This window comes from Umboniibacter marinipuniceus, from assembly GCF_003688415.1.
In the GTDB taxonomy this organism is placed as follows: Bacteria; Pseudomonadota; Gammaproteobacteria; order Pseudomonadales; family DSM-25080; genus Umboniibacter; species Umboniibacter marinipuniceus.
Map to the genome: position 1 here is coordinate 1 of NZ_REFJ01000005.1, position 55,791 is coordinate 55,791.

Sequence of the window (55,791 nt, forward strand, 5' to 3'; positions counted from 1 at the left end):
CTGATCCCATCCCGAACTCAGAAGTGAAACGTTTCATCGCCGATGGTAGTGTGGGGTTTCCCCATGTGAGAGTAGGTCACCGCCAGGCACTTAATTAAAAAGAAACCCCAATCTGCAGAGCAGGTTGGGGTTTTCTTTTTATTGTACTTTATGGGTGAGTTAGCTTACATGGCCGTTGCCGCAGGCGACGCCCCCCATGTGATAGTAGGGTGAAGCGAGCGCTTTAGGTTGCACAGCAACCGAGCGAAGCAGAACGGGATCAAGCTGTGCTTGATCACCGGACCGCGCAGCGGACGCCAGGCACTTAATACAATAAAGAAGGCTCAACCGTTAGGTTGGGCCTTTTTTATTGCCTGAAATTCCTCAACGAGAGCTACCTCACATGGCCGTTGCCGCAGGCGACGCCCCCATGTGATAGTAGGGTGAGAACCCACGTTTAAAGCGCGCAGCGCTTTGTGGGTTCGAACGGGATCAAGCAGTGCTTGATCACCGGCCTGCGAAGCAGTGGGTGTCCCCGTCCTTTTAATCGGGTGTAACGGAGCCGCTGACCTTAAGCTCGGAGCGAGCGCTTTAGGTTGCACAGCAACCGAGCGAAGCTGAACGGGATCAAGCAGTGCTTGATCACCGGCCTGCGAAGCAGTGGGTGTCCCCGTCCTTTTAATCGGGTGTAACGGAGCCGCTGACCTTAAGCTCGGAGCGAGCGCTTTAGGTTGCACAGCAACCGAGCGAAGCTGAACGGGATCAAGCTGTGCTTGATCACCGGACCGCGCAGCGGACGCCAGGCACTTAATTAAAAAGAAACCCCAATCTGCAGAGCAGGTTGGGGTTTTCTTTGTATTGTACTTTATGGGTGAGCTACCTCACATGGCCTTTGCCGCAGGCGACGCATTAAAGGGCAAGCAGCTTGCCATCCTTAGACAATATAGCTACCCGAGGAGTCTAAACGTGGGGCGGTTAGTGGAAAAGCTTTAGGCTATAGCGCATAATTCATTCACATCATCGGATGTGTATTCACATCTCATTACCGTTTCACTAGAGGGGAAGCGCTTGTTAGGAGTTATATTAGCGGCTGGGGTAGGCTCTCGCCTTCGACCCATGACCAATTTAAAACCGAAGTGCTTGGTTAGTTGTGCTGGAAAGCCAATTTTGGATTACCAGTTAGATGCTTATCGCGTTGCGGGAATAAAGCGCGTGATCATTGTGGTTGGCTATGAAGGGCAGGCTATCCGCGAACACGTTAAGCATATCAAAGATCTGTCGATCGAGATCGTAGCGAACGACGATTACGAGATTACCAACAATATGTACTCGCTTTATCTCGTTAAGCGTTTTATCAATGGTGAAGCGTTTGTTCTGAATAATGCAGATCTCGCTGTTGATGATAACGTTGTTAAGGCATTGCTAGAGGACCCTCGTGACAACCTCATTGCGGTGGACGTTGGCCGTTACGACGAAGAGTCGATGAAGGTAACCTGCCTTGATGACGGACGAATCTCGGATATCTCTAAGCAAATTGGTCCAGAGAAAGCGGTTGGCTGCTCAATTGATTTTTATAAGTTTAGCGACAACGCCAGTTCAACGCTCTTTGCGGAGATTGATCGAGTTGTTGAAGTTGAAGAGAATCTCAAAGACTGGACTGAGGTAGCTATGCAGCGCCTGTTCCAGGCACAAGGCTTGGCCGCCGAGGTGTGTGATGTCTCTGCTTTAGATTGGGTGGAAATCGATAACTACGAAGACCTTCAACGTGCAGACAGCTTATTTTCACAGCGAACCCGCTCTATTGCAGATTATGAGGCCTATGTCTTCGACTTAGATGGCACGCTCTATGTGGGCAGTGAAACCGTAGAGGATGGTGACCTTGCTGTCCAGCGTCTTCGCGATGCGGGTAAGTCCGTCTACTTTATGTCCAATAACAGTTCAAAGGCCGTGATCGATTACCAAAATCGCCTTGCGACCATGGGGATTAACGCTGACGAGAGCGAGATAATTCTATCTTCACAGCTGGTTATTCAAGAGTTACTAGCGAGGTCAGTTGAGAAGGTTTTTGTGCTCGGTACGGTAAGCTTGAAGAAAGCCGTACTTGATGCTGGTATTGAAATCTGCACCAACGATCCTGAATATGTGGTGGTGGGTTATGACACCGAACTGGCCTACTCTAAACTTATTGACGCTTGTCGACTCATCAATCGCGGCGTAGATTATGTTTGCACTCACCCTGACGTCTTTTGTCCTTCAGAGCACGGTCCGATCCCAGATATTGGAGCGCTGACTGTAATGTTGCAAGCAACCACTGGGAAGGCGCCTACTGAGGTGTTCGGGAAGCCAAATACCGTTATGGTTGCTAATCTTGTAGACAAGTACGGTGCCGACCAGATTCTGATGATTGGCGACCGACTTCACACGGATATTGCTATGGCTGAAGCCGCGGGTTTAGGCTCACTGCTGGTGCTTACGGGCGAGGCGTCACGCGAGGATCTTGAAGACTCCTCAGTTAAACCTAACTATGTAGAGCCGTCTGTTCGCGCGATTCTTGCCTAGTGATGAGTGATAGTTGTCGGGGATCGCTACAATTGGTTTCATTGTTGATGGCTTGGTTGTTTGATTCCATCGGCGCAGCTAAAGGAAGGTACTTTTGAATATTATTTGTATGAAATGGGGTGATAAGTTTCCCCCGCACTACGTGAATCGCCTTTATGCCATGGTTCGTCGAAATCTCACTGGGGATTTTCGCTTCGTTTGTTTCACTGAAAACGGCACGGGTATTCGTGATGAAGTTGAAGTGCAGCCGTTGCCGGAGTTGGATTTACCATCGGGCCTCCCTGAGCGTGGTTGGCGCAAGCTTACGGTCTTCGCGCCTGGTTTCGGCGGTTTAGAAGGTCCTACCTTGTTCCTAGACTTAGATGTTGTGATCGTTGACTCAATTGATCCATTCTTCGATATCGAAGGCGAGTTCTTCATTGCTCACGATAAGAAGAACCCAGCTAAGATGGAGGGTAATTCTTCCATCTTTCGATTTATTCCTGGTTCGTACCCAGAGATTTTGCAAAACTTCGTTGATAATTTTGAGCAGGTTCGAGGTGAAGTGCGCCATGAGCAGGCTTACCTATCTCGTGAGATGCATCGAGCTGGTAAAATGCAGTTTTGGCCAGATGAATGGGTGCCAAGTTTTAAGTACAAATGTTTGCCGCGGTTTCCGATGAATTTCTTTGTTGATCCTTTCATTCCGGACGATGCGAAAATTTTGATCTTTCACGGTCTGCCAAATCCACCTGAAGCGGTAGAGGGCAAAAGTGGTAAGTGGTATCGACACTTCAAGCCTGCAAGATGGATTGAAGATTATTGGTGCGAATAGCACTGCATCCGTTGGGGTGTAAAAAAAGGGAACCCTCGGGTTCCCTTTTTGTTGTTAAGTGTCGAATCTCGGCAGCGTCATTACACTAAATAGCTACGCCTTCGGGGTATTTAGCTCTCCTAAACGCGCGGCAATGTCTTCTGCTGACGTTGCCGGGTTGATGTCGTCATCGATAAACGCAATGTTGCCATCGATATCGATGTAGATCGTTACTCTTGAGGCAACTCCTATTACAGGAATCAAAACGTCCATCGCCTCGGCGACAGTCTTGTCCTCGTCTGAAAGAATGGGGAACTTGGCGTCATTCTCTTCAGCAAAACGGGTGTTATCCTCAAGCGGGTCAACACTGGCCATAAAGTACGCGGCATCGTACTCTTCAATTAAATGGCCGTTCATTGCTAGTGACTTGCACTCAACCGTGCAACCGCTTGTGAAAGCTTTGGGGTACCACGCAATAACTACGGCTTGTTTGCCGATGAAATCTTGGGAGTTGTAGGTGTTGCCGTCACTAGCAGGTAGTTCGAAGGCTGGGGCTTGGTCACCAACTTCGAGCGCAAACGCGTTAAGGCTAATTAATGCCGTTAAGGCAGCAGCGAAAAATTTCATAGTGAATCCTCTTATCAGTAGTCGACAAGGCGTCTGAATACGCCTTAGCTCTTAGTTGAAGTCAGTTACGACACGTGCATCCAGTTGGATCAAATTTACTCAAGGTTTCTTCAGTTTTTTAGCATGCTTGCGATCAGGGTAGGTGTTGGTACAGATTTCACACACTCGCCCGTCGCAACCTCTCGCCGTGCAATAGTCACGCCCCCAAAAAATGATCTGAAGATGAAGCTTATTCCATGCTGATTCTGGAAAGAGTCGTTTAAGATCTCTCTCTGTCTGTTCCACGGATTTCCCGGATGTTAGGCCCCATCGCTGAGCGAGACGATGGATGTGAGTATCAACGGGAAAGGCTGGATGGCCAAACGCTTGTGCCATGACAACACCAGCGGTCTTATGACCTACCCCAGGCAGTGCTTCTAGGTCCTTAAAATTATCGGGTACTTGGCCATTATGTTTCGCTACCAGGATTTGCGATAACCCTTGAATGGCCTTCGCCTTTTGTGGCGACAATCCACAAGGTCGGATGATGGCTTGGATATCTGCGACTGATTGCTTTGCCATATCGAACGGGTTATCGGCAAGTTGCCAGAGCGCAGGTGTTACTGTGTTAACGCGCGCATCCGTGCATTGTGCAGAAAGCAGAACGGCCACTAACAGCGAGTAGCTGTCAAAGTGATCAAGCGGCACAGGTGGTTCAGGATAGGTCTGCATGAGTTTATCGAAGATATAGTCAACGCGCTCAGCTTTGTTCATGATGAAGCTCCATAAATGCAACAATCCGATCTGCCGCTTCGGCGCACTCAGCAAATTCGGCAACCAGAGCTATTCGAACATAACCGTATCCAGGGTTAACGCCATGGGACTCTCTTGCGAGAAAGCTTCCGGGTAGCACGGTAATACCTGTGGTGCGAAAGAGCTCACGAGCAAAACTTTGATCGTCGCCGTTTACATTTAACCAGATGTAGAAGCTGGCATCTGGCCGTTGGATGTCAAAGAAGGGCGACAGGCGCTCGACAAACATGCCATATTTTTTGTCGTAGGCGGTACGATTAACTTCAACGTGTTGCTCATCATTCCAAGCAGCCACGGAGGCATGCTGAGTAGGTAGGCTCATCGCACAACCATGATATGTTCGATAGGTTGTGTAGGGTTTGATTATTGTGGCGTCACCGGCAATAAAGCCTGAGCGCAGCCCAGGTAAGTTAGAGCGTTTACTTAAGGAATGAATTGCCAAGCAGCGAGAGAAATCCGTTCTACCAAGTTCTGCACAGGCTTGTAGGAGTCCCGCCGGCGCAGGAGAATTGGATGGATAGAGTTCTGAATAGCATTCGTCTGAAGCGATAATAAAGTCATGTTGATCGGCTAAAGCGATAAGCCCTTTAAGCGTATCAACGCTTAAACATTCACCGGTAGGATTTCCCGGGGTGCAAAGTATGAGTAACTGAGTGTTCTGCCATGTCTCGGAGTCTACCGCTTGAAAGTCGGGCTGACCGTGAGTGTCCTTGGAGATGTTAAGGAATACAGGTTGAGCACCAGCAAGCAGCGCAGCACCCTCGTAAATTTGATAGAACGGATTGGGCATCGCCACCTGAGGTTTGTCCTGATGACGATCTACAATGGCTTGAATAAGTGAAAAGATACCTTCTCGAGTGCCGTTGCAGGGGATGACTTCCGTACTTGAATCAACCTTGGCATTAAAGCGGTTGAGCAACCAGCTGGAGATGGCGCCTCGGAGTTCGGGTGTGCCTAGTGTGCTGGGATAGCGGGTAATTTCACTCATTGAGTTAATCAGCGCTTCCGTGGCAATAGTAGGTGCCGCGTGTTTGGGCTCGCCAATGGAGAGAAATATCTCGGGTGTCATCATTGGCGCGATGTCTTTTTTAAGGGCGCGTAGTCGTTCAAACGGGTACGGCTGTAAAGTTTCTAAATACGGGTTCATAGCATTACTCGTGGAGCTCATCAATGGAGGTTTCGATGTCATCGATGAGGCTATTTATGTCATCTTCATTTGAAATGGGTACACCTTCTGCAGTGGTTAAATGAAAGGTGTCCTCTACCTTTTCGCCCATGGTAAGGGTCCGAGCGAAGTGGAGGTTAATATCATGGCGGTTAAGTACCGTTGCAAGTCGGGCTAGAAGGCCGGGTGTGTCCGACGTGACGACGTGCAAGACTGAGTAACGCTCACTAGGTTCGGTACTAATAGATGCTTTGGTCTTGCGATGGAAGTACTGATCTAAACGACTAGTTTTGCTGCTAGGTGAATCGGCAACAACATTAATGTAGGTGAGATCATGAGTGATCACCTCAATAATTCTCGCCACCTTCGCTGCATCGTGTGCCACGGTTTCTTTGTTATTATCGAGGACAATGAACGTGTCCGCGGTAAAGCCATCATCGAGTGAGTGGATTCGCGCGTCATAGACGCTCAGATTCAGCCGGTAAAGTGCTTTGGTGATGGCGGCGAACACTCTTGGGTGGTCAACGGTTCGAACGAAAATCTGCGTGGCCGAAATAGCCTGAGAATCTCGGGTGTCCTTGACCGATACGAGCGGTTCATCTGAATTGTGATCCAGTGTAAGGCGTGTGTGCCACGCTACGTCGGCAGTATTTTCGCGAAGAAAATAATCATCATGGTAAGCGCTCCAAAGTTGCTCAACGTCTTCAATGCGATAACCATCTTTTTTGAGGATGGCTAACGCCCCAGCCTTTGTGTCCGCAATCCACATGATGGCGTTGGTAGGGTTCTCAGCTCCGCGCGCTAGTGCAGCACTTGTTTGGTGGTACAACTGACGAAGCAACAGTGCTTTCCAGCTATTCCAGAGCTCTGGGTTGGTGGCATTGATATCGGCAACAGTGAGACAGAATAAATAGTCGAGGTAGGTCTGATCGCCCACTTTTTCTGCAAAACGGTTAATCACGTCAGGATCGGAAAGATCTTGTTTTTGCGAGACGCCACTCATCAATAGATGTTTATCAATTAGCCAACTAACTAGGTTGGTGTCCCAGGCGCCAAGGTGGTGACGCTCGCAAAAATTTCTCGCATCGATAGCGCCAAGCTGAGCATGATTTCCGCCTCGCCCTTTGGCTATGTCATGAAACAGCCCCGCAATAAAGAGAAGTTCTGGTTTGGGTAGTTTGCGGGCAACCCGAGTCGCAACCGGGAAGTCATCACTGCGAAGCCCCTGATGGAACATACGCAGGTGTTTTACCAAGATGAGTGTATGCGCATCAACCGTATAGCGATGAAAGAGGTCGTGCTGCATTAGCCCAGTAATCTTATCCCATTCGGGTAAGTAGGCGCCAAGGACTCCGTACTCAGACATCCATTTCAGTATGCGGCTTAAATTATAAGGGCTGCGCATAATCTCCATGAATAATGAGGTATTGCGAAGGTCGGCACGATAACGCCGATCAATGAGGTGGAGGTGAGCTCGAAGTTGTCGGATAGTTGATGCTCTAATGCCCTTGATGTCTGGATCGTCTCCCATGAGATCGAAGATCTCTAACATGGCCGAGGGGTAGCGCGCGAATATAGTGGTATTGCTAGTTTGAATGTAGCCATCGACGGTGTTGAAGCGTCGGTTTATCGTCTTGGGCGCGCTGTCCGGAGATTCACCCAAAATGGATTCGCGCAAGTACTGCAATAACACTTCGTTGAGTTGAGAGAGTGTTGCCACCCAGCGATAATAACGACGCATAAATTGCTCTACGCCAAGCGCTTTCGGGTTGTCGGAGTAGCCAAAAATATCGGCAAGCTGTCGTTGGGCATCTACCTGAAGGCGTTCCTCGGGGCGCTTACTGAGCATGTGAATGCCGTAGCGAACTCGCCAGAGGAATGTTTCACCATTGCGAAGGAGTGAAAATTCGGTATCGGTCAAAAAACCCATTTTATGCAGTGAAGGAAGATCGCCTGCGCCAAAGCTTCGCTTGGCCACCCAGGCGATAGTTTGGATATCTCTCAATCCCCCAGGAGCTGTTTTAACGTTCGGCTCTAGGTTGTACTCGGTATTATTATTTCGTTCATGGCGAATCTCTTGCTCTTCAATCTTTGCATTGAAGTAGTCCTGAGCGTTCCACATTTCTTCGGTGCGAGTTTGACCGACTAATGCCTCAAGTAACTCACCGTTTCCCGCAAGACCCCGAGACTCGATAATGTTGGTCATTACGGTGAGGTCTTTGCGCGCTAGCGCAATGGCTTGCTCTACCGATCGAACGGCGTGTCCGATCTTAAGACCTAGATCCCAAAGAGCCGTCACATAGGCGCTAAGCTGATCGTCGATCTCAGGGTTTGTATCGCCAACCAGAATTAGGATGTCTAGATCCGATTGTGGATGAAGTTCTCCGCGTCCGTATCCCCCGACAGCGATGAGTTCGAGTTCGGCGGTGGTTGGAATAAAGCGATTCCAAAGGTGAGTCAAAAGGTAGTCAAAAAAGTCGCTTCGTTCGGCCACTAAGCTGCGAATACTCTCTCCCTCTACAAATCGATGATCAAGCTCGTTATTGGCTGTTTGAATTGCCTGTTTGTAGCAACTAATTATGGGGGTTGTTACGAATGACTGTTCGAATTCATTGGTATCGAAGAATTCAGGTGCAGGAGCATTGGCTGGCATAGTGAGTCCATTTAAGCGAGCAGGGCGTCCATCATGGACGCCTGCGAATCGGAAGTTAGAACGGGAGGATTTCGTCGCTTCGCTTGGTTAAAACGTCTACACCCGTAGCGGTCACGGCAATGGTGTGTTCCCACTGAGCAGAAAGGCGTCCGTCTTTCGTTTCAACGGTCCAACCATCGCGTTTTAGTTTAGTGTGGCGTTTCCCCTGGTTGATCATAGGTTCAATAGTGAAGACCATACCCTCTTTGAGTTCGAGGCCCGTATCGGGGCGACCATAGTGAAGTACCTGCGGCTCTTCATGGAATACCTTTCCAATCCCGTGACCGCAATACTCTCTGACAACGCTATAGTAGTTTGCTTCAGCATGCTGTTGGATCACGTGGCCAATATCACCGAGCTTCGCGCCCGGCTTAACCAGTTCAATACCTTTGTACATACACTCTTGGGTGATCTCAACCAGACGCTTGGCATGGGGGCTAACTTTGCCCACAAAAAACATTTTACTGGTGTCGCCGTGCCACCCGTTTTCGATCACCGTGACGTCAATATTGATGATGTCACCTTCTTTAAGTTTGCGACTCGCGCTAGGGATGCCATGACAAACTACGTGGTTAATAGAAGTGCAGATTGATTTGGGGAAACCGTTGTAATTCAAACAGGCGGGAATAGCCTTTTGTTTGTTAACAATATAATCGTGGCAGATTTGGTCAATCTCGCCAGTGGTCATGCCGGGCTTGACGTAGTCGCCAATCACGACGAGCACCTCTGCGGCCATTTGACACGCAACGCGCATCTCTTCAATTTCGGCGGGTGATTTTAAGCTAATGCTCATAGTGGCTTAAGGCTCCTCAAGCGACAGATTGAATGGATTGTGAATCTTGGCGAGTAGTTTACTGACTTTTAGTTAAAATTTCAGCTTTCATTGGCGTTAAAATAACTTTTATGGTATAAAACGCGCGCTTGAGCTTATTGGCTTGGGCATAAACTTTAAATTTAACTCTCACATACATCGGCACGATTACTTGGGTGCCCCTATTTACGGGGTTGGTAATTGGGATGTGTGGAGGCATAACCCGATAAGGATTATTATCATGGCAAACGTATTAATGCGTGATCTGCTTAAAGCAGGCGCACACTTCGGTCACCAAACTCGTTACTGGAACCCTAAGATGGGTAAATACATCTTTGGCGCACGTAACAAGATTCATATCATTAACCTTGAGCACACTGTTCCTGCTTTCAATGAAGCACTTGATCTTGTTAAGAAGCTAGCTTCTAACAACAACAAAGTTCTTTTTGTTGGTACTAAGCGCGCTGCGGGTAAGATTATGGCTGAAGAAGCAACTCGCGCAGGCCAGCCGCACGTTACTCACCGTTGGTTGGGTGGCATGCTTACTAACTACAAAACAATCCGTGCTTCGATCCGCAAGCTACGTGAGCTAGAAGCTCAGTCAGCAGACGGTACGTTCGAAAAGCTAACCAAGAAAGAAGCGCTAATGCGCACTCGTCAAATGGCTAAGCTTGAGAACTCAATCGGTGGTATCAAGGACATGGGCGGTCTACCTGACGCGCTATTCGTAATTGACGTTGATCATGAGCGTATCGCAATCCAGGAAGCTAACAAGCTAGGCATCCCAGTAATCGGTATCGTTGATACTAACAGCAACCCAGACGGCGTTGACTACATCATCCCTGCAAACGATGATGCAATCCGCGCAATCAAGTTGTACTCAGTTGCAGTAGCTGATGCAGTACTTGAAGGTAAGGCTGGTGAAGTTGTAGCAAAGGATGAGTTCGTTGAAGTAGAAGGCGAACAGGCTGCTAAATAAGCAGTTTTGGTAGAACTACCCATCTTTGAAAGGGGCTATTAACTAGCCCCTTTTTGGAATCTTAGTGTTACAGGATTGATTAGAGGAATTTAGAATGGCTATTTCAGCGTCAATGGTTAAAGAACTTCGCGATCGTACCGGTCTTGGCATGATGGAGTGCAAAAAAGCACTTAAAGAAGCCGGCGGTGATGTCGAGAAGGCAATTGAAGATCTACGTAAAGCGTCAGGTCTTAAGGCAGCTAAGAAAGCAGGTCGTACAGCGGCTGAAGGTCTTTTGGCTGTTCGTGGTTCAGCATCGGTTGCAACCATGGTAGAAGTTAACTCAGAAACTGACTTTGTTGCGCGTGATGACGGCTTCAAGGGCTTCGTTAGTGACGTTTGTGTTGCAGCGGAAGCGCAGGGTTCTGATGATGTTGCAGCATTGCTTGCTAACGGTATCGAAGCTCAACGTGAAGCGCTTGTGCAGAAGATTGGTGAAAACATCTCTGTTCGTCGTATCGCTCGTTTAGAAGCGCCTGTTACAGGTTTCTACTTGCACTCAACAGGTCGTATCGGTGTTCTTGTTGGTCTTGAGGGTGGCTCTGAAGAGTTAGCTCGTGACGTAGCAATGCACATTGCAGCGGTTAACCCGCGTGTTGCAAAGCCAGAAGATATGCCTGAAGATGTTGTTGAAGCTGAAAAAGGCATTATCAAGGCACAGCCTGATATGGAAGGTAAGCCAGCAGAAATCGTTGAGAAGATGATGGTTGGTCGTATCCGTAAGTTCTTGGCTGAAAACAGCTTGGTAGAGCAGGCGTTCGTTAAGAACCCTGAGCTAACAGTTGGTAAGCTTCTTAAAGAAGCGGGTGCTGATATTACTGGCTTCATTCGTTTCGAAGTGGGTGAAGGCATCGAAAAAGAAGAAACTGACTTCGCAGCAGAAGTGGCGGCTCAGGTTCAGGGTAGCAAGTAATTGTTGCTTTGACGCAAACGGCGAACCTCGGTTCGCCGTTTTTGTATATACTATGTTTATGTCGAGATTCTTGGGAGAGTTATGGGTGTGACTGAAAAGAAGGCAAAAGATCGTAAGTACAAGCGAATTCTATTGAAGCTTAGCGGCGAAGAGCTAATGGGTGACGGAGACTTCGGTATCGACCCAAAAGTACTTGATAAGATGGCGCTTGAAATAGGTCAGCTTGTTGGTATTGGTGTTCAGGTAGGTCTTGTTATCGGTGGCGGAAACCTATTTCGTGGTAAAGCGCTGAGCGAAGCTGGACTCGATCGCGTTGCTGGTGACCATATGGGTATGCTGGCTACGGTAATGAATGCATTAGCGATGCGTGACGCACTTGAGCGAGCGAATATCTCCAGCCGTGTTATGTCGGCCATTCCAATGAGCGGTATTGTTGATCATTACGACCGTCGTCAAGCTGTTCGCTGTCTTGCGAATAACGAAGTTTTGATTTTTGCGGCGGGTACTGGCAATCCATTCTTTACTACGGACTCTGCTGCATCGCTCCGCGGTATTGAAATTGAAGCGGATATCGTGCTGAAAGCAACTAAGGTAGATGGTGTCTACACGGCTGATCCGATGAAGGATCCGGCTGCGGTAATGTATGACCGCCTTAGCTACGATGAAGTGCTTGATAAGAAGCTGGGTGTTATGGATTTAACGTCAATATGCCTAGTACGTGATCACGGAATGCCTGTTCGCGTCTTTAGAATGTCAAAAGCAGGTGCGCTATTAAATATCGTTGTTGGCGATAATGAAGGCACCTTGATAGAGGAATAAAACACGATGATGAATGAAATTCAGTCTGACGCGAAGGCGCGGATGGAGAAAAGTTTGGTCGCGCTAACGAGTGCATTTAGTAAAATTCGTACTGGTCGTGCACACCCTGCCATTCTTGATACCGTTTTTGTTGATTACTACGGTACGCCAACCCCTTTGAAGCAAGTTGCTAATATTGGCGTTGAAGATGCTCGTACGCTAACGGTTTCTCCTTGGGAGAAGCCGATGACGCCAGTTATTGAAAAAGCAATCATGGCTTCGGATTTGGGCTTGAATCCTGCAACGTCTGGTACCTTGATTCGCGTGCCAATGCCAATGCTAACCGAAGAGACTCGAAAGCAATACACCAAGCAGGCGAGAGCTGAGGCGGAAACGGCTCGAGTTTCGGTTCGTAACGCGCGCCGCGATGCCAATGCCGACTTCAAAGATTTGCTTAAGGAAAAGGAAATTTCTGAAGATGAATTGCGTCGTGGTGAAGATCAGATTCAGAAATTGACGGATCAGTACGTTGCCAAGATCGCAGAGATGCTTGAGGTGAAAGAACGAGATTTGATGGAAATTTAATCAGTCTTTGCTTTTCGATGCCGGATTCAGTCCACTGAGTCCGGCATTTCTTTTTTTAACGGGCAAAATTTTGTTATAGTCGATGGGTTATTTTGACTGTTATACCGAGGTTGTCTAACTTTGAGTGGAAATTCTATCCCTCAGCATGTTGCTATCATCATGGATGGTAATAATCGCTGGGCAAAGGCGCGAAAAAAGTTTGGCATCGCTGGCCATCAAGAGGGCGTGGAACGCGTTCGTGAAATCCTAGAGGCGGCTATTGCCTCGGGCGTAAAAGTCTTAACGCTCTACGCGTTTTCTAGCGAGAACTGGCAGCGTCCCGCAGCGGAAGTCAAAGGGCTGATGGCGCTGCTCCAGCGTTACCTTGAAAAGGAAGCTAAGCTGCTGGCGAAAAAGAATGTTCGGCTGCATTTGATAGGCTCTAGAGAGCGATTCTCTAAGAAGTTGAACGCGGTGATGGATGAAGCTGAGCGCGTAACGGAGAATGGCGAATACCAATTGAATATCGCCGTGGATTACGGCGGTCGTTGGGATATCGTGGAGGCGGCGAAAAAGCTAGCTCAAGACGTTAAAGCCGGCAGGCTTGAAGTGGACGAAATTAACGAGGCGTTATTTACGCAGGCATGCCAATTGAGTGATGTGCCGGAGCCTGATTTATTGATTAGAACGGGCGGTGAACAACGGATAAGTAACTACTTAATCTGGCAATGCGCCTATACTGAATTTTATTTTACGCCCGAACTGTGGCCTGACTTTACAGGCGAGAGCCTTGAGAAGGCGCTGGTGGATTACGCGGGGCGGCAACGTCGCTTTGGTATGACATCGGAACAGATAGCGGCGCAAGGGTCTTAATATGCTTAAGCAGCGAGTTATAACCGCAGTGGTTATTGCAGCTTTATTTATCGCAGGCGTTGTTTACTCTAACCCTCTGCAAGGAACGCTTTTTTTGGCCGTAGTTTGGCTACTTGGTGCTTGGGAGTGGGCTCAGTTAGCAGCCATCGCTAACCGCTGGGTCAAGGCTGTCTTCGTTGGTTTCGTAGCGCTGGTGATGGTGGCGCTTCACTGGTTGACCTTCGACGGTTTGACTAGTTTTGATATCGAAGTTGTGCGCACCGTCTTTATTGGCGCTAGCCTTGTTTGGGGGGTGCTATTTCTCTGGATACAGGGTTATCCATCGTCGGCGACTATTTGGCGCCATCCAGTGGTCGTCCTAACGCTCGGCATACTAGTATTAGTGCCAGCTTGGTACGCCATGGTGTTGCTCAAGCTTGAACAGAACTATGCCGTTATTCTGATTGCAGTGCTCTTGATGGCGGTGGGCAATGACACGGGTGCCTTCGCCGTGGGTAAAACCATCGGTAAGCACAAATTGGCAAAAGAGGTGAGTCCCAAGAAAACCTGGGAGGGCTTCTTTGGTGGTGTGGTGCTGGGGTCTATTGTTGGTGTGCTAATTGGTTACCTGTTGGGCTTATCTGCATCAGAGTGGAAGGGGTGGATCTTAGCAACACTCGCCGCAATAGTCGGTTCGGTCATTGGTGACCTCGCTGAGAGCATGTTCAAGCGGCAGGCAGGTGTGAAGGATTCGGGTGTACTGCTTCCTGGTCACGGCGGGTTCTTGGATCGATTGGACTCTCTGTCTGCGGCATTTCCGCTGTTCGCGCTTGTTTACTTCTTTGAGTTCTACTGATGCCACTTCAGCAAGTTACCGTTCTTGGTTCTACCGGGTCGATTGGGCAGAACACACTCGATGTTATTGCTCAACACCCTAATCGCTACCAGGTTTTTGCTCTGGTAGCAGGGGCTAATTGGCAGCAGATGTTGCTCGATGCGCAACGTTTTAGCCCCGAAGTGATCGTGATGGCGGACGCGACCGCCGCCGATCACCTGCGCCGCGAACTGTCAGGAAGCAATATTGACGTGCAATCAGGGCTTCAAGCCATGATTGACGTTAGTGAGACATCTTCTGTTGATATCGTCATGGCTGCCATCGTTGGTGCGGCAGGCTTGCCTGCTTCGTTAGCGGCTGCGAAAGCCGGTAAGAAAGTCCTGCTGGCTAACAAAGAATCGTTGGTGGTTGCGGGTGACTTATTTATGCGAACCGTCCGGGAGAGCGGAGCTACGTTGTTACCCATTGATAGCGAGCATAATGCCATCTTTCAATGTTTGGAAGGCGGTAAATTTGACCGTGAACAGGGCGGCGTTTCGCGCATTCTACTCACCGGATCAGGTGGTCCATTTCGCACTACTGACTTGTCTGAATTCGGGGCTATTACACCAGAGCGCGCGATAGCCCATCCAAATTGGAGTATGGGGCCCAAGATCTCAGTTGATTCCGCGACCATGATGAACAAAGGTTTGGAGTTGATCGAAGCATGTTGGTTATTCGGTGTTACACCTGCCGACATCGATGTGGTGCTGCATCCGCAAAGTATTATCCACTCCATGGTGAGTTATCTCGATGGTTCGGTTATTGCGCAAATGGGTAATCCAGATATGCGTACCCCAATTGCTTATGGTTTGGCTTACCCTGAGCGAATTGCCAGTGGTGTTAAAACACTGGATTTCACCCAAGTTGCTCGTTTAGATTTCGATGTCCCCGATCGCCAGCGCTATCCTTGCCTTTGGCTTGCGCGCGAAGCGTTTGCGGCCGGTGGAGCCAGTCCAGCGGTTCTTAATGCGGCCAATGAAGTCGCCGTCGCCGCATTTTTAGCGGGCGAGATTGCTTTTTGTGATATCGCTCTAGTCTGTGAAAGAACGCTAGAGGCGAAGTTCTCTGACGCAATTGACAGTCTAGATGAAATCCTCACTATAGATCGTGCTGCCCGTGAAGTGGCGCATTCGTTGATTAATCAGGGGTTGTGATGGTGGAATTGATACAGACGATTTTAATTGCGCTGCTAACTCTTGGAATTTTGGTTTCCATTCACGAGTTTGGCCATTTTTGGGTGGCCCGTCGCTGTGGCGTTAAGGTGCTGAAATTCTCAATCGGTTTTGGTCCTGACTTGCTTCGCTATACCGCAAAAGATGGTGTTGTGTATTCGCTTTCCGCATTGCCGCTCGGCGGCTACGTCCGAATGGCCGGTGAGCATGACGATGAGTCACGAGATTCTGAACCGCACGAAATGTTTGATGCCAAAACTGTTTGGCAGCGTATAGCTATAGTGGGTGCTGGGCCGGCCATTAATCTATTGCTCGCGGTGATTGTATTCTTTGGGCTATCGCTTCGCGGTGAGGTGGGGCTAGCTCCCGTTATTGGGTCCTACGAACCTGCGACACCGGCGGCAAGTCGAGACTTGAGTGCCGGCCAAGAAATTTATGCCGTGGATGGTGAAGAGACCTCAACGTGGCGTGACGTTTCGCTTGCCCTGTTGGATAGGGTAGGAGAAAGCGGCTTAGTAACGTTTACCGTTGGTTACCCTGAATCAACTTTGACTTACGATGTCAGTGTGCCGATTGAGGGTTTTCTGTCTGAGGGTGAGGTCAGTGATCCTATCGAGGAGCTTGGGATTAAACCTTGGTTGCCACCTTTGAAATTGGAAGTCAGTTCGGTGCAAGCCGAGAGCCCTGCCGAGATTGCCGGCCTGCTGGCCGGTGATGTGATTGAAACGACGGATAGCGAATCGTTCGAACGATTTAGCCAGTGGTCGGATTATATTCAAGCACATGCTGATCAAGAGGTAATGCTTGGCCTAGTGCGCAACGGCGAAGCATTAAATCTGATAATTATTCCTAAAGAAAGTGAACTAAATAATGAACGTCGAGTGCTTCTCGGTGTCTCACTAATGCAGCAATCATGGCCTGAGGAAATGGTTCGTCGTTATCACTATTCAATTCCTGAGGCACTAGTGAATGGTGTTGATCGGACCGTTGAGACTTCGATTTTTATCGTTAAGTCGATTGCAAAGATGATAACAGGTGATATTTCCACCAAAAACTTGAGTGGGCCGATAACGATTGCTAAAGTGGCATCCGATTCGGCGGCAAACGGTATTGTGAGTTGGCTTAGCTTGCTAGCCTTACTTAGTGTAAGTCTAGGTGTGTTGAACCTTCTTCCAATTCCGGTTCTCGATGGTGGGCACTTACTGTTTTATTTCATTGAGGCTGTTAAGGGTTCACCAGTAAACGAGCGCGTGCAACAGTATGGCATGCAGGCAGGGATGGCCTTGGTACTTTTGGTTACGTTACTAGCAATATATAACGATATTTTACGTCTCTAAAACCGACAAAAAATAACAAGAATTAAGCGCCAATCACAGCGCGCGAGAGAATTAACTTACAAGGTCATTATGAAACGATTTGCCAGAAATTTATTAGCGGTGGCGCTGTTACCTTCAGCTGCCATGGCGGCTGAATTCCGCGTCTCTGATATTCGACTAGAAGGCCTGCAGCGACTATCTGCTGGTACTGTTTTCGCCTCGTTACCCATCAATATTGGTGACACCATTGATCCGTCCGCGCTTCGTCTTGCCGCCAGAAGTCTATTTGCAAGTGGCTATTATGATGATGTTCGCTTTGAGGAAGATAATGGCGTACTCGTTGTGCACGTTGTTGAGCGTCCAGCCATTGATTCGATTGAGATCGAAGGCGAGAAGGCAATTGCAGAAGAGGATCTGCTTGCGGGTCTATCGGATTCCGGGCTTGCCGAAGGGCAGATCTTCAAGCGTTCTGTGTTAGACGGAATTACTCAGGAGTTGGAGCGCCAATACATTTCCCAGGGGCGATACAACGCAACAGTTGAAGCTGAGATCGTTGAGCTACCGCGTAACCGGGTACAAATCAATATTGATATTGATGAAGGAAGCGCCGCTTCGGTCCGCCACATTAACTTGGTGGGTAACACGCTCTTCTCGGACGAAGTCTTAATGGAAGACTTTGAGATGAAGGAATCCGACTGGTTGTCTTGGATGGGTAGTGAAGATAAGTATTCACGTGAAAAGCTAGCGGGTGATATCGAACGACTACGCAGTTACTACCTTGACCGAGGGTATCTCGACTTCCAAATTGATTCCACTCAAGTCACCATCTCTGATGACAACGAGTCTATTTTCGTGACCCTGAATATGACCGAAGGGGAACAGTATCAGATTGGCGAAACCAATATCTTAGGTGAGTTGGTGATTAACGAGTCTGAATTATCTCGATTAGTGCTTATTCAGCCAGGAATGACCTTCTCGCAAATTTTGATGACCACCTCCGCTGAATATATGACTCAGCGTTTAAGCAATGAGGGTTATACCTTTGCTGAAGTGAATGGTGTTCCGGAAGTGAACGAAGATGGTAAGGTGGATATTACCTTTTACGTTCAACCTGGTGAACGGACGTATGTTCGAAGGGTTGAGTTCCGCGGCAACACCAAGACTGCCGATGACGTACTTCGTCGTGAAATGCGTCAAATGGAAGGCTCTACCGCGTCGAATATTGCCATTGATCAAGGTAAGGTTCGTTTAGAACGACTTGGTTATTTCAAGGGCGTTGAAGTGGCGACCACTGAAGTTGCCGGAACCGAAGACCAGGTAGACGTGACCTATACGGTGGAAGAGCAACCCTCTGGCAACGTGGGTGGTAGCGTTGGCTATTCGGATGGTTACGGCTTGATTTTCCAGGCTAATCTTCAGCAGAACAACTTCCTGGGAACTGGTAATGCGTTCGGTATTAACCTGAGTTCTTCAAAGTATTATAAAAGTGCCAGTATCAACTATACCGATCCGTATTTTACGCCGGATGGTGTGAGTCGTGGTTTCAATATTTTCTACAGCCAACGTGATTACGGTAGTAGTGGTTTTACGCCGTTTGGTGTTGATAAGTATGGTGCCGGTGTCACCTTAGGTTGGCCGATATCTGAGATTGAGCGTATCTCGCTTGGATTGACCTATAACCACTCTTTAATTACGCCAGGGTTTAGTCCAGCGCAGCAGATCAAATCTACTCCGGGCGACATTAATGAGAGTGGATATCAATATTGGGCTGAACAGTCGGACCTTTTAAATGATGGTGGGGCATTCGTTGATGACCCAAATAGTCCAATTTTAGATCCTGACGGAAATCCAGTTTTGGATGAGGATGGCAACCCAACTTTCGATCAGATCTATCAGGATGATCCAAATGACTGTTACGACTTGGGTACTAGCTCTATTACCGGTTCCAATTTTATCTATTACTCTTGTGCGTTAAATGATATCAGCACCGTTGCCGATAGTCAGCTCACCAATAATCCGCCAGGATTTATTGATGAATATGGCGATGAGTACGATGACTTTACCTTGCGTGTTACCTGGATGCAGTCAACCCTGAACCGAGGTATTCTTGCTAACCGTGGTTACCGTCAAAGTTTAGTATTCTCATCAACCACACCTAATTCAGATCTGACTTACTATAAAGTCAACTACGAAGGACAAATCTTTCAGCCGTTGACAAGTTTCTTAACCCTTCGTCTGCATACCCGCCTTGGTTACGGAAATGGCTACGGAGAGCTTGATGAATTGCCATTCTTTGAGAACTTTTATGCTGGTGGTCTCGGCTCTGTTCGAGGTTATAACCGGAACGTACTGGGGCCTCGAACTTCGTCTGCCGAGTACTACTCCGGGCAACAAGTTATTAACTCGAATGGCTTTGGTACGGGTACGCTCGTGAACGCTAACGGCCAACTTGTGACTCAGTTATCGGGTACAAGTCAGCGCACCAATGCGTTTGGTGGTAACTTCTTAGTAACAGCTGGTGCAGAGTTCATTTTCCCTACGCCGTTCGTAAAAGATCAGCGCAGTGTTCAGTCGTCGTTCTTTATTGATACCGGTAACGTTTTTAGTACCAGTTGTGAGAATGGTGAGTTAAACTGTTACGACTTCGATGTGAGTAAACTCAGCGGTTCTTATGGTTTGAGCTTGACGTGGATATCGGGCTTCGGACCGTTAACCTTTAGTTACGCGCTGCCATTTAACTATGATAAGTCCCTTGAAGAATCGGGCTACGACTTCATCGAACGCTTTCAGTTCTCGATGGGACAGGCGTTTTAAAATAATATAAACAATAACGAATTTTTTTGTAATTTTGATATTTGGAGAGTTACCGTGCGTTTTTTAACTAAATTAGCAGCCTCTATGTTGGCCCTTGTATTATCAACATCCGCTCTGGCTCAGGGTAAAGTTGCCGTCGTTGATTTGAACGCAGCAATCATGGAGACAGATGTCGCTAAGATGCGTATTCAGGAGCTTCAGGCGCAGGCAGATGTACAAGACGTGATTACGCAGGCTGAAACATTGATGGCTGATATTCGCACACTACAGGAAGAGGCTCAGGCCAATTCGGTAACGTGGAGTGCTGAGCGCCTGCAGGAGCAACAAGCTGCAATTCAAAGCAAGAGCGTGGACTTTCAGGCTGCGCAGACTAAGCTTAACGATGCGCAAAATCGCGTTGTCGGCGCTTTAATGCAGGAGCTTCGCCCGCGCGCAGGCCAAGCGGTTCAGGATTTAATCCAGTCAGAAGGTATTGGTTTGCTGTTAGACAAATCAGCCGTCTACCCAGTAGGTCGTCAGCAAGGCGCTCCAATTGTTCTTTACGTTGATACTTCGTTTGATTTGACGCCTCGCGTGACAGAAAAACTTAACCAAGGTTAAGAGGTAATAGAGCTTGGAATATAGCTTAATAGAACTTGCCGCCATAGTTGGCGGCTTCGTACAGGGTGACGAACGTTACCCAGTCAAGGGGCTGGCTACTCTTCAGAGTGCTGGCCCTTCTCATCTCTCCTTTCTTGCTAATTCAAAATACGCAGCTCAATTGGATGACACACGAGCCGGTGCGGTGATTCTCGCTCATTCAGCAGCGAAAAGTTTTTCTGGTAATGCGCTTGTGGTGGACGACGCCTATGTTGCCTTTGCTCAGCTCACTCATGTATTCGAGAAGAAATACACCACGAATCTGGGAGTTCACTCGTCAGCAGTCATCGCGCAGAGTGCTAAGATTGCAGCGTCGGCGGTGGTAGGCCCAAATGTTGTTGTGGGTGAGAACGTAGTGGTGGGTGAGCGCACTCATCTTGGCGCTAACGTTGTTATTGGCGATGATACATTCTTGGGTGATGAGTGCGAGATCAAACCCAATGTAGTGATCTACCACGGAGTAAGCTTAGGGCACCGTGTGCGAGTTCACAGTGGAGCGGTTATAGGTTCGGACGGATTCGGTTTCGCGCCTACACCTCAGGGCTGGTTTAGAATTTGTCAGCTTGGCGGGGTTACGATTGGTAACGATGTTGATATCGGTGCCAATACAACCATTGACCGTGGGGCATTGGATGATACCGAAATTGCCGATGGCGTGATCATTGATAACTTAGTGCAAATTGCGCATAACGTTAAAATTGGGCGCTATACTGCCATTGCGGGAACGGCAGGCGTTGCTGGTAGCACGGTTATTGGCGAGCGATGCACCTTGGCAGGTGGAGTGGGCATAGTTGGGCATATTGAAATTGCCGATAATGTGCATATCACTGGGATGACCATGGTCACTAAGTCTATCACTGAGGCGGGCTCGTTTTCCTCGGGAACGCCCATGATGCCAACTTCAGAGTGGCGGAAAAATGCGGTTCGATTTAGTCAGCTTAAAGACTTAGCGCGAATCGTAAAGAAGCTTGATAGCAACAGGAGAGATTGATAAATGGATATTCGCGAAATCCAGGAGTATTTGCCTCATCGTTACCCGTTTCTATTGATTGACCGGGTGATTAGTGTCACGCCGATGGAGTCAATCCATGCTATTAAAAATATCTCAATTAACGAACCGCAGTTTAACGGCCACTTTCCCCACGCGCCCATCTTTCCAGGTGTGCTGATGGTGGAAGCCTTGGCGCAAGCGGCGGGGATTCTGGGTTTTAAGTCGGCGGGAAAGAAGGCCACAGATGGTTCGCTCTATCTCTTCGCTGGGGCGGATAACGTTCGCTTTAAAAAACCAGTGGTTCCTGGAGATCAGCTACACTTACACGCCAAGTATGTGACGCATAAGCGCGGTATTTGGAAGTTTGAATGTGAAGCCAAGGTTGATGGGCAAGTTGTAGCCCGCGCAAGTATTACTAGTGCAGAACGAACATTGTAGTCAACGTAATTTATTGAATTAGAAGGTTTGATTGTGACGCAAAATATTCATCCCACTGCAATTATCGATCCCAGCGCCACTATCGCCGCGGACGTAGAGATTGGCCCCTATGCCATTATTGGTCCACAGGTGACCATCGGCAAAGGCTCTCGGATTGAATCGCATGCGGTGGTTAAAGGGCCGAGTATTATCGGTGAAAATTGTCACATCTTTCAGTTTGCCACCGTGGGTGAAGCAACGCCTGATTTGAAATATCAAGGTGAAGAAACTTGGTTGAAAATGGGCGATCGCAATGTAGTTCGTGAGGGCGCTACGATTCATCGCGGTACGGTTCAAGATTTGGGTGAAACTCGGATTGGTTCTGACAACCTCATTATGGCCTATGCCCACGTTGGCCACGATTGCGTGATTGGCGATCATTGTATCTTAGTGAACAACTCGTCTTTAGCGGGGCATGTTTGGGTGGGTGACTGGGCTATCTTGGGTGGCTACACCCTCGTCCATCAGCGAGTTAAGATCGGCGCGCATGCATTCACCGGCTTCGGGACTGGGGTTAGCATGGATGTGCCGGCCTTCGTTACCGCATCGGGGCACCGAGCGGAGCCAAAAGGAATCAATTCTGAAGGTCTCAAGCGCAGAGGCTATACCGCCGAGCAGATCGCGAATATCACTAAAGCCTATAAGCTACTCTATCGACGTAAACTTAAGCTTGACGAGGCCTTGGTGCAGATTAGGGCGATTGACCCGAACTGTGAGGAGCTAGGGTTGTTTATCAGCTCAATCGCAGACTCTACACGAGGGATCATGCGCTAATGGGACAGCGAGTAGCCATCGTTTGTGGCGAAATGAGCGGAGACATATTGGGCGCGGATTTAATCCGCGCTCTTCGTATCTATTGGCCAGAAGCAACCTTCGAAGGTGTCGGTGGGCCAAAAATGATTGCGGCCGGTTTCAAGTCGCATTTCCATATGGACCGCTTAGCGGTGATGGGCTTAGTTGAGCCACTCAAAAGATTGCCTGAGTTGCTGCGAATGCGAAAATCGCTGATTAAACGGTATCGCGAGGACCCTCCCACGGTATTCATCGGTATCGACTCGCCAGACTTCACCACCAATATTGAGTTAGCCCTGCGAACAGCGGGGATTAAGACAGTTCACTATGTGAGCCCGTCGGTATGGGCTTGGCGCAAGGGTCGAATTCACAAAATTAAACGAGCCGATGACCTGATGTTGACGTTGTTGCCGTTTGAGGCTGATTTTTATCGTCAGCACAAGGTGCCGGTCGAATTCGTGGGACATCCGTTGGCAGATCAAATCATACCCAAATCAGCGGCTGAGGCGCGAACTGAATTGGACTTGCCGTTAGACGCTGAAGTGCTGACCTTGATGCCGGGGAGCCGGGGTAGTGAAGTGGCGCTAATGAGTCGAGATTACCTTGATGCCGCCGCGGTTTTAGTTGAGCAAGGTGTAATAGATTCCATTGTGATTCCCGCTGCGAATGATGCACGCTACACTGAGCTGGTTGCTATTCTGGCAGAGTATGATGGTTTGCCCGTTAAGTTGATTCGCGGTCAATCCCAATTGGCGATGTCTGCGTCATCGGTGGTGCTGTTAACTTCGGGCACCACAGCCTTGGAGGCGATGCTGTTAAACCGGCCAATGGTGGTGGCGTATCGCACCAGCGCGGTGAGCTTTTTCATATTGTCAAAGCTCGTTGATACGCCATTCATTGCACTTCCCAACCTTATAGCTGGCGAAGCGCTGGTGCCTGAAGTGATTCAATCGGAAGTGACCGTTGAGAGACTAGTTACTGAAGTAGTCAATCAGTTACAAAATAGTGAGCAACTAGCTCGTTTCTCCGAACTGACGCAATTACTGCAGCAGGGTGGCAGTGCCAAAGCAGCGAAGGCGATTGTATCGTTATGCAGTCCTTAGATCTGTTCGCCCCAGCGTCAAATCGGGAGCTCGTTGCGGGCGTTGACGAAGTGGGGAGGGGGCCGTTAGTTGGGGATGTTGTCACCGCGGCGGTCATTCTTGATCCTGAGCAACCTATAGCAGGATTGGCCGACTCCAAGAAGTTGAGTGAAGCAAAGCGTGAAGCTTTGTACGACGAAATTGTAGCAAAGAGCCTCTGTTTCGCCGTGGGAAGATGTTCCGTTGAAGAGATTGATTCGTTGAATATTCTGCACGCCACTATGCTCGCAATGCATCGAGCCGTAGAGGCTTTGAGTATTCAACCAAGCTTCGTTAAAGTGGATGGAAACCGAGTGCCGAAATGGCCCTACCCAAGTGAAGCCATTATTAAGGGTGATACCAAAGTTGCGGAGATAAGCGCTGCGTCTATTTTGGCAAAGGTTACCCGCGACCGTGAAGTGGCAGAATACGATAAGCGCTATCCGGGTTATGACTTTGCAAAGCACAAAGGCTATCCAACCGCAGCGCACTTAGAAGCGTTAGAGAGACTTGGGGCAACACCATTACATAGAACGAGCTTCGCGCCAGTAAAGCGAGCGTTAGAAGCAGCTAATAAAAATAAATAAGGTAGTTAGCGTGACCCAGAGTTTTGTTCACCTTCGTGTACACACCGAATTCTCATTGGTTGATGGTATTGTCAAGATTAAACCATTGATTGCAGAAACCGCGGCGGCCAATATGCCCGCGGTGGCGATCACTGACCTCAATAATATGTATGGTCAGGTGAAGTTCTACAAGGCTTGTCAAAACGCGGGCATAAAGCCGATTGTTGCGGCGGACTTGTTACTCCGCGATGAAGACGGTAGTACTTTTCAATTGCCGTTTCTTGCTCAAAACCTCAAGGGCTATAAAAACCTTACTGAACTCATATCTCGCGCTTGGACACAGGGGCAGAGAGCGGGTGTAGCGGCGGTTAAACGTGAGTGGATCGAAGAGTTATCCGAAGGGTTGATTGTGCTCTCGGGAGGGATATTTGGCGACGTAGGCAAAGCATTACTTCAAGGTCACCCTGATATTGCAGAGCAGCGCTGTGAGTGGTGGTTGAAGCACTTCCACGACAGATTCTATCTTGAGGTGAATCGCTGTGGTCGAATTGGCGATGAACAGCATTTACATGCTGCCGTAGAGCTATCGCATAGAAAGCAAATACCTTTGGTGGCAACCAATGACGTGCGATTCCTAAATAGTGCAGATTTTGATGTTCACGAAGCTAGGGTTTGTATTCATGATGGCTACACCTTAGGGGATAAGCGTAGACAAAAGCTTTATACCGAACAACAGTATCTGCGCTCTACCAAAGAGATGGAAACGCTCTTTGCGGATTTGCCCGAGGCCTTGGCTAATTCAGTGGTCATTGCTCAGCGTTGTAATGTTGAGATTGAGTTAGGTACCTATTATCTACCTGACTTTCCAATTCCTGAGGGCATGACGCAAGACGAATTCTTTACCAAGATCTCCTATGATGGTTTGGATGAACGCTTGGACTTTCTCTTTGGTAGAGATCATCCAGAGTGGGATGCTATTCACGCACGCTATGCCGAGCGACTCCAATTCGAACTAGATATCATTATTCAAATGGGGTTCCCAGGCTATTTCCTTATCGTCATGGACTTTATTAAATGGGCCAAAGATCACGCCATACCCGTTGGTCCAGGCCGAGGTTCAGGTGCGGGCTCATTAGTTGCTTATGTACTCCTTATCACCGATTTAGACCCACTGGAATACGATTTGCTCTTCGAGCGATTCTTGAATCCTGAACGTGTTTCCATGCCCGATTTCGATGTTGATTTCTGTATGGAGGATCGCGATAAAGTCATCTCCTATGTGGCTGACAACTACGGTCGTGACGCGGTATCGCAGATTATTACCTTTGGTACCATGGCGGCCAAAGCGGTGGTTCGAGATGTTGCGCGTGTCTTGGCAAAGTCGTATGGCTTGGCCGATAAATTATCTAAGCTTATCCCTGCCGATCCCGGGATGAGTTTAGCGAAGGCGCTTGAGGAAGAGCCTCAGTTAGGAGAGTTGCTTAAGACCGACGAGGACGCCCAGGAAATTTGGGACATGGCGATCCGGCTTGAGGGCACCGTCCGAAACGTGGGTAAACACGCTGGTGGGGTGGTGATCGCTCCAACCAAGCTAATCGATTTTGCACCGCTCTATTCTGACGAGGATGGCTCAGGCCTCGTCACACAGTTCGACAAAAATGATGTTGAAGAAGCGGGGCTGGTCAAGTTTGACTTCTTAGGTTTGCGAACGCTCACTATTATCGATTGGGCGATTGAAATGATTGATCGCCGGAGGGCGCTCAATAACGAAGCACCGGTAGATATTTCGAAAATCCCTCTGGATGATCCCGCTACCTATAAGCTGTTAAAGAAAGCTGAAACAACCGCCGTATTCCAGTTGGAATCTCGCGGGATGAAAGAGCTGATTCTACGCCTAGAACCTGACAATATTGAAGAAATGATTGCTTTGGTTGCGCTGTTTCGACCGGGGCCACTTCAATCGGGCATGGTTGACGATTTCATCAATCGTAAGCATGGGCGGGCTGAAGTGGCTTATCCAGATAAGACCTATCAGCATGAGTGTTTGGAGCCCATCTTAGAGCCAACCTATGGCGTTATTGTTTATCAAGAGCAGGTCATGCAGATTGCTCAGGAGCTGGCGGGTTACTCATTAGGTCAGGCCGATTTGTTGCGCCGAGCAATGGGTAAGAAGAAGCCGGAGGAGATGGCTAAACAGCGCTCCAGTTTTGAAGAGGGTGCTGCAAAGCAGGGGATTGATCCCCAATTAGCAATTCGAATCTTCGATCTCGTAGAGAAGTTCGCGGGCTACGGATTTAACAAATCACACTCCGCCGCCTACGCCATTGTTTCCTATCAAACTGCTTGGCTCAAAACTCACTATCCCGCGGAGTTCATGGCAGCCACCATGTCTTCGGATATGGATAAAACGGAGAAGGTCGTCACTTTTATTGAAGAATGTCGTCATATGGGGCTTGAAATCCTTCCGCCTGACGTCAATCGCGGGGAGCTGAAGTTCTCAGTAGATGAGCAGGGTAGAATTATCTATGGTCTTGGTGCAATTAAAGGCTTGGGTGAAGGGCCCGTAGAGAGCATCCTCGAGGCGCGAAAAGAGCAGCCGATTGAAGATTTGTTTGATTTTTGTTCACGAACTGACCCAAAGCGAGTGAACAAGCGGGCCATCGAAGCGCTAATTTATTCCGGTGCTTTCGACTCAATTGGGCCTAAGAGCGAGAATATCAGTGCGAATCGAGCCGCGTTGCTCGCAGCGGTTCCAGAGGCCGTCAAGGCTGCTGATCAGGCGGCTAAATCGGCGAGTGCGGGTTTAGATGATCTATTTGGTGGTGTGGGCCCCGATAGTTTCGGTGATGAAGATGTCTATGAAAAGTATAGTAACGAGCTACCTTGGACGTTACGTGAACGATTAGACCATGAACGCGACACATTGGGGCTCTATCTAACCGGACATCCAATTGATGAGTATGAAGATGAACTTCGTCGTGTGGTTCGCCATCGATTACGAGACCTTCGCGCTGATAAAAACAAGCAGCGATTAGTTGGGCTGGTGGTTGATATTCGTGCAATCAAAACGAAGCGCGGTGACACCATGCTTATCGTCAAGCTAGATGATCGAACTGGGCAGATGGATATTGCGATGTTCTCAGATTTAGTAGAGCAAAATCGAGACAAGATTCAACTAAACTCTATTATTGTGGTAGAGGGTGAGGTGAGCCAGGACAATTTCACTGGTGGTTTGAAGGCTAGGGCGCATGATGTGATGCGCTGGGATGAGTCGCGATCAAAACTATTAGCCAATGTGTCCATTGAGTTGACAAGTGATCAGTCCGTAGTGATTCAACAGCACTTGAAATCGCTTTTTTGTGAATCACTCGGGGATTGCCCGGTTGTCCTTCGGTATAGTAATGATAAAGCGGTGGGTGAAGTCAGTCTGGATCAGTCATTTTGGGTAACACCAACGGATGAATTACTGCAATCACTACGCCAACGGTTTGGTGAATCTGCGGTGGTGCTAAATTACCGTTAACTTTACTCGACTGATGAGTCACGACAACGTATTATAGGCACCGTTTTATTGCGAAGATGCCCCCAAGGTGTGGCGCCGCTCTTAATTTAGTATCCCTAAGCTATGCTTAGGTCAGTCCAAAAGACGAGACATTATATGAATCCGAATTACCTAGACTTCGAACAGCCAATCGCTGAACTTGAAGCCAAAATTGAAGAACTACAGTTTGTTGGCCACGACTCAGAGGTCAATATTACGGATGAAGTTAGCAAACTCCGCGGTAAGTGTGAAAAGCTGACGTCTGATATCTACAAGAAGTTAGATTCTTGGCAAATTGTGAAGGTGGCGCGTCACCCGCTACGTCCGTATACCTCAGATTATATTCCACGCATTTTCACTGATTTTGAAGAGCTTCATGGTGATCGTCATTTTGGTGATGACCAGGCTATTATCGGCGGCCTCGCCCGTCTTGAAGGCAAGCCTGTCATGGTCATCGGTCAGGAGAAGGGGCGCTCGGTAAGTCAGAAGGTCAAGCGTAACTGGGGCATGCCAAAGCCCGAGGGTTATCGCAAAGCGTTGCGTTTGATGCAGATGGCGGAACGCTTTAAGTTGCCGGTAATTACCTTAATTGACACGCCAGGGGCCTATCCGGGTATTGATTCGGAAGAGCGCGGCATCTCTGAAGCTATTGCGCAGAATCTAGCGGTCATGTCTCGTCTGAGCACGCCAATTATTTGTACCGTTATTGGTGAAGGTTCATCAGGTGGGGCGCTGGGAATTGGTGTGGGTGATCAGCTGAATATGTTGCAGTATTCAACCTACTTTGTCATTTCACCTGAAGGCTGTGCCAATATTATTTGGAAAACGGTAGAGAAAGCGCCCGATGCAGCTGAAGCTATGGGTGTAACATCGTCGGTATTGGAAGATTTAGGCATTGTTGATACTACTATCCCTGAGCCAATGGGTGGCGCGCACCGTGACGTGGATGCCATGTCCGCAACAATTCGCGAACACCTGGTTAAGCAGCTTGCTGAACTCGAAGCACTGCCAACCGAAACCTTATTGGAAAAACGCTACCAGCGCTTAATGTCTTACGGCAACTAAGCAATGACGATCAGTCAACAACTTAGCGCTTCGCTTGCCGCTGTGTCAGCGTCGCGTTGGGTTGTTGCTTGGTCCGGCGGTGCTGATTCAACCGCTCTCCTGCACGCACTTATTCAACGTAAGCTCCCTCAGCCAATTCTGGCTATTCATGTTAATCACCAATTACAGCCGCTGAGTAGTCAGTGGTCCGAACAATGCCGTCAATTGGCAGCTCAATGGAATATTGAGTTTCGCGCCATTGATGTTTCGGTGGTGGCGTCGGGCAAGGGTATTGAAGCGGCGGCTCGTGAAGCGCGCTATGAGGCCTTCGAAGCTCTCCTTGAGCTCGGCGATGTACTGTTGCAGGGCCATCACGCCGACGATCAGCTGGAAACGCTAGTCTTCAGGACCCTTCGTGGCGAAGGACTTGTTGGTCTATCGGGCATTCCTGCTCAGCGTGGCGTGGGGAAGGGACGTCTTCTCCGACCATTGTTATCTTGCAGTCGCTCGGAGATCGAGGCATATGCTTCGGATAATGAGTTGAGTGTCATTGAGGACCCATCAAATCACAGTCGGCAGTTTAGTCGTAATCAAATCCGTCACGACATTATCCCTTTGCTGAAGCGCTTCGAGCCTATGGCTGCTAAGCATGCGGCCTCCTCTGCGCGTTATCTTCAGCAATCACGTGATGCCTTGGTCGCGTTATTTTCGGTCTATCACCCTACTCATCTCGGGCGAGACCGCTGGGGTTATTGGTGTGAGCCTTTAGACATAATGAGCGATCAAAGCGTCTGGGTTCATCATTGGATTTCCGTGGTGCTGAAGTTGTCCATTTCCGGGAAGTTAGTTCAAGAGATTGTTAAACTGCTGTCGCTTGAAGTGGATCGTCGAGGAGAGGTGAAACTCGGAGCCTCGGGATGTTTCTTCAGTTATGAAGGCAAACTCTACTTCGTGGCGGCAAGTTCCGCTACTTGGTCTAATGAATTACCAACTCGGCTTGTGGGAGATAATGAATCCTATTGCGTCAGTTTGGTGGATTCAGGCCTACGATTGAAGCCAGATTGCTATGAGATAGGTCTAATTGAGGCGGCGGGAAAGATTCTCCCCGCTGGGCGAAAAGGCCGGCGAAAGTTGAAGAAATATTATCAGGACATTCGCGTACCTTGGTTCGCGCGAGGGCGGCTTCCAGGGTTGTTTATTCGGGGTGAACTCGCCGCAATTGCTGACGTCTTGGTCTGTGAGGGGTATCAAGCACAGGAGGGCGAGGTAGGTTGGCGACTACACCATGAATTCGATTGAGAGTTAATGGATGTTCTGGTAAGCTGATCTCCCATTCTAGGACGGGGTAAAAACTGTTATTTGCGTCTACAATTGTACGCAGTAATGGTATTAGCGAAAGCGTTACCTCTCATCAAAACGAATGGAACTTCCAAGGCTCTTCATGACTCGATTTATATTTGTAACAGGCGGTGTGGTCTCTTCTCTAGGTAAGGGAATTGCGTCAGCATCCCTTGGTGCGATCTTAGAAGCTCGCGGTTTAAACTGTACCGTAATGAAGCTCGATCCCTATATTAACGTTGATCCGGGCACAATGAGTCCGCTCCAGCATGGTGAAGTGTTCGTAACTGAAGACGGTGCGGAAACTGATCTTGATCTTGGCCACTATGAGCGATTCCTTCGCAGTAAAACTTCTCAGCGTTCTAACTTCACTTCAGGTAGGGTCTACGAGACCGTACTGCGAAAAGAGCGTCGAGGTGATTACCTTGGTGGTACCGTTCAGGTAATCCCTCATATCACTGATGAGATCAAACGTCGTGTCTACGAAGGTGGTGCCGGCTATGACGTCGCACTGGTTGAAATTGGCGGTACCGTTGGCGATATCGAGTCACAGCCCTTTCTTGAAGCTATCCGACAGATGCGCGTGGAGCTGGGCTCAAACAAGGCGCTGCTGATGCATCTTACCTTGGTTCCCTATATCCGTACCGCCGGGGAAATTAAAACTAAGCCAACTCAACACTCCGTTAAAGAACTTCGTTCGATTGGTCTTCAGCCAGACGTACTTTTGTGCCGTTCGGAGGTTGAGGTTGATGATGATTCGCGTCGTAAGATCTCCCTGTTTACCAACGTTGAAGAGCGTGCCGTTGTGCCGCTTCCTGACGTGAGCACGATTTATGCTATTCCTCGTTTCCTATCGGAGCAGGGCTTAGACGAAATTGTCGCCGATAAGCTCCGTCTTGAACTTAAGCCGGTCGACTTCTCAGACTGGGACCGCGTTGTTAACGGTAAGCTTAATCCAGAGCACGAAGTTCGTATCGCCATGGTTGGCAAATACATGGACCTGCTGGATGCCTACAAGTCTATTAACGAAGCGTTAACTCATGCGGGAATTTCTGAGTTGACGAAGGTAAATATTGATTACGTTGACTCCGAGTCCCTTGAGAACGAAGGCGTAGGGGTATTGGAAAGCGTCGATGCGATCCTCATCCCCGGTGGCTTCGGTCCACGCGGTGTAGAGGGTAAGATTCTCGCTGCACAGTTTGCGCGTGAAAACAACGTCCCTTATTTGGGGATTTGTTTAGGTATGCAGGTTGCCGTCATTGAATTTATTCGTAATGTTGTAGGTCTGAAAGATGCACATTCAACGGAGCTGGACGCTAATACGCCTCATCCGGTTATTGGCTTAATTACTGAGTGGATGGACGAGTCGGGCAATGTAGAGAAGCGTACCGAGGAATCCGATATGGGTGGTACCATGCGTTTAGGAGCGCAGGGTTGTCGTCTAGTTGCTGACTCAAAGGCTCGTGAAGCTTATGGGAAAGACTTAATCACAGAACGTCATCGTCACCGTTATGAAATGAACAACAACTATGTTGATCGTATGCAAAAGGCAGGCATGAAAGTGGGTGGTTGGTCCGCAGACGATGCCTTAGTTGAAATGGTTGAGTTAAAAGACCATCGTTGGTTTGTCGCTTCGCAGTTCCACCCTGAATTTACTTCTACACCACGAGATGGACATCCGTTGTTCAGTCGCTTCATTGCCGAAGCACTGAAATTTCGCCAAGAAAAGGACGCAAAATAATGCAGCAAAAAACAATCACTGTTGGCAATGTTGACGTTTCTAATGATCTACCGATGGCTTTATTCGGTGGTATGAACGTACTTGAATCTCGTGATATGGCAATGCAAGTCGCCGAGAAGTACGTTGAAGTAACCAGTCAATTGGGTATACCTTATGTCTTTAAGGCTTCTTTCGATAAAGCTAACCGCTCATCGATTAACTCATTTCGTGGTCCAGGCTTAGAGGAAGGACTGCGAATTCTTGAAGAGATTAAGTCGACGTTCAATGTACCCATTATTTCTGACGTACACGAGCCAGAGCAGGCGGCTCCTGCAGCCGAAGTTTGCGATATTATCCAACTGCCAGCTTTTCTCTCACGTCAAACCGATTTAGTCATGGCGATGGCGAAGACCAAAGCTGCGATTAACATCAAGAAAGCTCAATTTCTTGCTCCACACGAAATGAAGCACATCCTAACTAAGTGTAAAGAAGCCGGTAACGACCAACTCATGCTATGTGAACGCGGTACAATGTTCGGATACAACAATTTGGTGGTAGATATGTTGGCGTTTGGTGAGATGAAGAAGTTCGGTTACCCGATCATCTTCGATGTCACCCACAGCCTCCAACGTCCAGGTGGTCGTGAAGATTCAGCTGACGGCCGACGTGCACAAGTTACCGAATTAGCCAAAGCCGGCTTGTCTCAGAAGATAGGTGGTCTCTTCCTTGAAGCTCACCCAGATCCAAGCACCGCGAAGTGCGACGGACCTTGTGCGCTTCGCCTGGATGCGCTGAAACCGTTCTTGGAGCAGATGAAAGCGATGGATGACCTAGCTAAGTCACTGCCGGACTTAGACACTAAATAACAATCGAACTAACTTGGAGTTAAGAAATGACCGTAATTGCCGATATTAAGGCTTTCGAAGTAATGGATTCTCGCGGTAACCCGACTGTAGAAGCCGATGTAATTTTAGCCGATGGCTCAGTAGGCTCAGCTTGCGCACCATCTGGCGCATCTACTGGTTCTCGTGAAGCGTTGGAGTTACGTGATGGTGATAAGTCGCGCTACCTCGGTAAGGGCGTTTTAAAAGCGGTTGAAAATATTAATACCACTATCAAGGCGTTGCTAGTGGGCAAAGACGCGGCAGATCAAGCTGGTATCGACGCGCTGATGATTGAAGCAGACGGTACCGAAAGTAAGTCGGTACTTGGTGCTAATGCCATTCTAGCGGTATCTTTGGCAGCGGCTAAAGCGGTAGCAATCAGCAAAAATATCCCGTTGTATGCACACATTGCTGACCTTAACGGCACTTCCGGTGTTTACAGCATGCCAGTACCAATGATGAATATTATTAACGGTGGTGAGCACGCGGACAACAACGTTGATATTCAAGAATTTATGGTTCAGCCGGTTTCAGCTTCCACCTTTAGCGAAGCCTTACGCATGGGTGCTGAAATCTTTCATAACCTGAAGAAAGTCTTGTCAGCTCGTGGTTTGAACACGGCCGTTGGCGATGAAGGTGGCTTTGCTCCAAACCTTAGCAGCAACGAAGGCGCGCTTGAAGTTATCGCAGAGGCTGTGGCTGCAGCGGGTTATAAGTTGGGCACGGACGTGACCATTGCATTGGATTGCGCTTCAACTGAATTCTATAAAGATGGTAAGTACGATTTAGCCGGCGAAGGCAAAGTTTTTGACTCTGCGGGCTTCACCGACTTCCTGGCAGATTGGGCGAGCAAGTATCCAATCATCTCAATCGAAGATGGCATGGATGAGAGCGATTGGGACGGTTGGGAAAAGCTGACCAAGAAGCTAGGTGATACGGTTCAACTCGTTGGTGACGACCTATTTGTGACCAATACCAAGATCTTGAAGCGTGGTATCGATGAAGGTATTGCCAACTCAATTTTGATCAAATTCAATCAGATTGGCTCGTTAACCGAAACACTTGAAGCCATTCGCATGGCTCAAGCAGCAGGTTTTACCGCTGTTATTTCCCATCGCTCAGGTGAAACTGAAGATACCACTATTGCTGATCTTGCGGTTGCGACCTCTGCAGGGCAGATTAAGACTGGTTCGTTATGTCGTTCTGATCGCGTTGCAAAGTATAACCGCTTGCTTCGTATTGAGGCAGAATTAGGTACTGAAGCCGCTCCTTATCGCGGTCGTGCAGAATTCAAAGCGTAACAGCCGATGAAAAGTATCATCGCCATTCTCGCCATCGTGCTGCTTCTACTGCAGTATCGAGTGTGGTTTGGCGATGGTAGCTATATTGAACATCAGGCACTTCAGGCCAACATTGATGAATTGAGTGAACGCAATGCTGAGCTCGCATCAATCAATGCCCTACTCGCCTCGGAAGTCGAAGCTATTCGTAGCGGAGGTCAGCCCTTGGAGGCGATTGCTCGAAGAGAGTTAGGGATGATAAAACCAGGCGAAACACTGGTGCTAATTATTACTGAACGTGAATTTCAACATGAACCTCGTTGATGTCATTATTCCCGCGGCCGGTGTTGGTTCAAGAATGAACGCGGAGGTTGCGAAACAATACCTTAGTATCAACTCAGTAACCGTTCTGGATCATACTTTAAACATTTTTCTTGAGCATCCCGCTATAAAACGGGTATTGGTGGGGATATCTGCCAAGGACGAACTTGCCCGTAAATCCCGTTATGTAAATCACCCTAAACTACAATTTTTCGTTGGTGGAAACGAACGCGCAGATACGGTTCTTGCTGGTCTAGCCTCACTAAGTGGCGATGACTTGGTAATGGTCCATGATGCGGCTAGGCCGTTGCTTAGCTCAGTACTACTCGATTCCTTAGTGGCAACGCCGTTGGCCAAGAATGAAGGTGCCATCTTAGCACTGCCCGCCAGGGATACCGTTCGGAAATTGGAGGCAGGGCGAACACAAACCATAGACCGAAGTCAGATATGGCTAGCCCAAACACCGCAAATGTTCCATCGAGGCTTCCTTTACAATGCCTTAAGTTCCGCGATTGATTCAGGTGAAGCAATCACCGATGAGGCCTCGGCGGCCGAGCTGATGGGTGGAGCTATACACATGGTTGAATCAAGTCCTATTAACTTTAAAATTACTACGCCAAGCGATCTTGTCATGGCTAGAGCGTTATTCTCACAAAGGAGCTAACGATGCCGATTAGAATTGGTCATGGTTATGATGTTCATCGGTTCAATGAGGGCTCGTTTATCATGATGGCCGGTGTTCAGATAGAACACGATCAGGGATTTGAGGCTCATTCCGATGGTGATGTTGCCCTCCATGCTATCACCGATGCAATTTTGGGCGCTGCGGGGCTTGGTGACATAGGTCGACATTTTCCGGATACAGATCAACAGTGGGCGAATGCTGATTCAGCAGATTTGCTGAGAGCGATCTGGCAGCCGTTATTGCTCAAAGGTTATCAGATTGGCAACGCCGACATTACTATTGTTGCTCAGTCTCCCAAGATGTCTCCGCATATAGAGGTCATGGAAGCGCGACTCGCAGCGATACTGGAGTGTTCAGTTGAGCAGGTTAACGTGAAGGCCACTACCACTGAAAAGCTGGGATTCGAAGGGCGAAAGGAGGGGGTTGCGGTGCACGCTGTCGTCCTTTTGGAGTGCTAACCGGTGGAGTTTGCTTATAATTGGACCTTTGCCTACGGGGCGCCCCAACAATCCGCCACATTTAAGTCTTCGCCAGAGGATTTTATCGTAACCGAGTCTCGCAGTGAGGTGTTGACGGGGGAGGGAGAACATCTCTATCTACTGCTAAGAAAGACTTCTCAGAATACCGCTTGGGTCGCAGAACAGATTGCTTTCTGGGCTGGCGTATCGGCTCGTGATGTTGGTTATGCTGGGCGCAAGGATCGACACGCCGTGACCACTCAGTGGTTCTCAGTGTACCTACCTGGTGCCAGTGACCCCACGAAACCGCTCTTAATCCCAGGCGTTGAACTGCTTCAAACCCGCCGTCACAAAGCGAAGTTAAAGCGCGGTCAGTTGGACGGCAACCACTTTAAGATTACCCTGCGAGATATCGACGATCCTCAGCTGTTAATTCCTAGGCTTGAAAAGATTGCCAGTGATGGCGTGCCCAACTATTTTGGCGATCAGCGTTTTGGGCGAGACTTTAATAACGTGCCTCACGCTGTATCGCTTGCTAGCCGTCGCAAGCTCACAGCGCGAGGTAATGACATCTATTTATCGGCAGCTCGGAGCTATCTCTTCAACCAAGTTGTTTCTTCTCAGGTTGCACGTCAGGAGTGGCGCAGTGAGACTTCTCCACTCTGGGGGCGAGGCAGGCCTTCTGATGCTGATAAAGTCATTCTCGAGCCTTGGATTCAGCTATGTGATGCACTTGAATTTACCGGACTCAAACAGGAGCGTCGGAGCTCGGCGTTGATTCCTCTCGACTTTAGCTGGACGATTGAACAGCAAAACCTAATAATAGAGTTCTCGCTACCAGCAGGTACTTACGCTACGTCGGTGCTTCGCGAGCTCGTAAAAATTTCTTAGATTCGGGGGAATCGTGAGCCGTATACAAGGTCTCGGCATGATGTCACGTCGAACGCGTCAGCGCATGGTTGATCGTTTAGGTGAAAAAGGCATCACCAATAAAAAAATACTTGAGGTAATGGCCAATGTGCCACGTCATATCTTCTTAGATGAAGCGCTTGCTCATCGGGCTTATGATGATGTGAGCCTTCCCATCGGCTATGGTCAAACGCTTTCACAGCCTTGGGTGGTTGCTAGAATGACCGAGCTGCTATTGAGTTTAGGTCGTCCGGAAAAAGTGCTAGAGATTGGTACGGGTTCGGGCTACCAAACCGCGGTACTAAGTCCCTTGGTAGATCGAGTAGTAACTGTAGAGAGGATTGCACCGTTACAACGGCGAGCTCGTCAGCGCCACTATGACCTGAAGTGCAACAATATTCGCTATCATCACAGCGATGGAGAGTTTGGCCTGTCACGTGAAGCCCCCTATAACGCAATTATATCCACCGCTGCGCCGGAGCGGATTCCACAGAGTCTGTTGGATCAGCTTGCGCCCGATGGTGTTCTCGTCATTCCGGTAGGTACTGATCAACAGCAACTTCATTTTGTTTATCGAGACGGTGATAGTGATCAATTCGTCACCAATATTATCGAGCCCGTTCATTTTGTGCCGTTAGTCGCCGGCGAGCTTGTACACAGTTAACTTGCAAGGAAATTTAATGAAAGACTCTGTCATGATTTATCTGAAGGGGATGCTTATGGGCGCTGCTGATGTAGTACCCGGCGTATCCGGCGGAACTATTGCCTTTATCACAGGCATTTATAAGCGGTTACTAGCGGCAATCGCCGCCTTTGACCTTAGTTTAATCACAACCTTCAAGTCCGAGGGGGTAGTGGGTGTGTGGCGTAAAGTCGACGGCAGCTTTTTAGCTACGCTTTTGGCTGGCATCGTAACAAGTATGGCGCTGCTGGCTCGAGTCATACATTTCGCCTTGGAAAATCATAGTCTTTGGATTTGGAGTTTCTTCTTTGGTTTAGTGGTTGCGAGTGTGGTTCATATTTGGCGTCAAATCGAAGCGCCAACTATTAGTAGTTGGCTCCTCCTCTTAGTGGGTTCCATCATCGCCTATTCAATTTCGATAGCAACGCCAGTAGATGCGCCCACGGCGAACTGGTTTATCTTCTTAGCAGCGAGCTTCGCTATCTGCGCTACCATCCTTCCTGGAATATCTGGGAGCTTTATTTTATTACTGCTGGGCGTGTACCCAGTGGTTATTGAGGCCATTGGTTATGGTGACTTCGTTGTCATAGCCCACTTCGTTGCAGGAGCCATTCTTGGTCTGTTGACCTTCGTGAAAGGCGTTTCGTATGTCTTCAATCGCTTCGAGTCTCAGACTTTAGCGGTACTGACGGGCTTTTTGATTGGTTCATTGAACTCTTTGTGGCCGTGGAAGGTCACCGTGGAAACAATGGTTAACCGCAAGGGGGAGCTGGTTCCTATTGTGCAAGACCGAGTGATGCCTAGTACTTACGAATCATTAACAGGTATCGGTGGTGATGCGCTAATTTGTATCGGAATGATGATATTAGGGCTGACGTTAGTGCTTATTCTAGAACTCAGTACAACAAAGGAATAACCTATTAGACTGTTGTGATCTATAAGGTAATTTTAATATACCTTTTTGTTCCTAATGGTAAACCTGTGTCACAACCTGTAGGTGGAGCGACGTTTTGAAAAAACTGAACGGCTGTCTAGTTAATTTCTTGTTAATTATTTTTGGACTATCCATTACGGGCTGCGGCGGTACAACTCGGCTCGCACCAGTGACTGAAGTGTCTCAACCGCCTCCAGATACGATTGATTATCATTATGTTGACGCGGGTGAAACCATTTACTCAATTGCTTGGCGATATGGGCTAACCGTTCAAGAATTGATCAACGCCAACGGTGGTAAGCAGCCTAGGACGATTCACGAGGGACAAAAGCTCTGGCTAGTTAATCATGACAACGGTGTCAGCGAAGAAGCTGCGTTAAATGAATCAATTGATTCGTCAACTACGCAGGCTTCACTCAATTCTACTCCTTCCAATGATAACTTGCCGTCTTCGTCATCTACCTCCACCGATGCTACATTGAATTCACCTTCCCCCTCTGAACATACTGAGCAGTCAAATTATCAAGAGGCGGTTTGGGATTGGCCTGCAGTGGGTCCGCTGATCTCAAGCTTCAACACAACTAACCGGCAAAGGCAGGGTATTGATATCGGCGGTGAGTTCGGGGATTCTATAAGTGCAGCAGCGGCGGGAACGGTTGTTTATGCAGGAAGTGCTCTGAAAGGATACGGAAATTTAATCATCATTAAGCACTCTGAAGACGTTCTCTCTGCTTATGGTCACAATAGGCAGTTACTGGTTGAAGAAGGACAGGAAGTTCAGTTAGGCCAGCCGATAGCCGAGATGGGAAATAGCGACGCCACGCGGGTGAAGCTACATTTCGAAATTCGGAATCAAGGCAGTCCAGTTGATCCGCTCAGCTACCTTCCGCGTAGAGAAGGTTAGAAGTAACTAGCGACCGATGGGAGTTCAGAGGTAAGCTCTTCCGCAGTGAGGTCTGAATTTAGAAGCGTCGAAAGCTTCTCACTCATGGAAATGGAGTGCTTGAATATGACAACCATAAGTAACAGCTCACACACCCCGTCAACCGAACAAGTGGACATGACAGCCTACGAAGTTGAATTTGATGCGATTCCGCTCGAGAAACTCAGTAAGCAGCAAAAACTTGTCAAAGCTCGAAAACACGCAAGATCACAGGATGTCGGCGGCGAGCGAGCGCTCGATGCCACGCAGCTCTACCTCAACGAAATTGGCTTTTCGCCGTTACTTTCAGCAGAAGACGAAGTGCACTTCGCACGAATGGCGCAACGGGGTGAAGAAGCGGGTCGTCAGCGAATGATTGAAAGTAACCTTCGTTTAGTGGTAAAGATTGCCCGTCGCTATATTAATCGAGGCCTGAGTCTTTTAGACCTTATCGAAGAAGGTAACCTCGGACTTATTCGCGCCGTAGAAAAGTTTGATCCAGAACGAGGATTCCGTTTCTCAACCTACGCCACCTGGTGGATTCGCCAAACTATCGAGCGAGCGGTCATGAATCAGACGCGGACGATTCGCTTACCTATCCACGTTGTGAAAGAACTCAATGTTTATCTCCGTGCAGCGCGCGAGTTGACCCAAAAGTTAGATCATGAGCCAACTGCGGAAGAAATCGCAGATTTAATGGACCGGCCTGTAAAAGACGTTAAGCGGATGCTTGGCCTTAATGAGCGCGTAACATCGGTGGACACGCCGATAGGCCCAGATTCAGACAAATCAGTTCTCGAGACGATTGCTGATACCTCAATATCTACGCCCGAAGAAGACCTTCAGTCCGACGATCTGAACTCATCGATTTCACGGTGGCTTGATGAGCTATCTGAAAAGCAGCGTGAAGTCCTCTCTCGTAGGTTCGGGCTCAGAGGTCATGAAATGATGACGCTTGAAGATGTGGGTAGAGAGATTGGCCTCACTCGCGAGCGAGTCAGACAAATTCAGGTTGAAGCGCTACGCCGCCTCAAGGATAAAATGGAAAGTCAGGGGCTTTCCGCCGCACAGGTTTTCGGTGAATTTAGTTGAGCCTCCCCTTTTAGCCTCTATACCTTGCCCCTTTTTCTGAAAGGGGCTTTTTTATATCTAGGGTGCGCTAATACTAATACACCGAAGGTGTTGGGGCGCCAAGTGTTGTAGGTTTTACGCAATTCAGCGTCTTAGGTCTTTACGCAGTACTCCAGTTTAGTCCGCACCGAGACGCAATAGCACGATTTTAAGGCGAAAAAAAAACTCCACTAAGTGAAGTTTCTCTGTTCGAACTCTGCTCGTTATGAGCTAGCGCTCTAGATGCTCAAGCTTATTAGGCTCACCATCCCATTTCTCTGCTTCCGGCATAGCATCCTTCATCTCGGTGATGTTTGGCCATACCTCAGCCAGTTCCGCGTTGAGTTCTAGGAATGCCTCTTCACCGTCGGGGATTTCGTCTTCCGAGTAGATCGCGCCGATAGGACATTCTGGCTCACACAGCGCACAATCAATGCATTCGTCTGGGTGGATAACCAAGAAGTTGGGACCTTCGTAGAAACAGTCAACCGGGCAAACCTCAACACAGTCTGTGTGTTTGCAGTTAATACAGTTGTCACCAACAATAAATGTCATCGTGAGAGTCTCCTATGTACTCAGTAAATTTCGAATATGACGCCATTTTAGCAAAATTCGAATAAAGCTGTCTGTAAATATTTCGTCTTAAGGCTATTTCGGAAAGTTATATACCCCGTAACTGTTCGCTCAAAGTTTCTTCAGTTCGTAAAGCAGGTCAAGCGCCTCTCGCGGCGATAGTGAATCCGGATCTATCGAAGCAAATTGTTGTTCCAGAGCGGATGGCTCGGCGGCAAATAGCTCGGCTTGAGCTGGCGCCGTTACTAAAGCGGGCAGCGCTTCGTTCGTGGCAAGCTTAGCAGTACCGGAGGCGCTCTCTAACTGGGCCAATTTCGTGTTAGCCGCTTGCAGAACGGCGGCCGGTAGCCCAGCAAGTTTAGCTACTTGAATACCAAAGGATTTGCTGGCGGGGCCGGGTTTTACTCGGTGGAGAAAAACGATTTGTCCCTGGTGTTCTTTAGCATCGAGATGTTGATTGAAAACCTGGTTGAACTGCTGAGATAGCGCCGTGAGCTCAAAATAATGGGTGGCGAATAATGTTAGTGCGCCGATCTCGGCAAGTTGCACAGCGCTGGCCCAGGCTAGGGAGAGTCCATCGTAGGTGGAGGTTCCACGACCGATTTCATCCATTAAGACTAGTGAACTCGCCGACGCATTATTGAGGATGTTAGCGGTCTCGGTCATTTCAACCATAAACGTTGAACGGCCGCCAGCGAGATCATCCGAAGAGCCAATGCGGGTAAAAATACGATCGACAATGCCAATGGTCGCGTCCGTAGCCGGCACAAAACAGCCAGTATGCGCAAGCAGCACAATCAAAGCAGTTTGGCGCATGAAGGTAGACTTACCGCCCATATTAGGCCCAGTGACAATACTTAAAGATTGACTTGGGTTGAGGCAGGTATCATTCGCGACAAAGGGCGAGTCAAGTACATCCTCAACCACAATATGCCGTCCGCCACTAATGGCGAGGCCTCTATCAATGCTGAGCGTTGGTTTACAGAAACTGAGCTGATCACTGCGCTCGGCAAAACAACATAGCACATCAAGTTCCGCAACGGCATAGGCCGAGCGCTGGAGCGCAATCAGTGATTCATTCAACCTCTCTAGCAAGGCCTCATAGAGCGCTTTCTCGCGAGTGAGTGCACGGCTTTTAGCTGAGAGGGCTTTATCCTCAAAGGCCTTGAGTTCGGGCGTAATATATCGCTCGGCATTCTTGAGCGTCTGTCGGCGTTGGTAGTCCGCAGGTACCTCTACCGCCTGCGCCTTGCCGATTTCAATAAAGTAGCCGTGAACTCGGTTATAGCCCACTTTTAGCGTACTGCAGTTGCAACGGGCACGCTCACGCTCTTCGAGCTCCAGTAGAAACTCTCCCGCATTCGCGCTGAGTTCTCTAAGTTCGTCGAGTTCGGCATCGTAACCTTTGGCGATGACTCCACCGTCCCGAATTAACATCGGCGGATTGTCGGTAATAGCTTGGTTTAACAGCGTGACTAATTCTGGAAATTCACCAACGCGTTGGAAAAGTTTCTGTAGTTCTGGAGAACTGATGCCTAGTTGATGTATTTCCGGGTAGATAGCGATGGAATCTCGTAGCCTAGTTAGGTCTCTAGGTCGAGCTGAGCGAAGCGCCAAACGGCTTAATATTCGCTCCAGATCGCCAACGTTGCTGAGTGCGGCGCGGATAGGTTCGAACACGAAGTTCTGAAGCACTTCGCTCAGGCTATTTTGGCGCTGCTGGATTAAGTCGATTTGAGCCAGCGGACGATGTAGCCACTGGTTTAGCAGACGGCTTCCCATTGCCGTTCGGCAGCTATCCATTACCCCTAAAAGCGTATTCTCGGTTCCTCCGGCGAGGTTACGGTCAATTTCAAGGTTTCTCAGTGTGGCCGAATCAAGTTCAACATAGTCACTATGATTCTCTACCACTAGGCTTTGGACGTGAGGCAGTTGGCCTCGTTGTGTGTCCAGCGCGTATTGAAGTAAACAACCTGCGGCGCTAAGCGCCAATGGCAGGTCTTCGCAACCAAATCCGCTTAAGTCATGCGTAGCGAAGTGACGCGTAAGGGTGTCCTTGGCCGAATCTAAATCAAACTGCCAAGCCGCCTGAGGTCGTAGGCCCGCTTTGGGGTTAACGCCATGGGGCAAGGCCACCGATTCGTCGAAGAGAATCTCCGCGGGGTTGAGACGGAATAACGTGGCGCTTAGCGCGCTGCTACTGTGGCCCTCTTGTAATGCAAAACGACCAGACGCCATATCCAGCGTGGCTAATCCGTAGTGGTCACCCTCGCGATAAAGAGAGACCAGCAAATTGACCTGTTGTTCGTCTAGGAGTGCCTCGTCGGTCAAGGTTCCGGGCGTGACCACTCTAACCACCTTACGCTCTACCGGGCCCTTGCTGGTGGCAGGATCGCCAATTTGTTCGCAAATGGCCACCGAGACGCCCTGACGCACAAGTCGTGCAAGGTAGTTTTCAGCCGCGTGATGGGGAACCCCTGCCATGGGGATAGGTTCGCCGCCGGATTTTCCTCGCGCCGTAAGGGTAACGTCAAGCCTGCGAGCCGCCTCTTTGGCGTCATCGAAAAACAGTTCGTAAAAGTCGCCCATACGATAGAACACCATTTCATTAGGGTGTTCGGCCTTAATCTTTAGGTATTGGACCATCATTGGGGTGTGCTTAACGGAACTATCAGTCATGAAATTACAATCTTATTATGTGTCTAGGAGCGAAACATTGTAACCTGTAACGAGTGTATTAGGCGATGGAATTAGCGATGAAATTTGATCAATTGGCCGCTGAATTAGGCACTCAGTTGGCCGCAAAGGAGTGGACGGTTACCACTGCCGAAAGTTGTACCGGCGGGATGGTGAGCGCAGCGATCACTTCAGTGCCTGGCAGCTCAGCTTGGTTTGAGCAAAGTTATACTACCTACAGTAATGCTAGCAAGGAGCGGGTGCTAGGTGTTCTGCCAGCGATTATTGAAAGCAATGGTGTTGTCAGCGAACCGGTTGTCGCGCAAATGGCGCTGGGCGCCGCGTTGCAAAGTAATGCCGAGTGTGCCGTGGCGATAAGTGGCATTGCGGGTCCAGGTGGTGCTACTGAGAATAAGGCAGTTGGCACCGTTTGCTTTGGCTGGGTTGTTGGTGGTGTTGTGACCACTGCAACGCATCAGCTCCAGGGAGATCGGCAAGCGGTTCGAGAACAATCTGTTGAAATTGCGCTAAAAGGGTTGTTGCAGCACATACAGTTTTATGTGTAAACTACTGGATAGTTATACAGTATATTGATCGTCACATGATGGCCGAGGAAAATAATATGGATCCAAATAAAGAAAAAGCTTTAGGTGCCGCACTGTCTCAAATCGAGCGTCAGTTTGGTAAAGGTACAGTTATGCGTATGGGTGATAAAGAGCGCGTTAAGATCCCAGTGGTCTCAACCGGTTCACTTGGCTTGGATGTGGCGCTTGGAGTGGGTGGTCTGCCGCGTGGTCGCGTCGTCGAGATCTATGGCCCAGAGTCATCGGGTAAGACAACCTTAACCTTGCAAGTTATTGCCGAAGCGCAGAAAGCAGGCGGTACCTGTGCGTTCATTGATGCTGAGCATGCATTAGATCCTATCTACGCAGAAAAATTGGGTGTGAATGTGGACGACTTGATCGTCTCGCAGCCAGACACTGGCGAACAAGCACTCGAAGTGACGGATATGCTGGTTCGTTCTAGCGCCGTGGATGTGCTTGTTGTTGACTCGGTAGCAGCGCTTACACCAAAGGCTGAGATCGAAGGTGATATGGGTGATTCTCATGTTGGTTTGCAAGCACGATTGATGTCACAGGCACTTCGCAAATTAACCGGTAACATTAAGAATACGAACTGTCTGGTGATCTTTATCAACCAAATTCGTATGAAGATTGGTGTTATGTTTGGCTCGCCAGAGACTACTACTGGTGGTAATGCGTTGAAGTTCTATTCAAGTGTTCGTCTAGATATCCGCCGAATTGGTGCAGTTAAAGAAGGCGATGAGATTGTTGGTAACGAAACGCGAGTAAAGGTTGTTAAAAACAAAGTTGCTCCACCGTTCCGCCAAACCGAATTTCAGATTACCTACGGCAAGGGCATTAACCGTCATGGCGAGATTATTGACTACGGTGTGAAACTTGGCGTCGTGGATAAATCGGGTGCATGGTACAGCTACAATGGCGAAAAAATTGGCCAGGGTAAGCAAAACTCCATCCGATTCCTACAGGAAAATCCGGCACTTTGCGAAGAGATTGAAGCAATCGTTCGTGGGCAGTTGCTAGATGTGCCAGAAGAAAAGACTGAAGACGCTACTACGGAAGATGCATAACGAGGCATCCGAACTTCGGCGGGCGGCAATGGATTTGCTCGCTCGTCGAGAGCAGTCTTCCAAAGAACTATTTACCAAGTTGAAGCGCCGCAGTGAAGATGAAGCGCTCATTAATCATGTCATCAAGCAGCTACAGCAGGATGCGCTTCAATGCGATCGCCGATTTAGCGAGAGTTACTTTCGCTCATTGGTTAATCGAGGCATAGGCCCAGTGAGAATTCGAAATGAATTTCGAGCTAAGGGGGTTGCTCAGGATTTGGTTGATGAAATATTTGACGCGATGTCGGGTGATATCAATTGGTTTGACATGGCCGAAGCTATTGTGACTAAGAAATTTGGCACACTGGAATTTTCGGACGAGAAAGAGAAGGCAAAGTGCCTTCGATTCCTGGCCTATAGAGGCTTCAGTAGTGATATAGCTTACGAGATCATTTTCTAGTTAAAAGAGAGCTGGTAAGCTAAATACCTCGGAATAGTTAAATTCCTTATTTAAACTCAATCATTAGGTCATCCGAGAGTGCCTCAAGCGCCTCAGCGAGTTCCGTTTGGGCTTCTTCTTCTGACTTATCATCCGTTAATATCACACTGAGCTTCGCCGAGAACATAGGAATACCGGACATTGAGCCGCTTTGTGTCTCGGTGGTTAGGCTATGAATGCTGAAGTTGTGAGCGCGAAGTCTTGAACTAATTTCACTGACAATCCCAACGCGATCATTGGCGATCACCGTGAAGCGAATGATTGATTCTTTTTTAGTCGTATTGACTGTTTCCTCTACACGAATGTCGATTCCGTCATGTTTCAACAAAGCTAATGTCGAAACAAATGACTTTCGGTTATCGTCAGGTATGGAGACGGTCATAATCCCTGTAAACTTACCGGCAAGGTCGGCAAAGTGAGATTGCAACCAGCTACCTTTTTGTTGAGCGATCACGGTTGAAAGTTCATTAACGATGCCGGGACGGTCATCGGACATTATCGTAATAACAAGCGTTGAGTGCATAATACAGTCCTACTGTTGTTTGGCTCACGGAGAGGTTAAACATGAAGGTTAGCGCGGATTTTTGCCTTATCCCTATGGGAGATCATGCATCCATCGCACCACAAATTGCAAGCGTTCAACGAATTCTAGTTGAGCACGGGTTGAGTCACCAACTCCATGCATACGGAACCAATGTAGAGGGTGACTGGGATAGCGTTATGGCGGCAATCAAAGCTTGCCATGAGCTGTTGCATGAGAGTGGAGTATTGAGGATTTCAACGTCAATTCGAGTAGGTACTCGAATTGATCGAACACAAACAAACCAACAAAAAATAGAAGCAGTCACTAAACTGCTCTAAACGAAGAGGATGAGTCATGAAGAAATTATTTAGCGTGTTAGCGCTTGGTGCAGCAATTGCTAGTTCAGCCGTCACTGCCGATGCAATTCAAAACGCGGTGGAGTCATCGCACCGTTCCGAGTCCTTTAAGGTTCGTGACGATCAGCGTCACCCAGTGGAAACGCTGAGTGCATTCCAAGTTGGTTCCGCGGACACGGTACTTGAGATTTGGCCTGGGTCAGGTTGGTATACTGAGATTCTTGCGCCAATGCTTAAGGATGATGGCCGATTAATCGCCGCGCACTTCCCTACCGAAACCGATATCAATTACTACACCACATCGCGTATGAACTTCGTTGAGAAGCTGGCAGAAACGCCTGACGTGTACGGCAAAGTTGAGCTTGCACAGATGGTGCCGAACCAGGGTGTGGTTGGCGTGGAAGAAGCGTCAGTGGATAGAGTGTTGACCTTCCGTAATGTTCACAACTGGTTGCGCGGCGGCAACGAGCAAACCGTTTTTAACAGTTTCTTTAGTGTACTAAAGCCGGGTGGTATGTTGGGCGTTGTTGAACACCGAGCTAACGAGGGCGCATCGCGCGAAGAAATGCTGCGTAGTGGTTACGTCACGCAGAGCTATGTCATTCAGCTTGCTGAAGCAGCTGGCTTTGAGTTGGTAGAGGCTTTCGAAATCAACGCCAATGAGCTTGATACCAAGAACTACGAAGGCGGCGTATGGTCACTGCCGCCAACGCTTCGTCATGGCGATCAGGACCGTGCTAAGTATGTTGCGATAGGCGAAAGTGATCGAATGACGCTACTTTTCCGTCGTCCAGAGTAAGTAATGATCGAAATACCTCATGGCGAACTTAGTGATACCGCATTAGAGGCAGTTCTCGAGGAATTTATTACTCGTGAAGGGACTGACTATGGTGCGGTTGAGCAGAGTCTAGCGAGTAAAATTTCGCAGCTTAAGCATGAGCTGCTTGCCGGTAGGGCGTTGATCGTATTCGATCCCGTCCTATCTAGCACGCATATCACAACAGCTGAAGCTTGGCAGGCTAATGAGCTTACTAGTGAGGGTGGTCATGACGATTGATCATGTTTTAGATACACGCGGTCTATTTTGTCCGGAGCCCGTGATGATGTTGCACGGGGCAGTTCGAGAGGCTACACAGGGCCAGTTGCTTCAGGTGCTAGCCACCGATCCTTCCACTCAACGCGATATAGCCAAGTTTTGTCAGTTTCTGGAACACGACTTAGTTTCGAGTGAAGTGGTGCAGAGTGATGGTCAGGAAGAGTTTCATTTTGTAATCAAAATCGCCGCTGCAACCTAGTGTCGTTAGTAAAGTTCACTAGTTAGTAACGTTCACGAGTTAGTTTTGTTAACGCCTAGGGCTCTTAGCCAATTAGGCGCATAACGATATCTTTCATACTGGCCATCGCGCCAGGCTCCTTGGCATGGACACGTTTAGCAATCGCGTAGTGGAAGTAGTAGAGAAACCTTGCTTCAGGTTGATTTGCTGAAAACGTTTGTTGCTCTGCTAAGGGCTTGCTGCGCTGTTCGTAGTTCGCATGAAACAGGCCGATGACAGCACCATCAATTAACCGCCAGCCTACAATGGGTCTAAGGTCGTACCCCCCATCGTTATCGGCCAATATCAGCGCGTGGGTGCCAATGATTTCTGGAAAGAGGCGTTGATGCGTCTTCGTTGGCTGTTGAGCCATGGCGAGTAATTCGACGCGTTTGGACTCTGGCGCCTCCAGCTGAAGGGCGTTTGAATGGCAGTCCTGATAGCCTACCCAGCGCCCACCATAAGCGAGTGTTACTTGATCGCACGGGCAAACTGAATCTTGCCAGGCTACGAGGCCGGTAACCCTTCCATCCTCTAACATCGACCAGCAAAGAATTGGCAGCGCATAGTAACGCGTGTCTTCGTCACATTGGTATATCATCTTGATACCCGTGAACTCGGGGCTAACGCAGCGTATTCGTTGAGCTGGCTCCTCATTGATGGCCTGTCTTGAGAATATACCCGTGACATTTGGGTCAGGCTTGTCGGGATTGTAGCTAGGGTTCATAATACCGCCTCAGATTGGCAAGTTGTTAAAACTTGCACCCTCTAAGTATAGTTTTCATTCGGAGTTGCGTGTGTCATTGGACAACCGATTATCTCTCTCAGCGCTACCGTCGAGAGTCGATCTGCGTATTTGTGAGGTTTTTGCTGCGGTTTTCGGCGCCGACTACCAAACCGAACTTCGAGGTGGGGCAGATGAGCCAATTTATCTTCCCGTAAGCGAAGGTACCCCCGCGCGTATCGTCTATAGATTGGACTACGAGCGCTCCGCCTTGCATGAAGTAGCGCATTGGTGCATAGCCGGCGAGCAGAGACGCCGCCAAGAAGATTACGGATACTGGTACGCGCCTGATGGTCGCAGTTCCGAGCAGCAAGCCCAGTTTGTGGCAGTAGAGGCTAAGCCTCAAGCGGTAGAATGGTATTTGTCCCTTGCCGCTGGGCTAAACTTCGCGGTAAGTGTTGATAACCTCGACCAACCAACTGACCCAACGGCGTTGAAGGAAGCGGTGTTTGCTCAGTTTGTTCGCTACGCAGAGGCGGGCTTTCCTCCTCGAGCGCAACGATTTGCAGAGGCCTTAGCTGAATCGCTAGGGGGGCAAGTCATCGGTCTAGCAACACTTCCTTCGTATACTGAATTGAATTAGTGAACCAGACATCAAGGAATTGATATGAAGTTGGTAGTTGATGAAAATATCCCCGGTGTCGACGCTTTGTTCGGTGGCTATTTCGATGAAATAGTGCGGCTGAATGGGCGAACTATGTCAGCCGAAGCGCTGGCGAATTGTGACGCCTTAGTAGTCCGCTCGGTAACGGCGGTAGATCGTAAGCTTCTGTCCGGCCACCTTCCTAAGTTCGTTGGTACCTGTACCATCGGCACGGATCATCTAGATATCCCATTTCTCACCCAAAGTGCGGTGCCTTGGTCGTCGGCACCTGGCTGCAACGCCGATAGCGTTGCCGACTATGTAATGGCGGCACTGGCGGCACTTGAACAACCATTACGCGGGCAAACTGCGGCAGTCGTTGGTTGTGGCAATGTGGGATCCAGGGTTGCGCTTCGCCTGCAAAGTTTGGGTGCCACAGTGGTAGCCGTTGATCCGAATTTGACTCACGCTGTGGTGCCGTTGACATCTCTCTCAGAGGCTTTACAAATTGCCGATATCTGTTGTTTTCATACGCCCCTGGTTCGCGATGGACGCTACCCGAGTGTTGGCCTGTTGAATGAAGCTAATATTCAGCTGCTGAAAAAAGGTGCGGTGATCGTTAATGCTGGCCGTGGACCGGTTATACGTGATGCGGCGCTATTCGCTCGCGAAGATATACGTTGGGTGCTCGACGTTTGGGATGCTGAGCCAGCCGTGTCACAGGCGTCAATTGCTAGAGCAGAAATTGCTACTCCTCATATTGCTGGCTATGCCAACGAAGCAAAACTCAGAGGAACGTGGATGATTTTTAACGCTTGGGCAGCTTTAAATGATATCCCAACGGTAGGGTGGGAGCAGGTGGCCGGAGCCAAGTTGGCGCGGCCAACTGAATCTAAGGCTTGGCAGGATCAGATTGCGGCGAGCTATGACATCTGGCGTGATGATGGTATTTTTCGCACAGCGCTGCGTGGCGCACCGGAAGAGAATGCGGTTACTTTCGACGGCTTGCGCAAACATTATCCTGGAAGGAACGAGTTCTCACGTTTCGACTGGGAATAACATGAAACAGCGTTAACGAATTTTGGTCGGGTACACAGCCAGGTCTTGAACGGACTTGTGATAGGGCTGAATTGATCATCACTGAGGTGATTGGAATCTCAGTGCCATCTTCCTGAACCCAAGTGCCGTGACTGAGTTGCTCTGCCATGTTTAACTCCTTTTGTAGAGCTAAAAGTTTAGTAGAGGGTGGCGAAGTTCAGCCAACGTGCCTCATACTTGGCCCGACGAATGGCGCAGACTGGCACGGTTTTGCCGACGAAGTCGCAACAGAAGACGAATATTTCCGATGCTAATAACTGAGAAGATGAAATGCTAAAGCTAGGTTGGATTGTAAATCCCTACGCCGGTATCGGCGGCGCCGAGGCGCTAAAAGGTAGCGACGATATGGCGGAGCGAGATCAACTGTTGCGCGCTGGAATCCAGTTGCGCGCAGCGCAGCGTGCCGAACAGTTCCTAAGCGCCCTCAAACAAGCTGATTTAGTGTTGGAATTTGTAAGCTGGGGCGGACTGATGGGCGCAGATTATCTTGCTAAAGCAGGGTTTTCTGCCGAGGTACTTGGTGAAGCTAAACTGCCATCTAGCGCGGAAGACACCCAACAAGCGGCAACAACCATTGCCGCGAGTGGTGTAGACCTACTGATCTTCGTAGGTGGCGATGGTACTGCCCGCAATGTCTTTGATGCTATAGGCACAAGCTTGCCGGCATTGGGGCTGCCTTCGGGAGTTAAGATGCAGTCGGGCTGCTTCGCGGTGACGCCAATTGCCGCAGCGGAGGTGATCAAGGGGCTATATGTAGCGGACTTGGTTGACCTCAGGCTCCAGGAGGTCCGTGATCTGGACGAAAAGGCCTACCGAGAGGGAGTGGTCAAATCTCGGTACTATGGAGAGTTGAGCGTTCCCGAGATTGGTCAATTCGTGCAAGCAACAAAGGTAGGCGGTGTAGAGGTTGAGGAGCTGGTCTTAGATGAAATCTCAGCGGAAATCAGCGAATTATTTGACCCAGACGCCATGTGGATTATTGGCCCCGGCACCACCACGCGGGCCTTCATGGAATATAATCACTTGGATAACACGCTATTGGGGGTTGATGTCGTTCAACGCGGTGAGCTTGTGGCGTCAGATGTTACGGCTGATGAACTCTTAGCGTTGATCGAGAGCTGGACCGAAGTGATCCATGTTCTGGTCACGGCCATTGGTGGGCAGGGGCATGTCTTTGGACGCGGCAATCAACAATTTTCACCGGCGGTACTTCGTCGAGTGGGGAAGTCCGCGGTGACGGTAGCGATGACGAAAACAAAGTTGCTGGGGTTAGGGAATCGGCCGTTAATTATTGATAGTAATGACCCGCAATTAGACGCAGAGTGGTCTGGGCTCATTCCCGTGGTAACGGGCTATCGTGATCACGTGCTATATCCCTTTAACGATGGCTTAACGCCGTCTGACGCTGAATCCGGTAGCCATTAATAGGTATCAGCGGAATAACGCGTTCACCATGGTGGCTGGAATCAAACTAGGCTCGTCCAGCTGAGCTCGAAGTTGGTTTAACAGTGTGGTTTGTTCCGGTGTAGGGTGCATCAGTAGGCGCAAGCCTTGCTCTGTGAGGATGGTTTCGTCAAAGGCTTCTTGCTGTACCTGCTGCGAGTAGCGGATATACCCTTCATGAGCCAGCCAGGTGATACTGCCTAGCGTTCGCAAGTATCGTTCGGACTTGATGCCAAACTCATCCTCGGGCTCGGGCCCCACAATATCTTCAATATATAGGGTTATTGGCAGCGGGAATTGAACCATCAGGGCCAGGAGTACCCGAGCGCTATCTTGACAGAAATCTTCAAAGTTTAAATCGTTGGGTATGCTAGTAGTCATGGCGTTTGTACTGTTGCAAGAACGTCTCTAGACGTTCAATGGCAACCACGAGATCCTCGATATGTGGCAAGAAAACGAAGCGAAGATAATGTTTTTCTGGAACATTAAATGCACTCCCTTGAACTAATAGAATATGTTGTTGGAGTAGAAATTGCAGGACTAACTCCTCATCATCGGGTACCGCATAGATATTTGTGTCGATTTTGACGAATAGATAGAGTGCCGCTTGAGCTTTTACGCAGCTGATGCCCTCAATGGCAGTGAGTAACTCATAGGCCCTGTTACGTTGTTCATAGAGCCTTCCGCCCGGCGCCACTAGATCATCAATTGTCTGATGCCCACCCAGCGCAGTTTGGATCGCAAGTTGCGCCGGAACATTACTGCATAACCTCATAGACGCTAGCATGTTTATGCCCTCAATCAGATCAGAGGCTTCTTCGACACAGCCGCTGGCAACCATCCATCCAGAGCGAAAGCCCGCAAGGCGATGGCTCTTCGATAGGCCATTAAATGACAGGCAAAGGAACTGCTCTGCAAACTGCGCGAAGGGGATGTGTTCGGCATCGTCATAAATAATTCGATCATAAATCTCATCGGCGAAAACCACTAATTGATGTTGTTTCGCGAGTTCAGCTATTTGGATTAAGCACTCGCGGCTGTAGACGGCTCCCGTTGGGTTATTGGGATTAATTAAAACAAGTGCTTTGGTGTTGGGGTTAATGAGCGATCGAATATGTTCAATGTTCGGCTCCCACCCTAGATCCTCGTTGCACTGATAATGCCTTGGTGTGGCACCAGCGAGTGTGACCGCGGCAGTCCATAATGGGTAATCGGGGGCGGGAATGAGCACTTCGTCGTTATGGTTGAGGAGGGCGCTAGTCGCTAAGCTAATTAGCTCTGAAACGCCGTTTCCGAGCCAAATATGATTGATATCAATATGGCCAAGCCCGTTCGCTTGCCAGCGCTGAAAGATAGCCTTACGGGCCGAGAATAGCCCCTTGGAGTTGGAGTAGCCCTCTCCCTTCCTTAGGTTAGCTATAACATCCACGATGATTTCGTCGGGAGCATCAAGTTGAAAGGCAGCAGGATTGCCAATATTAAGTTTTATGATTCGGTGGCCTTCGCGTTCAAGTCGCTCGGCGGCTTCCAGGACAGGACCTCGAATGTCATAGCATACATCATTAAGGCGATTGGATTTTTGATAGCGCATGGCAGCTCCGCACATTACGAATAATTGTTCCCCAATTTCCATGCTAGCGTGTTTATAATGAATACAAAAATAGGGGTTTGGAATAGGACTTATGCCGAAGCGTAGTAAAGTGGAATTACAGAGCGAACTGAGCTCGGAGCAGTACCGAGTGACTCAGGAAAAAGGAACAGAACGGCCTTTTACTGGGCGGTATTGGGATGTTTGGCGTGACGGTGTCTATCACTGTATTTGCTGTGATGCTCCGTTATTCAGATCGGAGACGAAGTTTGATGCGGGTTGCGGCTGGCCAAGTTTCGATCAGCCTATTTCGGGCGCACTTACTGAACACTTAGACACTACCTTTAACATGGTTCGAACCGAAGTAGTATGTACCCAGTGCGACGCCCATCTCGGCCATGTTTTTCCTGACGGACCCGAGACCACTGGTTTGCGTTACTGCATTAATTCGGCGTCTTTGCGGCACGAGGGTGATGACTCGTGATTCCCACCTACGATGCCATTTACCATCGAGCCCTGCAGCGTTTCGCTGGCGATAGCAATGCGTTAGAGCGTAGTCTTCCTCTCGCCAAATCTGCTGAGCAGCTTATTGAGCAGTCAGATAGTTATTACTTATCACAGATGACTCGTCGGGTATTTCGAGCTGGAATGACCCACCGAGTAGTGGATGCGCGTTGGTCCAAGTTCGAGGAGGTCTTTGACGGGTTTGACCTGGTAAGCTGCGCCATGATCAGTGACGATGATATTGACCGACTGATGACCGACGCTCAACTCATTCGTCATCGCAAGAAATTGTCATCCATTCCTCGCAATGCCAAGTTACTCATGGATTGGCGCACAGAGGCGGGTAGTGTGGGTAGTTTTCTTGCGGCCTGGCCGCAACATCGGATTGTAGAGCTGTGGATTCGGATGAAGCGCTACGGCGCCCAATTGGGTGGGCGCTCGGGGGCGAGTTTCCTGCGAATGGTGGGTAAAGATACTTTCATGCTCTCCGATGATGTTGTCCGCGAGCTTATTCGCTATGGGATGGTTGATAAAGCGCCTAGTAGTCAGCGCGATTGGCGTTTAGTCCAACGATACTTTGTGGAGTGGAGTGAGCAGGGCCAGAAACCAATGTGTCAGATTAGTCGGTTGCTAAGTTTGGGTGATTTTAGTGTTTAGGCTTCGAGCGTGGGGCTGGGCGAAAAAGGGCTTAGCATATAGCTTCGGACTAATGATATTGGGTTTTCTCAATCAACAGCTTGAGTTGCTGCCCCATGCACTGGGATTGTGGATGTTTGCAACGGCACTTTGGGTTTTCGTTGTGGCATCAATTTTTTTTGTTCCCTACACGCTTTTCCGCTGGGCCAGAGTTGAGGAGTTTGATCGCTGGTCATACTTAGGGATGATTGTTGCGCTTCCGGTGATGGTGGTCTGGCTCTGGATTGGGCCCGCCAATATGGGGCTTGCAGCGCTTCGAGATATCAGTACCGATGTACTCAATCCGCCTGTGATAGATGGCTGGGATCAGCACCCTGAAGGATTATTACAGCAGCATACCTACCCGGATGTCACACCAATACTTCTGTCGGCGGAACCAGAGGTGGTGCTCGAGCGTCTCAACGCGATTTCTCTTCGCGATAGCTGGGAGCGCGTGGGGCAGCCAAGAGAGCGTGAGGCGCTTTATAGGGTGACCACCTCGGCCTTGAGCTACCATTACCTTGTGGCGGTCAGGGTGAAGGCGGTACCGGCGGGAACGCGCATAGACTTGCGGGTAGTCGCAATAGATCAAGCACGCGATTTTGGCTATGGTGCTTCTCTAATTCGCGGGATACGCGATGAACTTAAACAGTGAGTTAATTAACGGGGAGAGCGTCAGTGAGTGTCTATGATTTTGAGGTGCAAACCAATAAGGGCGAATCAGTAACGCTGGACGAATACAAAGGAAAAGTGCTGCTGGTGGTGAACACGGCAAGCAAATGTGGTTTTACTCCTCAATATAAAGGTTTGGAATCACTCTATAGCGAGTTTAAATCAGAGGGTTTCGAAGTCCTTGGCTTCCCCTGCAATCAATTTGGTAAGCAGGAGCCGGGTGATGATCAAGAAATTGCATCGTTTTGCGACCTAAACTTCGGTGTGTCATTCCCACTCTTTAAGAAAATTGATGTGAACGGTGATGCACAGTCGCCACTGTTCAGTTACCTGAAGACAAAGGCGCCAGGTATCGCTGGCACAACTGGTGTTAAGTGGAATTTCACTAAGTTTTTGGTGGGGCGAGACGGACAGGTTCTTCGTCGCTACGCACCGAAGACTAAGCCCGAAGCCATTGCTGCGGACATTAAAGTTGAGCTGGCCAAGCAGGCTTAATTGAAGGCTACGTGGTTTTCCTTAAACTAAGTTACTGAAATTTATAAAAAAAACGTTGACAGAAGGCGGCGTGGATTTTAATATTCGCGCCGCTTTGGTGAGGAATGACTTGCCAAGCTTGTACTGGGTCCCCATCGTCTAGAGGCCTAGGACACCGCCCTTTCACGGCGGTAACAGGGGTTCGACTCCCCTTGGGGACGCCATATTGCGGGAATAGCTCAGT

56 protein-coding genes, 1 tRNA gene and 1 rRNA gene are annotated in these 55,791 nt (G+C 49.0%); 47 read left to right on the forward strand and 11 right to left on the reverse strand.

Annotated features, from left to right (window positions below; genetic code table 11):
* The 3 genes from rrf to DFR27_RS09900 all read left to right on the forward strand — a co-directional run.
* Positions 1-88 (forward strand): 5S ribosomal RNA (rrf, locus tag DFR27_RS09890); the annotation flags it as partial.
* 917 nt (positions 89-1,005) lie between these two features.
* Positions 1,006-2,538 (forward strand): HAD-IIA family hydrolase, encoded by a 1,533-nt coding sequence (locus DFR27_RS09895; protein WP_281269024.1) that lies wholly within the window; start codon positions 1,006-1,008, stop codon positions 2,536-2,538.
* A gap of 94 nt (positions 2,539-2,632) precedes the next feature.
* Positions 2,633-3,352 (forward strand): glycosyltransferase, encoded by a 720-nt coding sequence (locus tag DFR27_RS09900; RefSeq protein ID WP_211327618.1) that lies wholly within the window; start codon positions 2,633-2,635, stop codon positions 3,350-3,352.
* Between the two features lie 93 nt (positions 3,353-3,445).
* Here DFR27_RS09900 and DFR27_RS09905 read toward each other — a convergent pair whose 3' ends face one another.
* The 5 genes from DFR27_RS09905 to map form a co-directional block, all read right to left on the reverse strand.
* Positions 3,446-3,958: a peroxiredoxin gene (locus tag DFR27_RS09905; protein WP_121877320.1), complete on the reverse strand. Its 513-nt coding sequence runs from the start codon at positions 3,956-3,958 to the stop codon at positions 3,446-3,448.
* 99 nt (positions 3,959-4,057) lie between these two features.
* Positions 4,058-4,711, reverse strand: a complete 654-nt coding sequence (gene nth, locus DFR27_RS09910) for an endonuclease III (protein ID WP_121877321.1) — start codon at positions 4,709-4,711, stop codon at positions 4,058-4,060.
* On the reverse strand, positions 4,698-5,897 hold the full coding sequence (dapC, locus tag DFR27_RS09915; protein ID WP_121877601.1) for a succinyldiaminopimelate transaminase: 1,200 nt from the start codon (positions 5,895-5,897) through the stop codon (positions 4,698-4,700). The genes nth and dapC overlap by 14 nt, the downstream gene beginning before the upstream one ends.
* A gap of 4 nt (positions 5,898-5,901) precedes the next feature.
* Entirely contained in the window at positions 5,902-8,568 is a 2,667-nt protein-coding gene (gene glnD / locus DFR27_RS09920) for a [protein-PII] uridylyltransferase (protein WP_121877322.1), read from the reverse strand.
* A gap of 55 nt (positions 8,569-8,623) precedes the next feature.
* Positions 8,624-9,400 (reverse strand): type I methionyl aminopeptidase, encoded by a 777-nt coding sequence (gene map / locus DFR27_RS09925; RefSeq protein WP_121877323.1) that lies wholly within the window; start codon positions 9,398-9,400, stop codon positions 8,624-8,626.
* Between the two features lie 259 nt (positions 9,401-9,659).
* Between map and rpsB the strand changes: the two genes are divergently transcribed.
* The 29 genes from rpsB (at position 9,660) to rpoS (ending at position 40,138) form a co-directional block, all read left to right on the forward strand.
* Entirely contained in the window at positions 9,660-10,397 is a 738-nt protein-coding gene (gene rpsB, locus DFR27_RS09930) for a 30S ribosomal protein S2 (protein ID WP_121877324.1), read from the forward strand.
* 94 nt (positions 10,398-10,491) lie between these two features.
* Complete coding sequence (gene tsf / locus DFR27_RS09935) at positions 10,492-11,349, forward strand: translation elongation factor Ts (RefSeq protein ID WP_121877325.1); 858 nt, start codon at positions 10,492-10,494, stop codon at positions 11,347-11,349.
* Positions 11,350-11,430: 81 nt separating this feature from the next.
* The gene (gene pyrH / locus DFR27_RS09940; protein WP_121877326.1) at positions 11,431-12,168 is read left to right on the forward strand and encodes a UMP kinase; all 738 of its coding nucleotides are present in this window, start codon (positions 11,431-11,433) and stop codon (positions 12,166-12,168) included.
* A 6-nt stretch (positions 12,169-12,174) separates the two neighbouring features.
* Positions 12,175-12,732, forward strand: a complete 558-nt coding sequence (frr, locus tag DFR27_RS09945; RefSeq protein WP_121877327.1) for a ribosome recycling factor — start codon at positions 12,175-12,177, stop codon at positions 12,730-12,732.
* 120 nt (positions 12,733-12,852) lie between these two features.
* A complete protein-coding gene (uppS, locus tag DFR27_RS09950; RefSeq protein WP_121877328.1) occupies positions 12,853-13,584 on the forward strand; it encodes a polyprenyl diphosphate synthase in 732 nt (243 codons plus the stop codon).
* A gap of 1 nt (position 13,585) precedes the next feature.
* Entirely contained in the window at positions 13,586-14,419 is an 834-nt protein-coding gene (locus tag DFR27_RS09955; protein WP_121877329.1) for a phosphatidate cytidylyltransferase, read from the forward strand.
* Positions 14,419-15,594, forward strand: a complete 1,176-nt coding sequence (gene ispC, locus DFR27_RS09960) for a 1-deoxy-D-xylulose-5-phosphate reductoisomerase (RefSeq protein ID WP_121877330.1) — start codon at positions 14,419-14,421, stop codon at positions 15,592-15,594. The genes DFR27_RS09955 and ispC overlap by 1 nt, the downstream gene beginning before the upstream one ends.
* Positions 15,594-16,949 (forward strand): RIP metalloprotease RseP, encoded by a 1,356-nt coding sequence (gene rseP, locus DFR27_RS09965; RefSeq protein ID WP_121877331.1) that lies wholly within the window; start codon positions 15,594-15,596, stop codon positions 16,947-16,949. Before ispC ends, rseP begins: the two co-directional genes overlap by 1 nt.
* A 69-nt stretch (positions 16,950-17,018) precedes the next feature.
* Positions 17,019-19,742 carry an outer membrane protein assembly factor BamA gene (bamA, locus tag DFR27_RS09970; RefSeq protein WP_121877332.1) on the forward strand — a complete coding sequence of 908 codons (2,724 nt, stop codon included), beginning with the start codon at positions 17,019-17,021 and terminating at the stop codon, positions 19,740-19,742.
* A 54-nt stretch (positions 19,743-19,796) separates the two neighbouring features.
* Complete coding sequence (locus tag DFR27_RS09975) at positions 19,797-20,342, forward strand: OmpH/Skp family outer membrane protein (protein ID WP_121877333.1); 546 nt, start codon at positions 19,797-19,799, stop codon at positions 20,340-20,342.
* 13 nt (positions 20,343-20,355) lie between these two features.
* Positions 20,356-21,372, forward strand: coding sequence for a UDP-3-O-(3-hydroxymyristoyl)glucosamine N-acyltransferase (gene lpxD / locus DFR27_RS09980; protein WP_121877334.1), 1,017 nt, complete (start codon positions 20,356-20,358; stop codon positions 21,370-21,372).
* Between the two features lie 3 nt (positions 21,373-21,375).
* Entirely contained in the window at positions 21,376-21,810 is a 435-nt protein-coding gene (gene fabZ / locus DFR27_RS09985; protein WP_121877335.1) for a 3-hydroxyacyl-ACP dehydratase FabZ, read from the forward strand.
* Between the two features lie 33 nt (positions 21,811-21,843).
* Complete coding sequence (gene lpxA, locus DFR27_RS09990) at positions 21,844-22,623, forward strand: acyl-ACP--UDP-N-acetylglucosamine O-acyltransferase (protein ID WP_425452022.1); 780 nt, start codon at positions 21,844-21,846, stop codon at positions 22,621-22,623.
* The gene (gene lpxB / locus DFR27_RS09995; protein WP_121877337.1) at positions 22,623-23,744 is read left to right on the forward strand and encodes a lipid-A-disaccharide synthase; all 1,122 of its coding nucleotides are present in this window, start codon (positions 22,623-22,625) and stop codon (positions 23,742-23,744) included. The genes lpxA and lpxB overlap by 1 nt, the downstream gene beginning before the upstream one ends.
* Positions 23,732-24,349: a ribonuclease HII gene (rnhB, locus tag DFR27_RS10000; protein WP_121877338.1), complete on the forward strand. Its 618-nt coding sequence runs from the start codon at positions 23,732-23,734 to the stop codon at positions 24,347-24,349. The genes lpxB and rnhB overlap by 13 nt, the downstream gene beginning before the upstream one ends.
* 10 nt (positions 24,350-24,359) lie before the next feature.
* Positions 24,360-27,851, forward strand: a complete 3,492-nt coding sequence (gene dnaE, locus DFR27_RS10005) for a DNA polymerase III subunit alpha (protein WP_121877339.1) — start codon at positions 24,360-24,362, stop codon at positions 27,849-27,851.
* 135 nt (positions 27,852-27,986) lie between these two features.
* The gene (locus tag DFR27_RS10010) at positions 27,987-28,934 is read left to right on the forward strand and encodes an acetyl-CoA carboxylase carboxyltransferase subunit alpha (protein ID WP_121877340.1); all 948 of its coding nucleotides are present in this window, start codon (positions 27,987-27,989) and stop codon (positions 28,932-28,934) included.
* Between the two features lie 3 nt (positions 28,935-28,937).
* On the forward strand, positions 28,938-30,212 hold the full coding sequence (gene tilS, locus DFR27_RS10015) for a tRNA lysidine(34) synthetase TilS (RefSeq protein WP_121877341.1): 1,275 nt from the start codon (positions 28,938-28,940) through the stop codon (positions 30,210-30,212).
* A 142-nt stretch (positions 30,213-30,354) separates the two neighbouring features.
* Positions 30,355-31,992, forward strand: coding sequence for a CTP synthase (locus tag DFR27_RS10020; protein ID WP_121877342.1), 1,638 nt, complete (start codon positions 30,355-30,357; stop codon positions 31,990-31,992).
* A complete protein-coding gene (kdsA, locus tag DFR27_RS10025; RefSeq protein ID WP_121877343.1) occupies positions 31,992-32,837 on the forward strand; it encodes a 3-deoxy-8-phosphooctulonate synthase in 846 nt (281 codons plus the stop codon). The genes DFR27_RS10020 and kdsA overlap by 1 nt, the downstream gene beginning before the upstream one ends.
* Positions 32,838-32,863: 26 nt before the next feature.
* Positions 32,864-34,156 carry a phosphopyruvate hydratase gene (gene eno / locus DFR27_RS10030; protein ID WP_121877344.1) on the forward strand — a complete coding sequence of 431 codons (1,293 nt, stop codon included), beginning with the start codon at positions 32,864-32,866 and terminating at the stop codon, positions 34,154-34,156.
* A gap of 6 nt (positions 34,157-34,162) precedes the next feature.
* On the forward strand, positions 34,163-34,459 hold the full coding sequence (locus DFR27_RS10035; protein ID WP_121877345.1) for an FtsB family cell division protein: 297 nt from the start codon (positions 34,163-34,165) through the stop codon (positions 34,457-34,459).
* Positions 34,446-35,120: a 2-C-methyl-D-erythritol 4-phosphate cytidylyltransferase gene (gene ispD / locus DFR27_RS10040; RefSeq protein WP_121877346.1), complete on the forward strand. Its 675-nt coding sequence runs from the start codon at positions 34,446-34,448 to the stop codon at positions 35,118-35,120. Before DFR27_RS10035 ends, ispD begins: the two co-directional genes overlap by 14 nt.
* 2 nt (positions 35,121-35,122) lie before the next feature.
* Entirely contained in the window at positions 35,123-35,599 is a 477-nt protein-coding gene (ispF, locus tag DFR27_RS10045) for a 2-C-methyl-D-erythritol 2,4-cyclodiphosphate synthase (RefSeq protein ID WP_211327619.1), read from the forward strand.
* 3 nt (positions 35,600-35,602) lie between these two features.
* On the forward strand, positions 35,603-36,490 hold the full coding sequence (truD, locus tag DFR27_RS10050; protein WP_121877347.1) for a tRNA pseudouridine(13) synthase TruD: 888 nt from the start codon (positions 35,603-35,605) through the stop codon (positions 36,488-36,490).
* 37 nt (positions 36,491-36,527) lie between these two features.
* Entirely contained in the window at positions 36,528-37,172 is a 645-nt protein-coding gene (locus DFR27_RS10055; protein ID WP_211327629.1) for a protein-L-isoaspartate(D-aspartate) O-methyltransferase, read from the forward strand.
* Positions 37,173-37,188: 16 nt separating this feature from the next.
* Positions 37,189-38,106 (forward strand): DUF368 domain-containing protein, encoded by a 918-nt coding sequence (locus tag DFR27_RS10060; RefSeq protein ID WP_121877349.1) that lies wholly within the window; start codon positions 37,189-37,191, stop codon positions 38,104-38,106.
* Positions 38,107-38,200: 94 nt separating this feature from the next.
* Positions 38,201-39,028: a peptidoglycan DD-metalloendopeptidase family protein gene (locus DFR27_RS10065; RefSeq protein WP_121877350.1), complete on the forward strand. Its 828-nt coding sequence runs from the start codon at positions 38,201-38,203 to the stop codon at positions 39,026-39,028.
* A gap of 156 nt (positions 39,029-39,184) precedes the next feature.
* Positions 39,185-40,138: an RNA polymerase sigma factor RpoS gene (rpoS, locus tag DFR27_RS10070; RefSeq protein WP_425452024.1), complete on the forward strand. Its 954-nt coding sequence runs from the start codon at positions 39,185-39,187 to the stop codon at positions 40,136-40,138.
* Between the two features lie 249 nt (positions 40,139-40,387).
* Here the strand turns inward: rpoS and fdxA are convergent, their stop codons facing one another.
* Together fdxA and mutS are read right to left on the reverse strand one after the other, a co-directional pair.
* Positions 40,388-40,711, reverse strand: coding sequence for a ferredoxin FdxA (fdxA, locus tag DFR27_RS10075; protein WP_121877352.1), 324 nt, complete (start codon positions 40,709-40,711; stop codon positions 40,388-40,390).
* A gap of 129 nt (positions 40,712-40,840) precedes the next feature.
* Positions 40,841-43,408 carry a DNA mismatch repair protein MutS gene (mutS, locus tag DFR27_RS10080; RefSeq protein WP_121877353.1) on the reverse strand — a complete coding sequence of 856 codons (2,568 nt, stop codon included), beginning with the start codon at positions 43,406-43,408 and terminating at the stop codon, positions 40,841-40,843.
* Positions 43,409-43,485: 77 nt separating this feature from the next.
* On the opposite strand from mutS, the gene DFR27_RS10085 reads away from it, so the two are divergent.
* The 3 genes from DFR27_RS10085 to DFR27_RS10095 are packed head-to-tail and all read left to right on the forward strand — an operon-like array spanning position 43,486 to position 45,495.
* Positions 43,486-43,971: a CinA family protein gene (locus tag DFR27_RS10085; RefSeq protein ID WP_245962648.1), complete on the forward strand. Its 486-nt coding sequence runs from the start codon at positions 43,486-43,488 to the stop codon at positions 43,969-43,971.
* A gap of 56 nt (positions 43,972-44,027) precedes the next feature.
* Positions 44,028-45,056 (forward strand): recombinase RecA, encoded by a 1,029-nt coding sequence (gene recA, locus DFR27_RS10090; RefSeq protein ID WP_121877355.1) that lies wholly within the window; start codon positions 44,028-44,030, stop codon positions 45,054-45,056.
* 28 nt (positions 45,057-45,084) lie between these two features.
* On the forward strand, positions 45,085-45,495 hold the full coding sequence (locus tag DFR27_RS10095) for a regulatory protein RecX (RefSeq protein ID WP_170150840.1): 411 nt from the start codon (positions 45,085-45,087) through the stop codon (positions 45,493-45,495).
* Between the two features lie 46 nt (positions 45,496-45,541).
* On the opposite strand, the gene DFR27_RS10100 is transcribed toward DFR27_RS10095, so the two are convergent.
* Positions 45,542-46,057, reverse strand: coding sequence for a glycine cleavage system transcriptional repressor (locus DFR27_RS10100; protein WP_121877357.1), 516 nt, complete (start codon positions 46,055-46,057; stop codon positions 45,542-45,544).
* Between the two features lie 41 nt (positions 46,058-46,098).
* Here DFR27_RS10100 and DFR27_RS10105 point away from each other — a divergent pair, with 41 nt between their 5' ends.
* The 4 genes from DFR27_RS10105 to tusA are packed head-to-tail and all read left to right on the forward strand — an operon-like array spanning position 46,099 to position 47,708.
* A complete protein-coding gene (locus tag DFR27_RS10105) occupies positions 46,099-46,395 on the forward strand; it encodes an MTH1187 family thiamine-binding protein (protein WP_121877358.1) in 297 nt (98 codons plus the stop codon).
* Positions 46,396-46,411: 16 nt separating this feature from the next.
* Positions 46,412-47,212, forward strand: a complete 801-nt coding sequence (locus tag DFR27_RS10110; protein WP_121877359.1) for a class I SAM-dependent methyltransferase — start codon at positions 46,412-46,414, stop codon at positions 47,210-47,212.
* A 3-nt stretch (positions 47,213-47,215) separates the two neighbouring features.
* Entirely contained in the window at positions 47,216-47,470 is a 255-nt protein-coding gene (locus DFR27_RS10115; protein WP_121877360.1) for a YheU family protein, read from the forward strand.
* The gene (gene tusA / locus DFR27_RS10120) at positions 47,436-47,708 is read left to right on the forward strand and encodes a sulfurtransferase TusA (protein WP_245962649.1); all 273 of its coding nucleotides are present in this window, start codon (positions 47,436-47,438) and stop codon (positions 47,706-47,708) included. Before DFR27_RS10115 ends, tusA begins: the two co-directional genes overlap by 35 nt.
* Positions 47,709-47,772: 64 nt before the next feature.
* Here the strand turns inward: tusA and DFR27_RS10125 are convergent, their stop codons facing one another.
* On the reverse strand, positions 47,773-48,453 hold the full coding sequence (locus tag DFR27_RS10125) for a hypothetical protein (RefSeq protein ID WP_121877362.1): 681 nt from the start codon (positions 48,451-48,453) through the stop codon (positions 47,773-47,775).
* A 70-nt stretch (positions 48,454-48,523) separates the two neighbouring features.
* On the opposite strand from DFR27_RS10125, the gene DFR27_RS10130 reads away from it, so the two are divergent.
* The 3 genes from DFR27_RS10130 (at position 48,524) to DFR27_RS10140 (ending at position 51,616) form a co-directional block, all read left to right on the forward strand.
* Positions 48,524-49,093, forward strand: a complete 570-nt coding sequence (locus tag DFR27_RS10130; RefSeq protein ID WP_245962650.1) for an elongation factor P hydroxylase — start codon at positions 48,524-48,526, stop codon at positions 49,091-49,093.
* A 24-nt stretch (positions 49,094-49,117) separates the two neighbouring features.
* On the forward strand, positions 49,118-50,152 hold the full coding sequence (locus DFR27_RS10135; RefSeq protein WP_121877363.1) for a 4-phosphoerythronate dehydrogenase: 1,035 nt from the start codon (positions 49,118-49,120) through the stop codon (positions 50,150-50,152).
* Between the two features lie 309 nt (positions 50,153-50,461).
* On the forward strand, positions 50,462-51,616 hold the full coding sequence (locus DFR27_RS10140) for an ATP-NAD kinase family protein (protein WP_121877364.1): 1,155 nt from the start codon (positions 50,462-50,464) through the stop codon (positions 51,614-51,616).
* Between the two features lie 6 nt (positions 51,617-51,622).
* On the opposite strand, the gene DFR27_RS10145 is transcribed toward DFR27_RS10140, so the two are convergent.
* Together DFR27_RS10145 and DFR27_RS10150 are read right to left on the reverse strand one after the other, a co-directional pair.
* Positions 51,623-52,015 carry a hypothetical protein gene (locus DFR27_RS10145; RefSeq protein ID WP_121877365.1) on the reverse strand — a complete coding sequence of 131 codons (393 nt, stop codon included), beginning with the start codon at positions 52,013-52,015 and terminating at the stop codon, positions 51,623-51,625.
* Positions 52,005-53,225 carry a pyridoxal phosphate-dependent aminotransferase gene (locus tag DFR27_RS10150; RefSeq protein WP_121877366.1) on the reverse strand — a complete coding sequence of 407 codons (1,221 nt, stop codon included), beginning with the start codon at positions 53,223-53,225 and terminating at the stop codon, positions 52,005-52,007. The genes DFR27_RS10145 and DFR27_RS10150 overlap by 11 nt, the downstream gene beginning before the upstream one ends.
* Before the next feature lie 91 nt (positions 53,226-53,316).
* Here DFR27_RS10150 and msrB point away from each other — a divergent pair, with 91 nt between their 5' ends.
* The 5 genes from msrB (at position 53,317) to DFR27_RS10175 (ending at position 55,771) form a co-directional block, all read left to right on the forward strand.
* Positions 53,317-53,706 carry a peptide-methionine (R)-S-oxide reductase MsrB gene (gene msrB, locus DFR27_RS10155; RefSeq protein ID WP_121877367.1) on the forward strand — a complete coding sequence of 130 codons (390 nt, stop codon included), beginning with the start codon at positions 53,317-53,319 and terminating at the stop codon, positions 53,704-53,706.
* Positions 53,703-54,383, forward strand: coding sequence for a DNA-3-methyladenine glycosylase I (locus DFR27_RS10160; protein ID WP_211327620.1), 681 nt, complete (start codon positions 53,703-53,705; stop codon positions 54,381-54,383). The genes msrB and DFR27_RS10160 overlap by 4 nt, the downstream gene beginning before the upstream one ends.
* Positions 54,376-55,056, forward strand: a complete 681-nt coding sequence (locus tag DFR27_RS10165; protein WP_121877368.1) for a DUF1499 domain-containing protein — start codon at positions 54,376-54,378, stop codon at positions 55,054-55,056. The genes DFR27_RS10160 and DFR27_RS10165 overlap by 8 nt, the downstream gene beginning before the upstream one ends.
* A 23-nt stretch (positions 55,057-55,079) precedes the next feature.
* Complete coding sequence (locus DFR27_RS10170) at positions 55,080-55,568, forward strand: glutathione peroxidase (RefSeq protein WP_121877369.1); 489 nt, start codon at positions 55,080-55,082, stop codon at positions 55,566-55,568.
* Between the two features lie 127 nt (positions 55,569-55,695).
* Positions 55,696-55,771 (forward strand) — tRNA-Glu (locus DFR27_RS10175).
* The last annotated feature ends 20 nt before the right edge of the window (positions 55,772-55,791 follow it).

What these genes read in the sequence shown, in the direction of transcription:
- DFR27_RS09905 (WP_121877320.1), bottom strand. Translation starts at nt 3,958, where the DNA reads ATGAAATTTTTCGCTGCTGCCTTAACGGCATTAATTAGCCTTAACGCG.
- nth (WP_121877321.1), bottom strand. Translation starts at nt 4,711, where the DNA reads ATGAACAAAGCTGAGCGCGTTGACTATATCTTCGATAAACTCATGCAG.
- dapC (WP_121877601.1), bottom strand. Translation starts at nt 5,897, where the DNA reads ATGAACCCGTATTTAGAAACTTTACAGCCGTACCCGTTTGAACGACTA.
- glnD (WP_121877322.1), bottom strand. Translation starts at nt 8,568, where the DNA reads ATGCCAGCCAATGCTCCTGCACCTGAATTCTTCGATACCAATGAATTC.
- map (WP_121877323.1), bottom strand. Translation starts at nt 9,400, where the DNA reads ATGAGCATTAGCTTAAAATCACCCGCCGAAATTGAAGAGATGCGCGTT.
- rpsB (WP_121877324.1), top strand. Translation starts at nt 9,660, where the DNA reads ATGGCAAACGTATTAATGCGTGATCTGCTTAAAGCAGGCGCACACTTC.
- tsf (WP_121877325.1), top strand. Translation starts at nt 10,492, where the DNA reads ATGGCTATTTCAGCGTCAATGGTTAAAGAACTTCGCGATCGTACCGGT.
- pyrH (WP_121877326.1), top strand. Translation starts at nt 11,431, where the DNA reads ATGGGTGTGACTGAAAAGAAGGCAAAAGATCGTAAGTACAAGCGAATT.
- frr (WP_121877327.1), top strand. Translation starts at nt 12,175, where the DNA reads ATGATGAATGAAATTCAGTCTGACGCGAAGGCGCGGATGGAGAAAAGT.
- DFR27_RS09955 (WP_121877329.1), top strand. Translation starts at nt 13,586, where the DNA reads ATGCTTAAGCAGCGAGTTATAACCGCAGTGGTTATTGCAGCTTTATTT.
- ispC (WP_121877330.1), top strand. Translation starts at nt 14,419, where the DNA reads ATGCCACTTCAGCAAGTTACCGTTCTTGGTTCTACCGGGTCGATTGGG.
- rseP (WP_121877331.1), top strand. Translation starts at nt 15,594, where the DNA reads ATGGTGGAATTGATACAGACGATTTTAATTGCGCTGCTAACTCTTGGA.
- bamA (WP_121877332.1), top strand. Translation starts at nt 17,019, where the DNA reads ATGAAACGATTTGCCAGAAATTTATTAGCGGTGGCGCTGTTACCTTCA.
- fabZ (WP_121877335.1), top strand. Translation starts at nt 21,376, where the DNA reads ATGGATATTCGCGAAATCCAGGAGTATTTGCCTCATCGTTACCCGTTT.
- lpxB (WP_121877337.1), top strand. Translation starts at nt 22,623, where the DNA reads ATGGGACAGCGAGTAGCCATCGTTTGTGGCGAAATGAGCGGAGACATA.
- rnhB (WP_121877338.1), top strand. Translation starts at nt 23,732, where the DNA reads ATGCAGTCCTTAGATCTGTTCGCCCCAGCGTCAAATCGGGAGCTCGTT.
- DFR27_RS10010 (WP_121877340.1), top strand. Translation starts at nt 27,987, where the DNA reads ATGAATCCGAATTACCTAGACTTCGAACAGCCAATCGCTGAACTTGAA.
- tilS (WP_121877341.1), top strand. Translation starts at nt 28,938, where the DNA reads ATGACGATCAGTCAACAACTTAGCGCTTCGCTTGCCGCTGTGTCAGCG.
- DFR27_RS10020 (WP_121877342.1), top strand. Translation starts at nt 30,355, where the DNA reads ATGACTCGATTTATATTTGTAACAGGCGGTGTGGTCTCTTCTCTAGGT.
- kdsA (WP_121877343.1), top strand. Translation starts at nt 31,992, where the DNA reads ATGCAGCAAAAAACAATCACTGTTGGCAATGTTGACGTTTCTAATGAT.
- eno (WP_121877344.1), top strand. Translation starts at nt 32,864, where the DNA reads ATGACCGTAATTGCCGATATTAAGGCTTTCGAAGTAATGGATTCTCGC.
- DFR27_RS10035 (WP_121877345.1), top strand. Translation starts at nt 34,163, where the DNA reads ATGAAAAGTATCATCGCCATTCTCGCCATCGTGCTGCTTCTACTGCAG.
- ispD (WP_121877346.1), top strand. Translation starts at nt 34,446, where the DNA reads ATGAACCTCGTTGATGTCATTATTCCCGCGGCCGGTGTTGGTTCAAGA.
- ispF (WP_211327619.1), top strand. Translation starts at nt 35,123, where the DNA reads ATGCCGATTAGAATTGGTCATGGTTATGATGTTCATCGGTTCAATGAG.
- DFR27_RS10055 (WP_211327629.1), top strand. Translation starts at nt 36,528, where the DNA reads ATGATGTCACGTCGAACGCGTCAGCGCATGGTTGATCGTTTAGGTGAA.
- DFR27_RS10060 (WP_121877349.1), top strand. Translation starts at nt 37,189, where the DNA reads ATGAAAGACTCTGTCATGATTTATCTGAAGGGGATGCTTATGGGCGCT.
- rpoS (WP_425452024.1), top strand. Translation starts at nt 39,185, where the DNA reads ATGACAGCCTACGAAGTTGAATTTGATGCGATTCCGCTCGAGAAACTC.
- fdxA (WP_121877352.1), bottom strand. Translation starts at nt 40,711, where the DNA reads ATGACATTTATTGTTGGTGACAACTGTATTAACTGCAAACACACAGAC.
- mutS (WP_121877353.1), bottom strand. Translation starts at nt 43,408, where the DNA reads ATGACTGATAGTTCCGTTAAGCACACCCCAATGATGGTCCAATACCTA.
- DFR27_RS10085 (WP_245962648.1), top strand. Translation starts at nt 43,486, where the DNA reads ATGAAATTTGATCAATTGGCCGCTGAATTAGGCACTCAGTTGGCCGCA.
- recA (WP_121877355.1), top strand. Translation starts at nt 44,028, where the DNA reads ATGGATCCAAATAAAGAAAAAGCTTTAGGTGCCGCACTGTCTCAAATC.
- DFR27_RS10095 (WP_170150840.1), top strand. Translation starts at nt 45,085, where the DNA reads ATGGATTTGCTCGCTCGTCGAGAGCAGTCTTCCAAAGAACTATTTACC.
- DFR27_RS10100 (WP_121877357.1), bottom strand. Translation starts at nt 46,057, where the DNA reads ATGCACTCAACGCTTGTTATTACGATAATGTCCGATGACCGTCCCGGC.
- DFR27_RS10105 (WP_121877358.1), top strand. Translation starts at nt 46,099, where the DNA reads ATGAAGGTTAGCGCGGATTTTTGCCTTATCCCTATGGGAGATCATGCA.
- DFR27_RS10110 (WP_121877359.1), top strand. Translation starts at nt 46,412, where the DNA reads ATGAAGAAATTATTTAGCGTGTTAGCGCTTGGTGCAGCAATTGCTAGT.
- DFR27_RS10115 (WP_121877360.1), top strand. Translation starts at nt 47,216, where the DNA reads ATGATCGAAATACCTCATGGCGAACTTAGTGATACCGCATTAGAGGCA.
- tusA (WP_245962649.1), top strand. Translation starts at nt 47,436, where the DNA reads ATGAGCTTACTAGTGAGGGTGGTCATGACGATTGATCATGTTTTAGAT.
- DFR27_RS10125 (WP_121877362.1), bottom strand. Translation starts at nt 48,453, where the DNA reads ATGAACCCTAGCTACAATCCCGACAAGCCTGACCCAAATGTCACGGGT.
- DFR27_RS10135 (WP_121877363.1), top strand. Translation starts at nt 49,118, where the DNA reads ATGAAGTTGGTAGTTGATGAAAATATCCCCGGTGTCGACGCTTTGTTC.
- DFR27_RS10140 (WP_121877364.1), top strand. Translation starts at nt 50,462, where the DNA reads ATGCTAAAGCTAGGTTGGATTGTAAATCCCTACGCCGGTATCGGCGGC.
- DFR27_RS10145 (WP_121877365.1), bottom strand. Translation starts at nt 52,015, where the DNA reads ATGACTACTAGCATACCCAACGATTTAAACTTTGAAGATTTCTGTCAA.
- DFR27_RS10150 (WP_121877366.1), bottom strand. Translation starts at nt 53,225, where the DNA reads ATGCGCTATCAAAAATCCAATCGCCTTAATGATGTATGCTATGACATT.
- msrB (WP_121877367.1), top strand. Translation starts at nt 53,317, where the DNA reads ATGCCGAAGCGTAGTAAAGTGGAATTACAGAGCGAACTGAGCTCGGAG.